Raw genomic sequence first — 56,660 nt, forward strand, 5'->3', positions numbered from 1 at the left:
GGGTATCGGGCATCATCCCGTGATAGAGGTGCAGATCGGACCCGCAGATGGCCGCTGCGGTCACCCGAACAATGGCATCATTCGGGTGCTCAATGGCGGGAATGGCCTTTTCTTCGACACGGACCTTGTACGGCCCGCGGTACACCATGGAGCGCATCGTTTCCCCTTTGCAAGCATGCTGATGGATTTCCCACCATCCCTGCGGATGCTTGTGGCCGTCAAGGGGCACGCGGTGCTCCGATCCCACCGACGCCGGTCGGCCGAGGGCAAACCGCTAGGAGTCGTAAACAGCCTTGACCGCGGCCAGCCACTGACCATGACGCTGGTCTCCGCGGCCGTCCCGCCGGAAGCACGCGGCGCCGCCCTGGCACTGCGGCTCCTGGGCAACCGGGTGGGGCAGGTTCTCCTGCCTGCAGCCGCGGGCCTGGCAGCTGCCCCGCTGGGACCCAGCGGAGCAGTATGGACTGCATGCCTGGTCATGGCGGTGAGTGCAGCGGTCAAGGCACCCGCCGCACGGCGCGACGGAACTGCGGAGTCCTGAGCCCTGGGTCAGCCGACGAGCCCGACGAGCCCGACGACCATCCTCGAACACTTGTTCTAATACGGTATGTCTTGGTGGAGTGGACCGGGATGAGCGCTATCCGGATCGCCTGTCAGCACTCCAGTCGTAGCCGAACCTCGCCACACAGTGCCACACCTTCTTCAGGGTCTGCCGGTCAAACCGCTCTTCCCGGACCGCATCGCCGATGATGCGGGCGTCAAGCCAGCCGTTCTCGGCGATGCTTTGTCCGGCGGAGACGATGTCCTCGCCCCGGTATGAGGCGTGTTTTCCCAGCTCAGCTGCGCTGAGCCGGAAACCGGCATGCCACTCCAGCGCGCACGGCAGCGTGTGCGCCGCAGCTTCAATGTCTGTATTCCGGTAGGCCGGGTCCAGCACCAGCGCTGCAATGTGGCTGCCGACCACCAGGGGACCGTGGACATGCGCTTCAATGTGGTCATCCAGGACGTCCTGCCCGGACCACCGTGCGTGTTCACTGGCCAGAGCCACCAGGGGCATCCGTTCCATGGTTCCAAAGTGTTCCGGCTCTGTACTGCTGTCCGGGAAGCAGTACGTTACGCGGGGGTATTCCGCACGCCGAAGCCGCAGATGCGAGGACCCGAACCGAACCGCTCCACCCACGTCTCGTCGACGGTAGTTCAGGGAGCCGTACTTCGGCCGCTGACTCGGCGGGGCGTCGTCGTACGCTCCGCCGAACATGTCATGCTCCCAGCGCCAGCGGTCACCGCCCGGCCAAGCAGTGAGACCGCCGTTGCCTGTTCCTGTTTCAAACTGTGATCGGTAGAGGCCGTCAGCGGCAAGGAAATCCAGCAGCGCAACCCCCTTCACGGGGGCGTCCGGATGGAAGTGAATGGTCACGTCCAGGGACAGGTCCAACGGAGGTCCTGCTGTCCGGTTGCCGACATAGTCGATGGCCCGTTCCCAGGGGGGGCGGAAGAAGTGTCATTGATCCTGACATGGCGCACACCTTACTCACTCCGGCGGAAGGACGGCGAGGGGGACAGCCCGAATCGCTCCGGCGCTCGCAGGTATCCCTGAAGTTGTCCGGCGCTCGCCGGTTCACGTTCGCCGTGTGGGTACGGCTGCCCTGTCAGCACACGACGGGGGAGCGGAGCCACCCGACTGGGAGCATACCGGGCCTAGCGTCTGGGCAGCGCTCGCAGATGCTGGCGCAGGCCGGGAATGGCGAAGTCGACCTTCCCGTGAGCAGTGGATTGGATGAGCCCGGCTGCGAGCAACCGGGAGCGGTAGTTTGCCACCAAATTAGTCTTGGCCCCGATGCGGCGGCCAATGTCTCCGGCCAGGGAGGGACCGTCATCCTCGGCCATGGCGAAAAGGAAGTCCATGTCTTTGGGGGAGGCAGCGGCAAGGGCGGCTTCGATGACAGTGCGGGCATTGCGGCGGTTTGCCGCCGCAATGGCCCGGTCGACGGTTTCGGATGTAAGACTGCCCTGATTGCCTTCCGCTTCGCGCCAGAGGAAGTAACCGACCAGCTGAATAAGGAACGGATACCCGCCCGTGGCTTCCGATGCCCGGCGCACAAGCCCGGGGGAGACCTCGATGGATGCTTGGGAGAAGGTGACTGCGAAGGACTCTTCCACTTCCCGGACAGCGGCGGCGTGAAGATCGATCTTGTCAGCCCGGCGGAGGAACGTGGCCACTCCTTCGTTGAGCAGGTCGGACACAGCGGCCGGAAGTCCGGCGAAAACCAGTCCAATGGGCAGCCGGTCCTGGATGAAGTGCTGGACGCTGGCTGCCAGCTGGGCAAGTTCGGTGCGGTCAGCAGCATGGATCTCATCCACAGTGATGATCAGCCCGTTGCCGCGCTCATCCAAGAGCCTCAGGAGCTCCTCACCCAGTGTCCGCCACGCAACCTGGCGTTCGGGCGGGAGCTGGGTGGTGATGCTGAAGCCGGCGGCGGCGATTGCCGTGATTCGGCGGTTTACCGGGCCGGGTCCGAGCTCCTCAGCGATAGCCCGCATGGATTCTCCGATCCGGCCCATGAAGCCGGCGGTGGCGGTCTCGGAAATGACGGCCCAGCCCTTTTCCCGGGCTATGTCGTGGGCGGCACCCAGCATGACGGTCTTGCCGATTCCACGGGCGCCGGTGAAGATCGTCAAAAGTCCCGGAGCGCCGGACCCCAGGCGTAGTCCGTACTCGAACTCGTCGAGCACTCCTGCGCGGCCCAGGATTTGCGGGGGTGTTGCTCCTGCCGATGGGCGGAAGGGGTTCTCCATCAGCAGGCTCCCTGTGAGTTTGTATGAGTCTTGTGAGTTTCCGTCTCCGACATGCTGTGAGTTTATGTGAGTATGGTGAGTTTTGCCATCGGTGCCCGCCCGGGAGTTTCCACTTTCTTTGGCAACAAGGGTTGACGATGGCGACGCGTCAGCTTACGTTGACGATATGGCTACACGGGACGACTTGATCAGTGATGGCACCAGCCGTGATCCCGCCGTGGGATTGCGCGCAGTGGCTGCCCTGCGGCGCCTCGTGGAACAGCTTGAGGATCTCCAGGTGGAGAATGCCCGGCGTTTGGGCTGGTCGTGGGCGGAGATTGCCGCCGTCGTCGGGGTATCAAAGCAGGCAGTGCACAAAAAGCATGCGGGGCGGCTCGGCCGGTCCAAGGACAGGGGAGACAGCGATGTTTGAACGGTTCACGCAGGACGCACGCACAATTGTCATTGAAGCGCAGGAACAGGCAAGGACGCTGGAGGCCCGCGAAATCACGGCGGACCATCTCCTCCTCGGCATCTTGGCCGGCGGCGACAATCCCGCCACCCGGGTCCTGCACCAGTTCGGCATCGAGAGTGATGCCGTGGCACAGCGCGCTTCGGGACTCGGCGCCGCTGACGCCCAGGCGCTGGAGGCCATCGGCGTCGATTTGGACGCGGTCCGGAAGAGCGTGGAAGCCAGCTTCGGGGCCGGAGCGCTGGACCGGCCGCCGCGCCGGCGCAACCGGTTCCCGGGCCGCCGCAGCAGCGGACATATCCCCTTCACAGCGTCAGCCAAGGGAGCCTTGGAACATTCACTGCGCCAAGCGATCGCGCTGAACGATAAGGCGATTACCGTTGAGCACATCCTGCTGGGGCTGATTGCCGAGGACTCCGGGCTGGCGGCGCGAACGATCGCTTCACTGGGAGTAGACCCGGCACAGGTGCGGGCAGCCGTGCTCCGGGAACGGGGAAAGGCCGCCTAGCAACACTTGCGGCTACAGGCGGTGGACTGAGCAGGGGAGTGCCGGCCGTTCATTCTGCCGCCCGGCGCAACAGCATGTCCCGCTCCCTGGTGTTCCCCGCTAGTGCTGCCGCGGCGGTGAACTCGGCACGAGCCTCGGCCGACCGTCCGAGACGGGACAGCAGCTCGCCTCGCACACTGGGCAGCAGGTGGGATCCCCGCAGTACTCCCTGCGCAACGAGGCGGTCCGCAATCGCCAGCGCAGTTTCCGGGCCGGTAGCCATGGAGACCGCCACTGCCCGATTGAGTTCCACCACAGGGCCTGGCGCCAGCCGGCCAAGAGCCTCGTACAGCAGCACAATCTGCGGCCAGTCCGTGCCATCGACGTTCGCAGCAACACAGTGGCATTTGGCGACGGCTGCCTGCAGGGCATAGTTGCCTCGTCCACGCCCGAGTGCATCCGCGCGTGCCAGGGCTTCGCGTCCGCGTTCAATCCCGCCCCGATCCCAGGAACTCCGGTCCTGCTCCGCCAGCAGGATCGGAGTTCCGTCGACTCTGGTCCGGGCCGCAAACCGGGCGGTCTGGAATTCCATCAGCGCAACGAGCGCATGAGCCTCCGGTTCCCGGGGCACCAGCCGCGCCAGGACCCGGCCCAGCCGCAGCGCTTCGCCCGCCAGGTCCTGCCGTATCCATTGATCGCCTGATGTTGCCGAGTACCCTTCAGTAAACATCAGGTAGATGACGCGGAGCGCGCCGGCCAACCGAGGCTCCCACTCAGAGGGCTCGGGCACCTCAAAGGGCACTTTCGCGGCGGCCAGGGTCTTTTTGGCCCGGACAATGCGCTGCTGCACCGTAGCCACGGGGACCACGAAGAGCCTGGCGATTTCCCTGGTCGACAACCCACCCACCACCCGAAGCGTCAGCGTAATCTGCGCCAGAAGGGAGAGCTCCGGATGGCAGGCGGAAAAGACCAGCCGGAGGACGTCGTCGGGCACCGGGTTCCAGTCCGCGACGACGTCCTCCTGCGCCTCCTGCGCGAGCCGACGGTACCGCTCTTCCAGCCGCTCGGTCCGCCGCCAACTGTCAATGGCCCTTCGTTTGGCCACCGCGGTGAGCCAAGCAGCCGGATTGCGCGGCACACCGGCTGCGGGCCACTGGGCAAGCGCCTCCGCAACGGCTTCCTGCGCCATGTCCTCGGCGAAACCAACGTCACCGGTGACCCGCGCCAGGGCAGCGACAATCCGGGGTCCTTCGATCCGCCACAGCGCCTCGATACGGCGGGGGACCGCACCCCGACGGGGCTCTTCCTGGGCCACGGAGGGTTCCGGTCCGGCGGCTACGCGTTTCCCGCGCGAAGCGCCGCCTCGTCGTCGCGCCATCCCGCTTCCTTCCGGATGTACTCGTTGTCAGCGAACGCGGCGAAGTCCTCGGGCTCGGTTACCCGTCGGACCTCCAGCTTCGAGCCGGCACCCAGGGGACAGCGCCTGGCCCATTCGGCGGCTTCGTCCCTGGAGGACACCTGCAGGATCCAGAAGCCGTTGAAGAGTTCGTGGGTCTCGCCGTATGGTCCGTCGGTAACCAGCGGCGGGTCATCCGAGAAATCAACGACGAAGGCGTTGTCGGAGTCCTGTGCCACATCGGCCAGGCCCTCTCCGGCGAGCAGGACTCCGGCATTGATCATCGACTCGTTGTAGGCGCCCATCCGATTGATGACCTCCTCGAAGGGCAGATCCTTGTAGGCTTCCTGTGCTGCGTCAGTGGAACGCATGATGAGCATGTACTTCATGGCTGACTCCTTCTCCTCACGAAGCCGCGGCATGCGACTTCTACTATGCCGTCGAACGGCACGCAGGGATATCGACGTCGGAAAGAATCTTTTTGCGCAGGCCGCTGAGCAGCGGGCGGTCGCGGCAAGGCATCGTGCGCCGCACCGTGCGCCGCCAACTGGTCTGGCACCGCCAGCACCGGTGCGGGGGACCCCTTCCCCAGCACTACTTGACATAATGTAGATTATCGGCGTTATAGGGAGTTGGCTGGAGAGGGGTTGATTGCCGGATTTCCATCCACGCAGGAACATGCCCATCCATTGGCCGGTTACGCCTCCTCCGAGAAGCTTCCCGCCCATCGGCCCGGCCTTGCGGGCTGACTCGGAGCCGGAGCCAGCACGGACCGCCGCAGACGTGCATACGGGTTGCGTAGTGCAGGCTACGTTTCACCGCCCGTTCCGACCCCGCATGAGTTGACATAACGTCCCCCCTGGGGAATTAGCCGAGCGCTTGGACCGTTGCATGTTGACATAACGCACACCACCGCAGGAACCGTGCGTAAGCCCGGCTGCCGCGCAGCTTGTCATAACGCATAGGCAGCCGTCGCAGACAGCCAGTGGCGACATGACATAACTGACAGAAGAACCCGAGCGGGCCCCTCCCCGATCCGCCCCGCAGGTGCACGCCTGATCTGCGAAAAAATAGGGTCCAGATCACTTCCGCCACAGCACCTTAGGGCCTATGATTCGCTTTTGCGTTCCGAGTTGGTGAAACCGGCCCTTGTGGCTATATGATCTACGCCTAACCCCCCAAATTTCAGGAGATAAGCACTTCACATGGCTACTGATTACGATGCTCCGCGCGTCAAGGAAGAAGACCGCCCCAGCGATTCCCTTGAGGGGCTGAAAGCCCAGCAGCGCGGCGGCGCAATGACGGCCGTTCGGGACGTCGCTGACGAAACGGATGCCATCGACGGCTTCGAACTTCCCGGTGCGGATCTGTCCGGCGAAGAGCTGCTCATTAAGGTTGTCCCGGCACAGGCTGACGAGTTCACCTGCATGTCCTGCTTCCTGGTGCGGCACCGCTCACAGATCGCCAAGGAAAAGAACGGCGACAAGTACTGCGTGGACTGCGAAGGCTGAGTCCGCCGCTATCCGGTTTGGATGCGAACGACTCTGTCGCGGCATCCAAACCGGCTATTTTTTTGCCTGTAACCATCTATTCCACGGCTTGAACCACTTCATTGCGGCGCAGGAACCATGGCTTGTAGGGCGGGTCAAACAGGGCGAACCGCGGCATGCCCACCGGGGTCAGGCCGGCGGACTCCACCGCCTCCCCCAGTGCCTCAGCGTGGTCCAGATAGTTGCGTGACGTCCACCTGCCCGAGAAAGAGGCTGCCGCGCCCCGGCTTGCCGGCATCGTCACGATCGTGACGGCGGGATCGTCCGGGTCCGGTGCCGCGTTGGGGGTCAGCGTTTCCGGAAGCACAAAGGCCACGGTATAGGTTCCCTCGAGGGGTTGCGGCTGAAGTACCACCGGCGCCGTCATGGGAATTTTGACCGGCAGCGGAACATCCGCGGGGTTATGGGACGGATTGGCACCGCTGGGCATGTTCTTGCCGCTGATGTAGCCGAACAAATAGCGGAACGCAGTGTTGCCCGCCGCCTCCAAAGACGAATGGACTGTCACCTGCGCCACCAGATGGGCCGGGTAATTCCGCAGCTCGAAGCCGGGAAGAACGGCAAGCACCTGGTACGGCTGCTGTTCTGTCATATGGCGTGAGGATACCCGCCTGATGCTGCTTTGAGAACGGTGCAAGCAACTAGGATGGGGCAGTGCCCTCAGAAACCTCACTCATCCGCGATCTTGTTCTCCCGCTGCTGGAAACGGATCTGCCGCCGATCGTTCAACTGGGTCATCCCGCCCTGCGGGCGGAAGCGCTCCCCTACGACGGCCAACTCGACAGCAGCGAACTCACTGCCCTGATCGATCTCATGCGCCGGGTTATGCATGCGGCTCCCGGGGTGGGGCTGGCTGCCCCGCAGCTGGGCATTCCGCTGCAGATCGCCGTGCTCGAAGATGCGTTTGAGGATCCGGAGCAGACTGACGTCCGCGATCGCCGTCCACTGCCCTTCTTCGCCGCCATCAACCCCGTCTGCACGCCTGCGTCCGAAGACCTGGTGGAATTCTTCGAGGGCTGCCTCTCATTCAACGGCTATCAGGGCGCCGTCCCGCGCTACCGGACCGTTTCCCTGCAGTACACCGACGCGCAGGGGGCAGCCTCCCGGCGTGTTTTCGAAGGCTGGCAGGCTCGGATTGTGCAGCATGAAACCGACCATCTGGCCGGCACGGTCTATGTCGACAAGGTCCTGACCCGGTCGCTGTGCAGCAACGCCGAATACCTGCGCCGCTGGGCCTCGCCCTCCATTGACGAGGCCCGGCGGGGACTGGGCTTTTAGACGCCCACGAGCCTAGGCGACGACGGCGTCCGAAAGCCCGGCGGTCTCCCCCTGGTTCGCAGGCGTCGGCAGCCACCGTGCCCACCAGCGCAGGATGTGCTCGAAGCGCTGCCGCCGGTGCCAGGGTGTTCCGGCCCGGGACAGTTCGTGGTTTTCACCGGGGAACAGCAGCAGTTCCGCGGGAACGCCGTGCTGTTTGAGCGCCGTGTAATAGCGCTGTGCCTGCTCCACGGGGCAGCGAAGGTCCTCTTCTGAGTGGATCACCAGGGTTGGTGTGCGCACCTCTCCAACCCTGGCCATCGGACTCTGTGACAGCACCTTGTCCGGGTCAGCCCCGGTATAGGCGGCGCTGAAGAACCAGCCGATGTCAGCGGAACCTATGAAGGACAGCGGATCCAGGAACCCGCGTTCCACAATGGCGGCAGTGAACCGGTGGTCATTGGCGATCGTCCACGCGCTGAGATATCCGCCGTAGGAACCACCCATCACCCCCAACCGCTCGCCGTCCAAGTCCGGATGGGCCCGGAGCACGCCCTCCAGGAAGGACAGGACGTCATCCAGGTCCACCGTCCCCATGGCTTCCTTGATCACCCTGCCGTGTTCCTGACCGTATCCGGCCGATCCGCGCGGGTTGCACTGCACCACCGCGTATCCAGCCGCTGCGTAAGCCTGCGCTTCGTCGAAGTACGCGCAATCGAACTGGGCGAACGGACCGCCGTGGATGTTGAGCAGCACCGGATGCGGGCCCGGCCCTTCGGGAAGAACCACCCAGCCGTGCACCGGGTACCCGTCCCGGGACGGGTGCGTTTCCTCTTCCACGGGAACCGGCAGGGCCCGCGACCGCAGCCGTGCGGAGAAATCCGTCAGGGTCCGGAGCCGGCCTGCTTCCACCGCAGCCACTTCTCCCATGGTGTCTGCGTCCGCATAGCTGACGACGACGGCGCCGGCAGCTGCCGCTGCTCCCTGGATCACGCGGGGACCGCTGACAAGCACCTGCTGCTCCCCCCAGGCATTGATTTGCAGCAGTTCCACGGTGCCCCGGGTGCGGTTGAATACGAGGACGGCCGAACCGCCGGCCGGGACGATGCCGCCCTCCGCCAGATCGACGTTTTCCGGGTCCGTGAGCCGGACGGCCGGTGCTGAAGCGTCCGACGGCATGACGTACAGCGAGGTGTTGCGCGCCACGAAGTCAGTGCCGGAGGCGGAGAGTTCCGAGGCCAGGAAGAACAGCCATTCGCCGTCGTCGCTGGGCGTCGGAGTGTCAGCACCCAGCAGGGAACCGGCACCGGTGCCCGTGTTGGTGAGACGCTCCGGCTCTCCGCCGGAAAGCTCAAGGGCGTAGACGTCGGACACCAGATCCTCGTCGGCACCGTCATGGAGTGCGGCAGTAAACAGGACGCGTTTGCCGTCGGCTGAAAAGACCGGCGCCGAGGCATCGGCGTTGGCGGCGGTGAGTTGCCGGACCGCAGGGAACCGCTCCGGGGCATCCTCGCTGAGAGCCTCTTTGGCCCGGCCCGCCGGCTCAATCCAAGGTTCGGCGTCCAGCGCCGGCAGATCCAGAAGGAAAGCCTGCACGCGTTTGTCCGCCGTGTAGCCGGCACCGTTGGCCCGGTACTTGTAGCTGCTGATCAGGCGTGGATCCTCCGCACCCGGACCAACGCCGTCGACCGTTCCGTACCGGCCGTGCAGGGGTACCCGAGAGGTGAACACCACTTGGGTGGAATTCGGCGAAAAACGGAACCAGCTCACGCCCAGCGCGGAATCGGTGAGCTGCACCGGTTCCCCGCCCGCCGCAGGAACAGCGAAGAGCTGCGGTTTGCTGCCGGGAGCGGAGCGCAGGAAGGCGAGAATTTCTCCGTCCGGCGAGAACCGGGGCTGGGTGTCGGAGAAGCCGAGCGTTATGCGGCCCGGAACACCGCCGTCGGCCAGGGGCACGGACCAGAGTTGGCCTACGTAGGCGTCGGCCGTGAAATCGGGCCGGGTGGCGGACACCACGGCATGCGTGCCGTCCGGGTGGATAGTAGGAGCAGAAACAGACGTCAGGAGATCCAGATCACATGGTTTCACCCGCTCGAGCCTACTACCGGTGCGGTTCCCGGAAGGCGCAGCGGCACACCTTGGATCGCACCTAAGACAGCGGGCCGCACCTAAGATGGAAGGATGCCTCATCCTCCCCTCTCCCTGCTGCTGTGCCCGGTGTGCCGCGAGCCGTTGTCCGCCGCAGATGAAGAGGACCGGACGCCCAGTCTCACCTGTCCGCAGGGGCACCGTTACGACTCGGCGCGTCAGGGATACTTCAACCTGCTGACCGGCGGCGGTACGAAATTCGCCGCTGACACGGCGGAAATGGTGCAGGCGCGCGTGGATTTCCTTGCCGCCGGGCACTATCGCCGGATGGCGCAGGAGTTGTCCCGGCTGGTGGCGGCGGCCGTGCCCGGTGCGCAGGCAATCCTCGACGCGGGCGCGGGCACCGGTTATTACCTGGGCATGGTTGGCGGGGCGTTGCCTGGCACTGATGCAGTGGCACTGGACATTTCCAAGTTCGCGCTCCGGCGCGCCGCAAGGTCCCTGCCGGCTGCCAGTTGTCTTGTCTGGGACGTATGGCGCCCGCTGCCGCTGGCCGACGCGTCAGTTGACGCGGTGCTGAACGTTTTTGCGCCGCGCAACGCTCCGGAGTTCCGCCGTGTCCTGCGAGACAACGGCGTCCTGGCCGTGGTTACCCCGCAGCCGCGGCACCTGCAGGAAATCCGCGGCTTGGCCGGCATGCTGGAGATCGGCGACGAGAAGGAGGGCCGGGTGGCCGCCGCCATGGAAGGTTACTTCCGTCCGGAGGAAACCCGGCACTGTGAATACGTGATGAATCTCAGTGCGGCGGATGTTCGCAATGTGGCCTTGATGGGGCCATCGGCACGGCATCTGGACCGGGATGCTCTCCGGGACGCTTTGGCGGAACTGCCGGAAACCATCCCGGTGACGGCCTCCTTCTCGCTGCAGCTCTTCCGGGCTTCCTGATACGGGCCGTTCCGGCAGGATATGCCGCCGGACACGGAAAGCGGCACCCAAACGTTATACCCATCAACCGGTGTCCTACGGATTTTCTGCTCCGTATCAGGCACAATGGGCAGCACCGCCCGTACACTCCAACCGCCGTCGCTGCTGTTGGCGGAGCCGAAGGGGAACGACATGCAGGACGTATACCAATGGTTGCTCGACTATGGCTGGGCCGTTTGGCTGGTGCTTTTCCTGGGCTTGGCCGCAATCGAAACGCTGACACTGGACCTGTTTTTTGCCATGCTGTCCGTCGGTGCCCTGGGTGCCATGCTGGCGGCCGTCTTCGGTGCTCCATTGTTCCTGCAGGTGGTGGTTTTCTGCATCGTGGCGCTGCTGATGATCGTCCTCGTCCGGCCCATCGCCCTAAAACATCTGGAGCGCGGCCCCAAGGACCAGCGTTCCAATATTGACCGGCTCATCGGTGCGCCCGCAGTGACGCTTGAAGCCGTATCGGGTTCCGCTGGAACGGTGAAGATCGGCGGTGACATCTGGACTGCCCGCACCCCGGACGGGTCCAGCGTGGACTCCGGCGCTCCGGTGCTGGTCACCCGGATTGACGGGGCCACCGCCGTCGTCGTGGCTGCTCCGGCCGGAGCGCATGCCGCAGACGGCACGGCCGACGAAGAATCCAGCGACGATCCCGGATTTCAGCGTTAAGGGAAGACCAGCGGAAGCACGAACACTACTGAGAACTTATCGCCTGCAGCTCGCTGCGGGCGCCGCCCGGCGGCAGCCGCCGCCGGCAGAGAACCTGGTGGACCCGACGGGTCCGCCAAAACTTGAAGGGGGAATATGAGTTCCGGAGCAACCGGCCTCATCATCATTCTGGCTGTCCTGATTATTTTTGTTCTGGTCATCCTGGTGAAATCGGTCAAGATCATTCCACAGGCCCGTGCCGGCGTCGTAGAACGGCTGGGCAAGTACCAGCGGACGCTGAACCCCGGCCTGACCATCCTGATTCCGTTCGTGGACCGGCTTCTGCCGCTCCTGGACCTTCGCGAACAGGTGGTGTCGTTTCCGCCGCAGCAGGTGATTACCGAAGACAGCCTGGTGGTGTCCATCGATACGGTCGTCTACTTCCAGGTCACCGATCCCCGGGCCGCCACCTATGAGATCGCCAATTACATCCATGCTGTCGAGCAGCTCACCACCACCACCCTGCGCAACGTGGTCGGCGGGCTCAACCTTGAAGAGGCACTGACCTCCCGTGACCGCATCAACGGCCAGCTGCGCGGCGTCCTCGACGAAGCCACCGGCCGCTGGGGCATCCGTGTTTCCCGCGTTGAGCTGAAGGCCATTGAGCCGCCCCTGTCGATTCAGGACTCCATGGAGAAGCAGATGCGCGCCGAGCGTGAACGCCGCGCCACCATCCTTACGGCCGAAGGCACCAAGCAGGCCCAAATCCTGAACGCCGAAGGTCGCCGTCAGGCAGCCATCCTCGCAGCAGAGGGTGATGCCAAGGCCGACATCCTCCGGGCCGACGGTGAGTCCCAGGCCATCGCGAAGGTCTTCGAGGCCATCCATAAGGGGAACCCGGACCAGAAACTGCTGGCGTACCAGTACCTGCAGACCCTGCCGAAGCTGGCCGAGGGCACGTCAAACAAGCTGTGGATCATTCCCAGCGAGCTGGGCGAAGCGCTCAAGGGTGTTGGCAGCGCTTTGGGGAACTATGTTCCTGACCAGTTCTCCGCCAATGGCACAGCGAACGGGACCTCCAACGGCACCGAGCCCGCCGCTTCAGCCGGCACCCGCCCGGCAACCGCCCCCGACGCTCCCGCATTCGCCCCCACCATCGCCGACTCCCCCGACGCCGCACGCTGAGCGGCACGGTTATCCCAAAGTGCGCACGGCCGGTATAATTGGTTGTTTGCCGGGGTCTGCCCCCGCGGCCGCCTTGAAAAGAAGCATCGCAGACACCGTGCCGGAACATTCGGCACGGCATCGGCGTTGACTTCAATGGGCCGTTTGCGGGACGGCACCAGCGGCTCGAGCGCTCCAACTGCGTCCGGGCCGGCGGAACAAAACTTTTACGGTACCGGGGCGGAACGGTACCAACAGCACTACAGATGGATCCCCCGGGATCCTTCGGACTGAAGAGGGAGAAAAGATGAGCGATCGCAGCCTGCGGGGTATGCGCCTTGGCGCGCAGAGCATGGAGACTGAATCCGGCGTTGAGCCGGCTCCCCGCCAGCGGGTGGAATACCGCTGCGAGGACGGCGAACGGGTATTTGTGACGTTCGCCGCCGAGGCCGACGTTCCTCCGGTCTGGGTATCCAAGACCGGCAAGGAAGCCCTCCTGGTTGACGGCGAGAAGCCGGACACCAGCAACGACAAGCCGGTGCGCACCCACTGGGACATGCTGCTTGAACGACGCAGCATTGAGGAACTGGAGACAATCCTCCAGGACCGCTTGACCATCCTGCGGGAACGCCGCGGAGAGCGCACTTCAGCCTCGAAGTAAGGTCACCGGCCCGCTGTTGCGGGCCCGAAGAATAAGGGAGGGCGGTTGCCGTACGGCAACCGCCCTCCCTTTCTTGTCTGTATACAGCCGGGCTGTTCCTAGCCGCGGCGCGTCAGCTTATTCCAGCGGGCACGCATGCCCCACTTGGTGACATTGGCCATGGCTTCAAAGACGATGTTGCCGCTCATCTTGGAAGCACCGAATTCACGTTCCACAAAAGTGATCGGGACCTCCTGAATGCGCAGGCCCAGGCGGGCGACGCGGAAGGTCATGTCCACCTGGAAGCCGTAGCCCACCGACTCGACGGCACTGAGGTCCAGCTGCTCCAGCGTGGTGCGGCGGAAGGCGCGGAAGCCGGCCGTGATGTCGCGGACTCCGATTCCCAGCATGAGGCGCGAATAGGTGCTTCCTCCGCGGGACAGGATCTTTCGGTGCAGGGGCCAGTTGACGACGGAGCCGCCCGGGACCCAGCGGGAACCGATCACCAGGTCGGCGCCGGATTCCGCCGCAGCGAGCAGCAAAGGCAACTGCTCCGGCTTGTGCGATCCATCCGCGTCCATTTCAACGAGGATGTCGTAGTCCCGCTCCAGGCCCCACCGGAAGCCGGCGATATACGCGGCACCGAGCCCTTCTTTGCCCTTTCGGTGCAGCACGTGTACCTGGGGGTCCTTGGCAGCGATCTCGTCCGCATAGGCACCTGTGCCGTCGGGGCTGTTATCGTCCGCAATCAGCACATCCGAATCCGGTACCGCCAGCCGCAGCCGCTGAAGCGTCTTGGGAAGCGATTCGATTTCGTTGTAAGTCGGGATGATCGTCAGGACGCGCACTCAGGTTGCCTTTCATTGGGGAGGCCGCGTGGAACGCAGCCAATGGGGTTCTTACCCCGACACGACTTCCCAGTATATGGGAGCCGCATCCTGGACACTCGCACATGCCGATGCTGCGCCGGTCACATCCTCAGTCCCGGCACACGCAGAGGGGCAGCCCCATCCGCCTTCGGGCCAGAACCGGCCAAGGCCGGAACTGTTTTCTACTGACGGTTGAAACTGCCCCTGATGCGCACTCGTGCCTGCAGTGCTACACACTTCGCACGCAGTGTTTCGCGCGCACGGCGGGATCAGTTTCCTGAGGTCCCGCCGCGATTCCCCTAGCCTACGTGCTGTCACGAATGTGTCAACAAGCCTCTGACTAGGACACTTATCTGTTAACGCAGGTCACGTGGGTGAGCCGTCGTGGCGCACGGAACAGACCGGTCCTAAAAACCTACTGATCGGTAGAGCTGCGTGCCATTGTGCACGGTCAGCAGGCAGCGCGGCTGGTGAGTTGTGTCCAGAGCCGGCAGCAGCGGCGTTCCGGCGCGGGGGTCTGTGCTCCACGCCGCTCCCTTGCCTTCGGGAGTCTGGACCATCAATTCTTCAACTTCCCACACGGCGTAGGACGCCGGAGCTCCCGGTGCCAGCTGGCCAAGCATGAAGTTCGCCGAGCCTGCGGCACGCCAGCCTGCCCGTGTGTGGCCGATGAAAGCGGCACGTGAGGAAATCCGTTCGGCGGCATTGGAATGGAAAACCGCAGCCCGGACGGCGGACCAGGGATCCAGCGGCATGACCGGGCCGTCGGAACCCAACGCCACCAGGACGCCGGCGGAGAGCAGGGACGCGAAGCGGTTCATGGAACTGCTGCGCTCCCCCAGCCGCTGGTCATAAAGCCCGCCGCTGTTGCCCCAGGCGGCATCGAAGCCCGGCTGCATGCTGGCAATGGCGCCGAAACGGACCATCTCTGCGATGGCGGCATCGTCAGCCATTTCCACATGCTCCAACCGGTGGTGGGACGCCCGGATCCGGTCCTCTCCGACTGCCTCGGCGGCAATCCGCAGTCCGGCCAGGACGGTGTCCAGCCCTGCGTCTCCGATCACGTGGAAACCACCCTGCAACCCGGCCCGGGTTGCCAGCTCCAAATGGCGTCCGGCCTGCTCGGCGGTCAGGTACAGGGTGCCGGTGGTCTCGGGGGCATCCGTGTAGGGTGACCGCAGGGCGGCTGTCCGGGCACCGATGGAGCCGTCCATGTTCAGGTCTCCGGCCAGCCCGCGCAGCCTGCCTTCGAAGGGTGCCGTGACCTCGGCCAGTTCTGATTCGGACTGAACCAGCTGTCCCCAGTACGGCAGCACCTCGGGCAGCGGGTCAGCCCCCAGCGATCCCTCCAACCCCATCAGCTGGCGCAGGTCTTCGACCGGGGAAATATGCGGGGCGGCCATCTCGGTTACGGCGATGATGCCTTGGGCCGCGGCATGCTTCAGGGCAGCCTGCTGGTAGCGGGAGCGCTGGGCGAGGTCCAGGGAGCGGGACGCTGTCCGGGCGAGCGTGTGGGCTTCGCGCACCACGAAGCCATTGTCCCAGCCGTCGTGCGCCGCCAGCTTCAGCGCGGCTGCCAGGGTTCCGGAAACCACGGCGCAGTGCACATCGGTGCGCGCCAGGTACACGGGGCGCGATCCTGAGGCGGCATCGAGCTCGGCAGCCGTGGGCACCCGGCGTTCGGGCCAGAACGACTCGTCCCATCCGTAACCCACAATGAGCCCTTCGGTACCGGCGGCAGCCTCGGCAACGAGGTCAAGGAGCTCGGCCAGTGACGCTGCTTTCGTCAGATCCAGAGACGAGAGCGCCGCACCGGTTTCGGTGATGTGTGCATGTGAGTCCACAAAGCCCGGCGTGATCAGGGCACCGCCCAGATCAACCACGTCCATGCGGCTGTCCTGGAGGGAGGCGGCGGCGTGCTCTGACCCGACCCAGGCGACGGTGTCCCCGTCCACCAGCATGGCGGTGGCAAAAGGGTCCGCGGCACTGTAGACGGAACCGTTGCGGTACAGCGTCAGCTTCGAGCTGCTGGGAGCGGGATTGGCGTTCAAGGACTTACCTGTTTCTGTAGTGCTGGACGGCGTGCCGCGCACCGGCGACGGGCCGCGGTTGATGTGGGGTGCCGGCAGGGAAGCCGGCGGGAGGATGCGCGGGAGCTACTCGCTGACCGCCGAGTAGGCAACCACGCCGCGGCGGACCAAACCAATGGCGTCGATGCAGCGGCGGCGAAGGCCCGCGGGCAGATCCGGCACCTTGGCCATCTGGTCAAGGAGGTCGATTACCTGTTTGGTCCACCGGACAAAGTCTCCGGCAGCGAGCTCGGTGCCGTTCAAGGCCAGCTGCAGGTGCTTTCCCTTGGCCCACTTGTACATGGGCCACACCAGGCCAAGGTCGGGCTCGCCCGTTTGCGGCAGCCGCTCGGACTCTTCCAGGTCGGTCAGCCGGGACCACTGGCGAACGATGACATCCATGGCAACCTCGAGGGAAACACTCGGCAGCTTGGGGCGCAGTCCCCGCTCCTCACGCTTCGCCTGGTACACCAGGGTGGTAGCCAGCGCCGCCAGTTCGGCGGCATCTACGTCGTTGAATGCCCCGTTTTGCAGCGACAGGGCTATCAGCAGGTCCTTCTCGCCGTAAATGCGGCGCAGCTTCTGGCCGTTCGGAGTTACGACCACACGCCCGGTTTCGTCCGGAGCCACATATCCGTACCTGCCCAGCACATCGCACACCCGGTCAAAGGTCTTGGCGATGGTGTTGGTGCGGCCGCGGATCTGGCCCACCAAGTTGTCCGTTTCGCGGCGCAGTTTCCACCAGCGTTCGGCCCAGCGTGCATGGTTCTCCCGGTCGCTGCAGCCGTGGCAGGGATGTGCCCGCATTTTCCGGCGCAGCTCGGTGATGGCCTGCTCCTGCCGGCTGGCGCCGCCAATGTGCAGGGCTGCGCCGCGCTTGGTGGAAGCCCGCGGCGGACGGTGCTCATGCAGGGCGTTGCGCATTGACGATGCGAGGTCGCGGCGGTCCTTCGTCACCCGGGAGTTGAAGGATTTGGGAATCCGGATGTGTGAAACGGTTTCCACCGCTCCGTCCAGCTCCTGCGCGGTGATCCGGCGCACCTGCTTGTCTTCGGTCAGCACAGTGGTTCTTGCCTCCCGGCCCGGAGAGGATTCGTGCGGCAGCACCACCGCGTAGCCGGAATCGCGGCCGCCGGGGATCAGGATGACGTCGCCGGGAACCAAACCGTCAAGCGAGGCGGCGACGGCGGAGCGGCGGTCCCGGGCGCGCGTCTTCGACGCCTGCGTCTCGAGATCGGACAGTTCCCGGCGCAGCGCTGCGTACTCGGTGAAGTCCCCCAGGTGGCAGGTCATGGCCTTTTCGTAGCCGGCCAGGGATTCCTCCCGGGAGCGGACCTGCTTGGCCAGTCCCACCACGGAGCGGTCTGCCTGGAACTGGGCGAAGGAGGATTCGAGGATTTCCCGGGACCGCTCCCGCCCGAACTGCGCCATCAGGTTGATGCTCATGTTGTACGTGGGGCGGAAGCTGGAGTTCAGCGGATAGGTTCGCCGGGAGGCGAGGCCGGCGACGGCGGCCGGATCGGTGCCGGGCTGCCACAGCACCACGGCATGGCCTTCGACGTCGATGCCGCGGCGGCCGGCACGTCCCGTGAGCTGGGTGTACTCCCCCGCCGTGATGTCCACGTGGGCTTCCCCGTTGAACTTGTCCAGCTTCTCCAGGACAACGGTGCGGGCCGGCATGTTGATGCCGAGGGCGAGGGTTTCAGTGGCAAAGACCGCCCGGACCAGCCCGGCGGTAAACAACCGCTCCACCACCTCCTTGAAGGTGGGCAGCATGCCGGCGTGGTGGGCGGCAAATCCGCGGATCAGGCCTTCCCGCCAGGTCCAGAATCCCAGGACTTCCAAGTCATCCTCGGGGATGTCCTGGCTGGCTTCGTCCACGATGCGGGCAATCGCGATCCGTTCCGGCTCGCTGGTCAGCCAAAGGCCGGAATCGACGCACTGGCGCACTGCACCTTCGCAGCCGTTGCGGGAAAAGATGAATGTGATGGCCGGAAGCAGTCCGCGTTTGTCCAGCTGGGAAATCACCGCGGGACGGGAAGCCTTTGGAATTCTGCTGATGGGCGGACCGGAGTGACCGCGCCGGGAGGCGTCGCGGTGGCCGTTGCGTGAGGAACCGCGCGAGCCTCCCCAGTGTCCGCCGTGGCCGCGCTGGTTGATCCGGGATTCGGCGCGGGCGAGCTCCAGAAGTTCGGGGTTCACCCGGTACCGTTCCTGGACGCCGGCGGGCTGCTCGGGTTCCGCAGCCTCGTCGAAGGAGACATCGGCTTCGAAGAGGTCCATGATGTCCCGGCCCACCATGACGTGCTGCCACAGCGGAACGGGCCGGTGTTCGGAGACCACGACGTCGGTGTCCCCCCGGACAGTGTCCAGCCACGCGCCGAATTCCTCCGCGTTCGAGACCGTGGCGCTCAGCGACACCAGCTGCACGTCCGAACTTAGGTGGATGATGACCTCTTCCCACACCGCGCCGCGGAACCTGTCGGCCAGGTAGTGCACCTCGTCCATCACCACATAACCCAGCTCATCCAGCGTGGACGAGTTGGAGTAGAGCATGTTGCGCAGGACCTCGGTGGTCATGACTACCACGTCGGCATCCGGGTTGATGCTCGTGTCCCCGGTGAGCAGTCCCACGCGGTCCGATCCGTAGGACGCGGACAGCTCGAGGTACTTCTGGTTACTCAGGGCTTTGATGGGAGTGGTGTAAAAAGCCTTCAGCCCGCGTTCAAGGGCCATGTAGACAGCAAACTCCCCCACCACCGTTTTTCCGGCGCCGGTCGGTGCGGCCACCAGCACACCGCGTCCGGCCTCAACGGACCGGCAGGCTTCCGATTGGAAGGGGTCAAGGTCAAAGCCAAGCTGCTGCTCGAAGACGGCCAGCTGGGTCTTGGAGTGCTCGGAACGTTCTTTCGCGGCCAGGTACCGCTCCGACGGGGAAGTCATATTCCAAGCCTAGACTCTGCGGGGGCCGGGCGGCGCCATGTGCCCCCGGCTCCGCCTTGGGCTGAAATCACCGCAGCTTTTACGGACGCTGCCGGCTACAGGTTCTCCAGTGGAGTGGCCGTGTTGGCGCCGGCGTCTACGGCCGCCTCGCGGGCAGCGTTGCGGCGGGCCCGGCGTTTGTCATTGATGAGGCAGATACCCACCGCCACACCGAAGAGCAGCAGCAGAGGTGCGGCCATGTAGAACATGGTGAGTGCATCCCCGCCCGGCGCTGCCATGGCAGCGAACACGCAGATGAGGAAGATCGTGATCCGCCAGTACTTGATGATGAGCTTGCCCGGGAGGATCCCGGTCATGTTGAGGCCCACCAGCACCACGGGTATGAGGAACGCAATGCCGAAAGCAAGCAGCAGGCGCAGTACGAAAGCAAGATAGACGCTGGCGGTGATGACGTTGGCGCTGCCCTCGGGGGTGAATCCGGTGAGCACGTCGATGGCGCTGGGCAGGAGAATCCAGGCCAGCGCCACGCCGCCCAGAAACAGCGGCACGGACGCTGCCATGAAGCCAAGGGCGATGCGGCGTTCCTTGGTCTTCAGGCCCGGCGTGATGAACGCCCACAGCTGGTACAGCCATACGGGACAGGACATGAGCAGGCCGAGGAAGACGGAGACCTGAATCATCTGGTCGAAGGGGGTTGCCACACCTTCGAAGTTGATGGTGGCAAACCGGCCGTCCTGGTTACCCACGTCCAGGACCGGCCGGGTGAGGGCGTTGAAGGCAGGCATGTAGAGGAAGAAACCCGCCACAGTGCCTAAAATCACGGCTATGCCCGATTTGAACAGGCGGTTGCGGGCCTCCCGCAGATGATCCTTGAGGGCCATCCGTCCTTCGGGGTTGGCCTTGCGCCCTTTGGTCAGCGCCACGGCCGTTACAGGCTGGTGGGCGGATTACCCGCGGGGCGGTGCTCGGTTCCCGGATTGGCGGGGGTGCCGGGGGCTGCCGGCGGAACCGGATTCGCGGGAGTGCCGGTGGCCGAGGGATTGTTGACGATGCGGCCCTCAACCGGTTCTTCAGGGGTGGCGCCCGGCTTGCTTTCATCCTGCATTTGCCGGACCTCGGACTTGAAGATGCGCAGCGACTGTCCCATGCTGCGGGCAAGGCCGGGCAGCTTGGGTGCGCCGAAGAGCAGGAGGGCCAGAATAACCAGAATTACTATATGCCAGCCTTGAATGCCGTTCATGCCGGTGTCCTTTCGTTTTGGAACAGTTTACGTCAGAGGTTCGGGAAGTCGCGCAGTGCGCGGGGCTGCCCGTTGGCGAGGCGTCGATCAACTCGACGCTCCCGGCGCCGGGTCCTCCGCGCCTCTTTGCCTTCTTCGTAGCGGGCTTTGGCACGGATGGGATCGTCGAAGATTCCCAGTTCCTGCTCCGGCGTTCCCGCCAGGGGAACGACCGACGCCGGCACCGAAACGGCCAGTGCCGAGACCGCGCCCTCCGCTTCACGCAGAGTGGCCATCAGCTTGCGGAAGATCCGCCAGCCAATGAGGCCGTAAAACACTAAGGCAGCGACGATGAGCGCCGCCCATATCAAAATCCAGGACCACCAAGGCATGCCTCCAGCATAGTGCGGGAAACCCGAAGGCCGTTCATCTCCGGGGTCCCCGCGCCCAAGGGCCCATCAGCCCTGCGGGTCCGGGCCGTAGTTCTCCAGCGCCTCCCGCAGCCACCGGCCGGTTTCGCTGCGCAGGTCCGCCGGCGCGGCGACGGCGGCACTGCCGCCCTGACGGGCAATGAACCCGGGGATCCAGCGGGTGTTGCCCACCCGCAGTTCCACGGCGCTGCGGCCCCGGGGCAGATCGGCGCGGCGGGCGGCGTCGTAGGCGCTTTCCACCCAACTGGCTGAGGGCCCGAGGACCAGGGTCACCAAGGTGTCCTCAGTGCCCGGGCGGAAGAGACCGGATGGAAAAGCGGCATTCGGGACCGGCCCCTGCCAGGAGGCGGGACCGCTGTCGGTTACCTGATGGATCCGGTCCACCCGGAAGTTCCGCACGCCTTCGGAACGGTGGCACCATGCCTCGAGGTACCAGAGATTGTTCACCGAAAAGAGCCTGCGCGGATCCACAGTGCGGTCCGTCACTTCATCCCGGCTGGGCACCAGGTACCGCAGGTCCAGCTGGCGACGCCCGGCAATGGCCTGCTGCAGTGTGTTCAGGATCTCTGCGCTGCCCTCGGGCTCCGCCAGCCGGGCGGCAACGACGCTGCCTGCCTGTGCCGACTCCCCCGCTGCTTCACTGAGTTTTTCGAGGGCGCTGGCCAGCGCCGGGGTCTCACCAACCCCGGGCAGGGAGGCGAGGGTTTCCAAGCCCACCATCAGCGCCGCTGCTTCATCCATGCCCAATCGGACCGGTTCGGACAGGTCATCGGCATTGTCGATGAAAATCTGCCCGTTTTCGAAGTTCACGTCCATGAGCCCGTTGGGGTAATGCCGCGGGCCGCTCACGAAAAGAAGGTTCAGATCGGTGGCCAGCTGCGCAGAGCTGACGCCGAAGCGTCGTGCGGTGTCCTCCAGGTCCGCACCCTGATTTCCCAGCACGTAGGGCACCAGATCCAGCAGGCGTGTCAGGTGGCTCTGAGCCGCCGTTGAGCTGGCCGCCGGCGTGGGAGCGCGCCGGCCCAGGGTGAACGCAGGAACGGGTTTGGTCTGTGCTTCCAGTGCCAGGCGAAGAAGATCGGCAACAGCAGAACGAAGCGCCGGCGGATGGACGGCAACGGCACTGGCGCCCAGGGCAGCCGTGTCAGCCGCCAGCGCATCCAGGTCGGGGACCGTCAGCGTCAGCTCTTCCCAGCCGGGCTGCTCTGCGGGTGCAGTTTTGGCGCCGTCCCGCAGGCGGAGCTCTGCCGCGGCACCCTTCCGGACCCGCACCAGGGCCGGAACCGGCGCAAAAACCGAGTCCAGCGAGGCGAGGGACGCATCGATACTGAAACTCGCAGGCACCTCATAACTGCCGTCGCCGAGCGTAACGGGTGCGCTCATGCGGGAGAGCCGAAAGAACCGCTCTGCCTTCCGGTCCAGATCCCATCCCACGACATACCAGTGGCCAAACCGGCTGCCCATCCCCCACGGCTGCAGATGGCGCACCGTGCTGCGCCGCCGCCGGGCGGGACTTGCCGGTTCGTCGCCCGCGGTGCGGGCACGGTCCGCCGGGCGGTAGCCGAATGATATGGGCGTGCGGGTGACGGTGGCTTTCCAGACGGTTTCAAAATGGGGATCGTTGGTACGGATCCGGGGCTGCAGGGGGCTGGCAGCTGCGTCATCAGCGTCCACTCCGCGGGTCTGGAGCCTGCGCAGCGCGCGTGCCGCCGCTGAACCCAGCGATGCCTGCTCCCACATTCCGGCAGCCAGCGCCAGAACGGCCGATTCCTCGGGTGTGAAGCGCACCCCGGGGAGGCGGTACGCATCAGCCCGGATGCGGTATCGGCGCACAGAATTGTCCTGGTCGTAGAGGGTTTCCTCGCTGTAGGACTCCACGGGAATGCCCTGCTCACGCAGGAAGGCCTTGTCCCGGTCGAAGAGTTTTTCCCGGGCAGCGGTCGACGGCGCTTCGCTGTACAACTCAATCTCGTCAAAGAGTTCGTGCTTGGTGAAGCCCCTGCGGGTGGACAGCAGCGCAATCACGAGGTTAAGGAGGCGTTCGGTTCTGTTGGCGGACACGGAAGCCAATCTACCGCGCCCGGCCGGTTGCTGCGGACCGTGCGGGGCGCCGGGAACAGGACCCCGGGCACCAAAAAGGCGGGTCCGCGGCTGCTGTGCAGCTGCGGACCCGCCTCGAGGCAGGGTTCCGGATTAGCGGACGCCCAGCAGGTCAACCACGAAGATGAGTGACTCTCCGGGTGCCACTGCCGAACCTGCGCCGCGGTCCCCGTATGCCATGGACGCGGGGATTTCCAGACGGCGGCGGCCGCCGACCTTCATGCCCAGCAGGCCCTGGTCCCAGCCCTTGATGACCTGGCCGACTCCGACCTTGAAGTCCAGCGGAGTGCCGCGGTTCCACGAGGCGTCGAATTCCTCACCCGTGGAAAAAGCAACTCCCACGTAGTGGGTGGAGACGGTGTCTCCGGCCTTGGCCTCGCGGCCGTCGCCCACCACGATGTCTTCAATCAACAATTCAGTGGGTGCTTCGTGATCCGGAAAATCAATTTCCGGCTTCTGGCGGTCGTATTCACGCTTACCAAATGACATGGTGCTCCTCGCTGCGGCGGTTTCCCGCGTTGATGCTGTGTTCAGCTCTAACGCTACTTGACTTCCTCGATGTCCACGACAAACACCAGCGGACCGGACGGGCCGCGCTGGGCGGGATCGCCGTAGGCGAGCTCGGTGGGGATGACCAGCAGAACCTTGGATCCGGCCTTCTGGCCGGCAAGTCCGTAGGTCCAGCCGGAGATGACGCCGTCCAGCGGGAATTCCACGGCCTCGCCCTGCTCGTAGCTGGAGTCGAAGGTCTCGCCGTCGCGAAGGCCAACGCCCAGGTAATTCGCCTTGACGGTGCCGGTCTCTTCAACAACCGCTCCGTCGCCTTCTTCAAGAACCTTGACGATCAGCTTTTCCGGTTCAGCAGCATCCTCGGGGATCTCCACGGCGGGAACACCGTCTTCACCGAAGGTCACCTTGGGGAGCTTGCCGTCGGCTTCGAGCGCCGCTACGTCATCCTGGCTCATCAGGAGGGTGCCGTCGGCGTTGCGCGCGGCTGCCTCGTCCTTTTCCAGTACCGGAACGGTGTCCTGGGCACTGAGCACATTCAGGACCATCACCTGCGTGGGCTGGTCAGCGGCGTCCTCGCCGCTCGCCTCGGCCTGCGCGTCGGGGAAGGCGTAGGCGATCTGCGAGCCAACCTTGGCGCCCAGCAGGACCTCGTAGAGTACCGGGTCCTGTTCCTTCAGCATGTCATTCACCGGCAGCGTGGATGCTGTCTGTGCGTAGGTGTCCCCCAGCACGCTCGCGTCATCTGCACTGAGTGCCACGAACTTGAAGGTGATGCTCTGACCGTCGGCAACCTCGTCGCCGTCGCCCGTGTGGACAATCTTCGCGGCACTCTCGGTGATGTCCAGCGGAGCATCGAACTCCACCTCGGGAGCGGTCTCCTGGTCCTCGACCTTGACCTTGACGGAGTCAAAAACTCCCTCCTGGCCTGCGGACTTGCCCTCTTCCGCGCCGCCACAGGCGGACAGGAAGAGCAGGGCGGACAAACTTATGGCTAGTACTTTTCGCACACTACTTCTTTCAGTGGTGGACAGATGGGCCCGCGATGTCCCCGGCAGAGCCGGGTTTTGGGCGCGGACAGTCGACTCAAGCGTAGCGTTTCTGCCTGTGCGCTGCCTTGGAGTGATCGCCCCAGGCGGAAAAGACGCGAAACCCACCCGCAGCGGGCCACGCGGGCCGCACGCTAGAGGGTCGCCAGCAGGGCCTCCACCCGCTCATCCACTGCTGCAAACGGGTCCTTGCACAGGACGGTCTGCTGCGCGCGGTCATTGAGCTTAAGGTGCACCCAGTCAACGGTGAAATCACGGTTGGCGGCCTTGGCCCGGCGGACAAAGTCCCCCCGCAGCTTGGCCCGGGTGCTCTGCGGCGGAACGTCCACGGCTTCCTTGACCTGGATGTCTTCGACCACGCGCGCGGTTTCACCCCGGGACTGCAGCAGGTAGAAAAGCCCCCGCCGGCGGGAGATGTCATGGTAGGTCAGGTCAATCTGCGCCAGCCGCGAAGCGGCAAGGTCCAGGGAGTCGCGCTCCGCGTACCGGTCAACGAGTTTCTTCTTGATGGCCCAGTCAATTTCGGTATCGATGCCGGAAGTGTCCTGGGATTCGATTGCCAGAAGGGTGCGCTCCCACAGGTCCAGCACCCGTTCCACATGCGGATTGTGGGCGCCGTTGGCAGCAACGAAATCCTGCACCCGGGCCAGGTAGACACTTTGCAGTTCAAGCGCGGTCATGGTGCCGCCGTTGGCAAGCTTCAGCGGCATGCGGCCGGTCAGGTCGTGGGAAATTTCACGGATGCTGCGGATGGGATTCTCCAGCCGCAAATCCCGCATCACCGCTCCGGCTTCAATCATGCGGAGCATCAGGTCCACGGAACCGATTTTGAGCAGCGTTGTGGTCTCGGACATGTTGGAGTCCCCGGCGATGACGTGCAGCCGGCGGTAATGCTCGGCGTCGGCATGCGGCTCGTCGCGGGTGTTGATGATGGGGCGGGACCGCGTGGTGGCGGAAGAGACACCTTCCCAGATGTGGTCCGCCCGCTGCGAGAAGGCGTAGAGGGAGCCTGACTGCGTCTTAAGCACCTTTCCCGCACCGACGAGCAATTGCCGGGTGACCAGAAAGGGGATGAGGATGTCCGCCAGCCGGGAGAATTCCAGGCGCCGCGGAATGAGGTAGTTCTCGTGGCTTCCGTAGGAGTTTCCCGCCGAGTCGGTGTTGTTCTTGAACAGGTAGACGTTGCCGTTGAAGCCTTCGGCCCGGAGCCTGTCTTCCGCCTCGTCGACGAGGTCGTCCAGAATCAGTTCGCCGGCCCGGTCATGCGCCACAAGCTGTGCCAGATCGTCACATTCGGCCGTGGCGTACTCCGGATGGGACCCGACGTCGAGGTAGAGCCGGGAACCGTTGGTCAGGAACACGTTGGAGGAACGCCCCCAGCTCACCACTTTTCGAAACAGGTAGCGTGCCACTTCTTCGGGCGAGAGCGGGCGGGAGTCGGGGCCCGAGTAGGCAATTCCAAACTCGGTTTCAATTCCAAAGATCCTGCGGTCCATCAGTCTCCCTCCGGGCCGGACAGCAAGCGGTCCAGCTCTACGGTGTTGATTCTCCGGAATGCCCGCACGGCGCCCCGGGAGGAGAGCGGATTCCGGTCGAGCACCGCCACTTCCAACAGACCCGCGCCCAGCTGCTCCGGCTCGGAACCGGCGGATCCGTTGGCGGTGCCCGACGGCTCCGCGGGGGCGCGGGTGGCGGAGAGTGCGCCAACGGCCGTCCGGATGGCTTCACGGAATCCGGTGTCCTGGTTCCAGGTCCGGGCCAGGGCCTCGTGCACCACGTCCGCCTGCCCGCCCATGACCACGTAATTGCTTTCATCGGCTATTGAGCCGTCGAACGTCAGCCGGTACAGGTGGTCGGCGTAGGGTTCAGCGCCCACTTCGGCCACGGCCAGTTCCACTTCGAACGGCTTTCCTTCGGTCGTGAAGACGGAGCCGAGGCTTTGCGCATAGACACTGGCCAGGCCCCGGGCCGAAACGTCTTCGCGGGAGTAGGAGTAGCCGCGCACGTCGGCGTAGCGGACACCGGCCTGGCGAAGGCTCTCGAACTCGTTGTACTTGCCGACCGCGGCGAAACCGATCCGGTCATAGATCTCCCCGAGCTTATGCAGCGACGGTGAGGGGTTCTCGGCAACCAGGGCAATGCCGTCGCGGCAGGTCAGCACAACAACGGAGCGTCCCCTGGCAATGCCTTTCCGGGCGAAATCCGCCCGGTCCTTCATTAGTTGTTCGGGAGATACATAAAACTGCTGTGTCATGATCAGCCCTCCAATCCCGCTGCGGAACGGCGGTTAATCAGTTCCTGGGCCATCATGTGCAGTTCACGTTCCGGGATTTCCCGGGCACCGGCGCTGTTGACCACATAGACCACGGGCCACAGTTGCCGCACGAGGTCCGGGCCGCCGGTGGCGGAGTCGTCGTCGGCGGCGTCGTAGAGCGCTTCAACCGCCACGGCCACCGCCTGTTCCTCGTCCAGGCCGGGTTTCCAGAGCTTCTTGAGCGCTCCGCGAGCAAACACCGATCCCGAACCCACACTGTGGTGTTCATACTCCTCGTAGCGCCCGCCCGTGACGTCGTAGGAGAAGAGCCGGCCGAGGTGGCGTTCGGTGTCGTAACCGGCGAACAGCGGCACCACCGCGAGTCCCTGAAGCGCGAGGGGAAGGTTGGAGCGCACCATGGCAGCGAGCCGGTTGGACTTGCCGTCCAGGCTCATGGGCGTTCCCTCGATTTTGTCGTAGTGCTCCAGCTCCACCTGGAACAACCGGATCATGTCGATGGCGAGCCCGGCGGTTCCGGCAATGCCGACCACCGAGTAGTTGTCCGCCGGGAAAACCTTCTTGATATGGCGGCTGGCGATCATGTTTCCCATGGTCGCCCGCCGGTCACCTGCCATCAGCACGCCGCCGGCATAGGTGAGGGCAACAATGGTGGTGGCCTGGGGCGCGGCCGCCGACGCCGACCCGGTTGGCGCGGGACCCAGCCGGCGCGATGACGGAAGGAGTTCAGGGTGGTGCCGGGCAAGATGATCGCTGAAGGACGGCGGTGCCGCCCCATTAACCGCTGCTGCGGGGTCCTGACGGGTCATCCGCTACTGTCCGCCCTTTTGGATGAAGCCCCGGACAAATTCCTCGGCGTTGTTTTCCAGCACGCCGTCAATCTCGTCCAGGAGGTCATCGACGCCTTCAGTCTGCGCTGACGCTCCCGCGTCGGGGGCGGCTTCCGGAGGAGGTGTCTCTTCCAGTTCCTCTTCTTCGCTGCGTGCCCCGGTGTTCCTGCGGTCCTGGCTTGCCATGATGACTGCCTTCCTTGGCCGGAGTCCGGCCTTGTGACGGGTCCTGCCGATTCGGAACCCAACTGCTAGTGCCTATGGTGCCACGCTATGTTCGGGCCCGGACAGGAGTCGAGTGACAAAGTCCTCCGCATCGGCAGAAGCTTCGAACAGTTCCTCGGTCAGCGCCCGGGTTCCCTTGAGCGGTTCACGGGTGGGAATGCGCTGGAGCCGTCGGTGCGAGGGCAGCTCAAAGATGATCGAATCCCAGCTGGCGCCCACCACCTGCCGCGGAAAGCGGCTGACGCATTTGCCGCGGAAATAGGCCCGCGTGTCATCGGGCGGTTCGTTGACTGCCCTGGCAATCTCCTCATCGCCGAGGAGGCGTTCCATCTGGCCGCGCGCCGCGAGCCGGTAGTAAAGCCCCTTCTCGGGGCGCATGTCCGAGTACTGGAGGTCCACCAGGTGCAGCCGTGCGTCGGACCAGGCGAGGGAATCACGGTTGCGGTAGGCCTGGAGCAGTTTCAGCTTGGCCACCCAGTCCACGGAGGCTGCGGCTTCCATCGGATCCCGCTTCAGCGTTCCCACGAGGGCGGTCCAGCGGCCAAGGATGTCCTCCGTGTCGGCGTCTGCCCCACGGCTCCGGCAGTGCCTCGCGGCTGCCTCCAGGTAAATCTCCTGCAGGTCCAGCCCGGTGACTCTGCGACCGTCCTTGAGTTCCACCAGCTGTTGCAGGCCGGGATCGTGGCTGATCGCCTGGAGCGCCCCCACCGGGTCCCGCAGTTCCACCTCCGGCGCCGTGCCCTCCTCGATCATGGACAGCACGATGGATGTGGTCCCCACCTTCAACAGCATGGACACCTCGCTGAGGTTGGCATCTCCGATGATGACGTGCAGGCGCCGGTATTTCTCCGCCACGGCATGGGGTTCATCGCGGGTGTTCACGATGGGCCTGCGGATGGTGGTTTCCAGGCCCACCTCCGCCTCGAAGAAATCGGCCCGCTGGCTGAGCTGATATCCCTGCCGCTGATTGTTGGTTCCAATTCCCACCCGGCCGGACCCGACAATGACCTGTCGGCTGGCAAAGAACGGCACCAGTCCCCGCACCAGGTCCGTGAACGGAACGCTGCGCGGCACCAGATAGTTCTCATGGGAGCCGTAGGAGGCGCCCTTGCTGTCGGTGTTGTTCTTGTACAGGTTCACCGGAGAAAAGCCGGGGGCGGCGGCGATGTACCGCACCGCTGCCAGTACCACGGCGTCCCCGGCTTTGTCCCACAGCACTGCGTCGCGCGGAGTGGTGACTTCCGGCGAGGAGTATTCCGGATGCGCGTGGTCGACGTAGAGACGTGCGCCGTTGTTCAGGACCATGTTCATCAACACCGGATTGTCCGTGGTCTGCTCACCGTAGAGGGCGGCAGGACCTCCCCCCTCCATGGCAATCTGTTCTGCATCCAGGACCGGCGGAACGTCCGTCAGCTGGGTGGGATCCGCGGCAGTGCGGGGCACTGTGTACCCCCGGGCATCGTTCAGCGGAGCTTCGTCCGTATAGTCCCAGCGGGTGCCGCCGAAATTTCCCATCCCGCTCCGCCGCGACGCCGCGTACGCGTTGACGATCTGGCTGGAGAGGACGGTGGCGTTGGCGGCGGGAAGCCCGGGCGCCAGCACACCGTACTCGGTTTCCGTGCCCATGACACGGCGCACGCTCATAGATACTGCCCGGGGTTGGCGGCTGTTTCGATGGAGCGTCCGGGTTCCTGGCCGGCCTTGCCCTGGATGATGGTGCGGATGTACGTGATGCGCTCGCCTTTCTTGCCGGAAATGCGTGCCCAGTCGTCCGGATTGGTGGTGTTGGGCATGTCCTCGTGCTCACGGAACTCGTCCACCACTGCACGCATCAGATGATCGATCCGCAGTCCGCGCTGATGCAGGGTCAGCAGGTCCTTGATGGCATATTTCTTGGCCCGGTCCACGACGTTTTGAATCACGGCGCCCGAGTTGAAGTCCTTGAAGTACAGCATCTCGGTGTCGCCGTTGGCGTAGGTGACTTCAAGATATTCGTTGGACTTGTCCTCGGCGTACATCTTCTCCACCGTTCGGCGGATCATTTCCCGTACGGTCATCTCCGGGTCGTACCCGTTTTCTGCGAGGTCGTCACGGTGCAGCGGCAGGTCCGGGGTCAGGTACTTGGCAAAGATTTCCGCCGCGCCCTCGGCGTCCGGGCGCAGGATCTTAATCTTCACGTCCAGCCGGCCGGGGCGCAGGATGGCCGGATCGATCATGTCTTCGCGGTTGGAAGCGCCAATCACGATGACGTTTTCCAGCTTCTCCACGCCGTCAATCTCCGAGAGCAGCTGGGGAACAATGGTCGTTTCGACGTCGGAGGAAATGCCGGTGCCGCGGGTGCGGAACAGGGAATCCATCTCATCGAAGAACACCACTACCGGACTGCCGCCGGAGGCCTTTTCGCGGGCACGCGCGAAGATCAGCCGGATGTGCCGCTCCGTCTCACCCACGTACTTGTCCAGGAGCTCCGGGCCCTTGATGTTCAGGAAGTAGCTGCGGGTCCCCAGGGAACCGGTCTGTTCCATGACCCGGGCGGCCAGGGAATGCGCCACCGCCTTGGCGATGAGGGTCTTGCCGCAGCCCGGAGGGCCGTACAGCAGGATTCCCTTGGGTGCCTTGAGCCCGTGCTCCCGGTACAGGTCGGGGTGCAGGAAGGGCAGCTCCACGGCGTCGCGGATCTGCTCGATCTGGGGTCCCAGGCCGCCGATGTCCGAGTAGGAGATGTCCGGAACCTCTTCCAGGACAAGGTTCTCCACTTCGCTGCGCGGAATCTTCTCGAGCGCGTAGCCGATCCGGGTGTCCACGGTGACGGCGTCCCCCACCCGGACTCTCTCGGCTTCCAACGGCCCGTTGAGGCGGACCACGCGTTCGTCGTCGGCCCGGCCGACCACCAGGCAACGGTCGCTGCCCAGCAGCTCCTTGACGGTGAACAGCTCGCCGCTGCGCTCAAAGCCCAGGGACGCGACGGCCACCAGTGACTCGTTCAGGAGCACTTCCTGCCCGGCAACTATCTGGTGCATATCCAGCAGCGGGCTCACCGAGACGCGCAGCTTCCGGCCCGACTGGATAATGTCCAGGCTGTCCTGGACTGCCGCCGTCGTTGTTTTTCCCCTGCTCGCCGGTGCCCGGTGGTTCACCGAGATGACTGTGGCGAAGCTGAAGGGCGTGGCGCCCTCTTTCTCCAGGGCGTCCTTCAGCCGGATGATTTCCGCTTTCGCCGTCTCCAGCATCGCCACCAACCGGGCGTTGTTGTGGGTCAGGGCGGCCAACTGCCGGTCCACATTCCGCAGCTTCTCCCTTAGGACGGCGGCTTGCTGGGAGTCGGACCCGGGTCCACCCGATGCGCGCAGATACTCTCGCGGATCTTCAGCCCCGGAATCAACGGTGTTATCTGCTTCAGCCATGTTTGCGTCCACCTTCACGTTGCGCAGGGTCTCTAGCCTCGACGATAACCCAGCAGCGGAAGCAACACACGGGTTGGCACCTCTTGTGTTCACCGGGCCGGCAGTTATCCACCGGCCCGATTGCGGCTACGGCGTTTCGGGCGTAACGTCCTGATCCGCGTTATACTTTTCGGCGTTTTCCAGCGCCCCGCGCTGCACCTTGGAACTGGCATCACGGGCCGCACGGCGCAGCTTGTGCGCCGAGACTTCCCGCTCCCCCACGGCTGCCGGAGTCCACGCGTTCATGTCCTCTTCGCTGAAGTTGGTCTTCGACGCGCGGCGCTTGGCCACCAGCCCGGTGGCGCCTTCGGCGAGGCGGCGGGCGGTCAGGAGGAAACCGGTGTGGGCCACCATGCGGTGGTCCGGCCGCACTGCCAAACCTTCGAGGTGCCAGCCACGGACCATGGATTCCCAGCCGTCCGGCTCGGTGAACCGGCCGTCGGCGCGGATGGCCTCTGCGGTCCGGGACAGCTGGGTGACGGTGGCAACGTAGGAGATCCACACGCCTCCGGGCGCCAGGACGGTGGCAACGGCGTCGGTGCACTCCCACGGTGCCAGCATGTCCAGGACCACGCGGTCCACACTGCCGGGCTCTTCCGTGCGGACAACCTCTTCCTGGAAGTCACCCAGGGTGATGTTCCAGGCGGGGTGCGGTCCGCCGAAGAAGGTTTCCACGTTGCCCCGGGCGATGTCCGCGAACTCTGCACGCCGCTCAAAGGAATGCAGGGAGCCGGAGTCACCCACGGCACGCAGCAGCGAGATGCTCAGGGCCCCGGAGCCGACGCCGGCTTCCACCACGCGGGCACCGGGATAAATGTCCGCCATGGTGACAATCTGGCCGGCGTCCTTCGGATATACGACGGCGGCACCGCGGGGCATGGAGAGCACAAAATCGGACAGCAGGGGACGGAGCACCTGATACTGCTGGCCCGTGGTGTTGGTGACGATCGTGCCCTCGGGCATGCCGATAATCGTGTCATGGGGCAGGAATCCGCGGTGGGTGTGGAAGGCGCCCCCCTCGGTCAGGGTGATGGTGCTGTGCCGGCCCTTTTCGTCGGTGAGCTGGACGCGCTCTCCCGGACGCAGCGGTCCCCGGCGGTGTTCGGCGCCGTGGGGAGCTGTAGCGGCTGTCTGGCCCGGGGTGTCCGAGTTCATGGGTAACGTTCCTTTGGATTTCGGTGGTGCTGGTCTGTCAAGAAGGGGGTGGCGGAAATTTACCGCGGGGAGGCGGGCGGGCGCTTCCGCCGTGCGGACTTGGGCGATATGGCGTCCAGGACAACCGCCTGGGTCAGGAGCCCCACCACGGCACCGTCCCGGTCAATCACGGCGTATTCGCTGCCTTGAAGTTTAGCGAGGTACTCCACCAGTTCTGAACCGGCGGCTGCCACGGGAACATAGGCGCCCGGAGCCAGCGGCCTGGCCGCGGCGTCCACCGGCGTGGATTCCGCCAGATTGTCCGGCACCAGGGCGACCGCGCCGCGGTCGGCGATGGCCCAGGGCTGTCCTGTCGGGGCCGTGATGACCAGTGCCGTTTCCGGCTGGGCTGCCAGCAGTTCCCGTGCATGGGACACCGGGGAGCCGGCGCGGAGGGAGTGGGCCGGACTCATCAGGGCGCCGGCGCTGACGTGGGGAAGCCGCAGCCGCACGCGGGCATTCTGGATGCTGGCCCCGGCCCCCATCCAGAGGAAAGACGAGATGAGTGCGGTCAGCAGGACAACCTGCAGGTCAGGTGATTGGCCTCGCAGGTAGGGCGGCACCAGGACGGCGGCGGCCAGCAGCACGGCAATGATGCGTCCGGCGTAACCGGCGGCAACGGTTCCTTTGTCCTGGGAACCGGTGGCCTTCCACACTGCGGATTCCACAATCCGGCCGCCGTCCAGCGGAAGGCCGGGCAGGACGTTGAAGATCGCCACCAGCAGGTTGGCCCACACGAAAATCTCTGCCAGCAGGGTTGCCACCGGGTTCAGCGGCACTGCCAGCAGGAGGAGCCAGCCTGCGCCGGCCAGCACAAAGTTGGCGGCCGGGCCGGCCAGGGCCACCAACAGGGAGCGTCCGGGTGTTGACTGGACGTTGCCGAACTGGGTGTGCCCGCCCCAGAGGGTCAGCACGATCTTCGCTGTCGGCCAGCGGTAGCCCCTGGCGGTAACTGCGTGGGCCAGTTCATGGACCAGGACGGAGACCAGGAGCAGCAGCGCGTAGCCCAGTGCGACGGCGTAGGCCCATGCCCCGAGATCCGGAAAACTCCGCCGGACCAGGGGACCGAAAAACACCACGATGAAAGCGGCGATGATGAACCACGAGTAGGCCAGGTAGATCGGCACCCCGGCTATGCGCCCCAGCGGTATCCCGTTCCGTGCGGGTGCCGGCGTGCCGGCTCCGGGGGTAGTGCTCAACGCGTTGCCTCCGCCGGCGCCGAAGTCACCAGGGAGGCCAGGTCCGCTGCATTCCTGCCGGCCAGGGTTTCCCATTCGTGCCGGCCCTCGTCGGGGGGAAGCGGAAGAAAATGCGGCACTCCGAGCGTTACCAGGCCTGCCGCGCCGGCGGAGGTGACTCCCGGAAGGGAGTCCTCGATCGCAACTACACGGTCCTTCACCAGACCCGGGATCAGCGACGAAAGGCGGTCAAAGGCCAGTTCATAGGGCTCCGGATGAGGCTTTCCCTGCTGGACCATGTCTCCGGTGACCAGGAACTCGAAGGTCCCGGCCGGCAGCTGGCGGCGGATCTCGTTGGCCAGCACGGGCTCTGACATGGTCACCATGACGCATGGAATACCGGTCTCGCGAAGTTCTGCCAGCAATTCCCGGGCACCCGGACGCCAGGGAATCTGAGTGCGCACATTAGCCGTCACCTGGGAAATTAGGCGGTCGATGATTTCACGGATGGTGAGGGGAACGCCCGCGTTCTGCAGCAGTCCGGCGCTGTACGTCAATGCCTGGCCGACCATGGCCTCGGCATCGGAATCCGTCCACGAGCCGCCATACGCGGCCACGAGGTCCTTCTCCGCCTGGATCCAGTATGGCTCCGTGTCCACGATCGTGCCGTCCATATCCCAAAGCACCGCTTGGAGCGGGCCGGGCCGGGGATCGGTTTGCAGGGCATTCGGAACAGAAGAAGACATGCATCCCAGTCTACGGGGGCGCCGGCTGACGGGTTTACTTTGCTCTGGGCGAAGCTCTGCGTGCAGTCCTGACAACGCAGCGTGCCGGACATATGGTGAGTCTGTGAGCGATACCGAAGAAACCCCGCCTGTGGGCCTCCAGGACTTTTTTGGCGGCTCCCAAGAGCGAACCACTGTCATGCTGGCGGCCTTTGAAGGCTGGAACGACGCCGGTGAAGCTGCCAGCGACGCCGTGAAGTTCCTGAGCATGTTCTGGCACAGCGAGAAGATTGCCAGCCTGAACGCCGATGAATACTACGACTTCCAGTTCACCCGTCCGGTGATCGAGCGGCTGACGTCAGGTGGAAAACGCATCAAATGGCCCAGCACCCGCATCTCCAAATCCGAGGTTCCGAACAGCAACCTGGACGTCATCTTCGTCTCCGGGGTTGAACCGTCCTACAAATGGAGGGCTTACACGGCCGAGCTGATCGCCCTGGCGAAGGAACTGGATGTGGACTGCATTGTGCTGGCCGGCGCCCTGCTGGCCGACGTGCCGCACACCCGTCCCATCCCGGTCACGGCAACCTGTGAAGACAGTGACCTGCGGGAGGAGCTCAAAGTGGATTCTTCCCACTATGAAGGCCCGATCGGGATCGTCGGTGTGCTGGCGGAGATGGCCGCCCTGGCCGACATCCCCACTGTCTCCCTGTGGGCCGCTGTGCCGCACTACGTGGGACACTCCCCCTCCCCCAAGGCGCAGTTGTCATTGCTGCACCGGATCGAGGAACTGCTCCAGGCGCCCTTGGACACGGCACTGCTCACTGATGAAGCCGATGCCTGGGAGCGGGGTGTGGACGAACTGGCCACGGAAGACCCGGAAATCGCCGCCTATGTGCGCCAGCTCGAAGAGGCCAAGGACACGGCAGAGCTTCCCGAAGCCAGCGGCGAGTCGATTGCCCGCGAGTTTGAGCGCTATCTCAAACGCCGCCGGCGTGACTAGGTGCAACTCCCGCCGGGCCATATTGCCTGGTTAGAGCCGAATCCCCAGCAGCGCTTCCACCGTGGAAGCGGCCAGGTCCGCGCCGTCGGCATCCGGTCCTTCAGCAGCGGCCACCCCTGCACTGTCAGACTCTTCTCCCACCGAAACGGCCCACGCATCGACTGCGGCCAGGGCTGCAGGAGCATCGAGATCGTTGGCCAGGGCCGCCCGCACGCTTGCGAGCATTGCCTCTGCCCGGGTCCGGCTGGTCAGCGGCAGCGCACGCCGCCAGCGCGCGAGGCGCTGCTCGGCATTGGTCAGCTGCTCATCGGTCCAGAACCAATCGGTGCGGTAGTGGTGGCTGAGCAGCACGGCGCGGATGGCAGCCGGGTCGGTGCCCTGGCTGCGCAGCTGGGAAACCAGAACGAGGTTGCCCAGGGACTTGCTCATCTTTTCGCCGTCCAGGCCAACCATTCCGGCATGGGCATAGTGCCGTGCAAGCGGACTGCCGCCGCACGCGTAGGCGTGGCCGGCACTCATTTCATGGTGCGGGAAGACCAGGTCCGAACCTCCGGCCTGCACCGTGAACGGGGCCGGCAGGAAGCGCTGGGCAATGACTGAACATTCAATGTGCCAGCCCGGACGGCCCTCGCCCAGCGAGGCGCCGTCCCAGAAGGGCTCGCCGGCTCGCTTGACGCGCCACAGCAGCGGATCCAGCGCATTGCGCTTACCGGCGCGCAGGGGATCTCCGCCGCGTTCGGCGAAGACCGGCAGCATCTGGTCCGGGGAGAGTCCGGAGACGGTGCCGAGCCGCCAGGCGTCGGGATCCTCAGGATCGAGGTCCGAGGCCGCGTTGACGGAAAAGTAGACGTCGCCGTCGGGGTCGGTTCCCTCCCCGGGAACCCGGTAGGCGATCCCGCGGCGCAGGAGGTCCTCTACCACGGGAACGATCCATTCGATGGACTCCACGGCGCCGATGTAGTGATCGGGAGCAAGGACGTTCAGGGCTTCCATGTCGTCGCGGAAGAGCTGGGTCTGCTCCAGGGCCAGCTCCCGCCAGTCCAGGCCCCTGGCATTGGCGCGTTCCAGCAGCGGATCATCAATGTCCGTGACGTTCTGCACGTAGCGGACCGCGTTGCCTGCGTCCCGCCACTGCCGGTTCAGCAGGTCGAAGGCCACGTACGTTGAGGCGTGTCCCATATGCGTGGCGTCATAGGGCGTGATGCCGCAGACGTAGAGGCTTGCCTCGCCCTGGGTGCGGACAGGGACTGTTCGACCAAGGGCGGTGTCATGGAGAACCAGGTCCGGTGAGTTTCCGGGCAGGGAGGGCAGGGGGGAGCTTTTCCAGGCAATCACAGGTTCAACTCTACTTTCAGTTGCTACGCCGTCAGCACACCCAGGCCCAGCAGGATGTAAATGACCACGCCGAGGAGGATCCGGTACCAGACAAAGAGGCTGTAGCTGCGGCTGGAAACGTAGCGCAGGAACCAGCCAATGATGATGAATCCCACAACAAACGCAACGAGGGTGGCGCCGGCGGTTTCCCAACCGCCGTAGACCATCGGCTCGTCCAGCGACTTGACCAGCTGGAAAAGCCCGCTGCCGAAGACTGCCGGAATCGCCAGCAGGAAGGCGTACCGGGCGGCGGCCTCGCGGGTGTAGCCCATGAACAGGCCCGCCGTGATGGTTCCACCGGAGCGGCTGACCCCCGGAATCAGTGCCATGGCCTGGGCGAGGCCGTACAGGATGCCGTGCTTGTAAGTGAGCCGGTCCAAGCTGCGCTGCTGTTTGCCGACGGCGTCCGCAATGGCGAGGATAATGCCGAAGACGATCAGCATGGTGGCAACGATCCACAGGCTGCGGAAGGTGCTTTCAATCTGGTCCTGGAACAGCAGGCCCAGGATAACGATCGGCAGCGTTCCGATGATGATCAGCCAGCCCATGCGGGCATCGGGATCGTTGCGCGGGACGCGGCCGCTCAGCGAGCCAAACCAGGACTTGACGATCCGAACGATGTCTTTCCAGAAATAGACCGCCACAGCCGTCTCCGTGCCGAGCTGCGTAATGGCGGTGAAGGCTGCTCCGGGGTCCTGGGCACCGGGCAGCAGCTCACCCACTATCCGCAGATGTGCGCTGGAGGAGATGGGAAGGAATTCAGTAAGACCCTGAATGAGACCGAGGAAGAGTGCTTCAAACCAATTCACAAGGAAATACTCTAGGCCACTGCGGAGGAGACCCGGATGCGCTACGTTCCCGGCTGCACCCCGGCGGAGCGTTCATTGGCGCCTGGGGACTTGTCTTCGAATTCCCCGGTGCCGTCAAAATCCTCTTCGTCATCTTCGTAGATCTCCAGCGGGGTCACCTCGCCGTATGCGTCGTAGAGGACTTCCTCGTAGACCTCAAACGCATCTGCTACGGCCAAATAGGCCGCCTCCACCACCGGGTCTTTGTCCCCGCGGCGCCGGGCGGCAGCCGTCAGGTGCTCTTCGAGTGCGGCCATCAGGGATTGGAGCGCGACGTGCGGATCTATGCTCATGCCCTAGACGTTAGCGGTAAAGTGGGCAAAATTGGAGGGCAATGCGAGAACAAATTCTTAGGCCCGGCGTGCGCCGGCCAGACGAAAACATCCGGGACTACGAGTACCTCGTGGTGTCTGTGAACCCGGGAGACTCCCTCTCCGAGGCCCGCAGGCTCATCACTGAACACGCCGAGTACGGCAAGTGGGAGTTGCAGCGCAGCTGCATCTACCGCGGCGGCGCCCGACGTTTCTGGCTCCGCCGCCGCATCATGCGGGTGCGCCGCACCGCCTAGCTGCTGGGCCTTGAGCGGCTAGGGCCGGGCGTCCTGCGCAGGGACAGGCCCCAGCCAGGCATTGGCAACCGAGGAATGCACCGAATCCTCGCTCGAGGGATGGAACATTCCGGCGAGGACATCGCGGTAGAGGCGTTCCAGTTCCGCGCCCCGGGAGTAGCTCCTGCCGCCGGCCACCCGCACGGCGGTCTCCACCACTGACCGCGCCGTTTCGGTGGCCCGGTACTTCAGCGAGGAGAGTTTCGGAAACCACAGGCTCCCATGGTCGACGCCCTCGTCCAAATCGCGGGCAATGGACTCAAGCTGCGGATGGATTCCGTCCATCCGGATTGCCGCATCCGCAACTTTCCAGCGGGTGTGCGGATCGTGGGCACCGCTGCCGCCTCCCGCCGTCGTCCGCGTTTTCGCGGCTTCCACCGCCAGCTCGACGGCACGGTCCCCCACACCCGTGTACACGGCGGACAGCAGGGTTTCGAAGAGGGCAAAGATGGCGAACACAAAGGGATCCGCGTGCGGTCCCACCGGGGTGCTGCGGACCAGCCGGTCCGCCGACAGGACCGCATGGTCCAAAACCGTGGTGCAGGACTGGCTGGCCCGCATGCCCATGGTGTTCCAGTCGTCCTTGACGGTAATCCCCTCGGTCCCCCGCGGGGCGAACCCGAAAATGAGCCGGGGCTCCTCGGGCAGGGAGTCGTCGCGTCCAAAAATGCCCAGCCGCGTCCATGCCGGCGAGAGACTGGTGAAGATCTTGGTTCCGGTAAAGGCATAGGAGCCGTCCCCGAGGGGCTGTGCCGCCGTTTGAGAATCAAACAGGACGGCAGGATTGCCCGGTTCCGAGATGCCGAACGCGTACAGCTCGCCCCGGGCGGCGCCCGCCAGGATGAAATCCAGGGAATGGTCCCCGCGCAGCGCCAGCAGGTGGGCCACCCCGCACCAGACGAGGTGCATGTTGACGGCCAGCGCCGTGGCGGGGGCAGCCGCGGCCAACAGCCGCTGGCTCCGGACCACCTGCCCGATGGTGAATCCGGCTCCGCCGGCATCCTGCGGGGTGAACAGGGACAGGTAGCCGGCGCTGCGCAGGTCTTCGAGGTCTTCGGTAAAGAAGCGGTTGTCCCTGTCATAGCCGGCGGCGCGCCCGCGCAGGCGCTCCAGGAGGTCGGGGGTGAGGATGTCGGTGGCGTCCATGCTGGATCTTTCTGGGGGAAGGTTAGTAGCTGGTCAGCAGCCGGGAGAGGACCCGGGTTCCGAATTTCAGGGAATCGACCGGCACGCGCTCGTCCACGCCGTGGAACATGCCCGTGAAATCCAGGTCTTCGGGCAGGCGCAGCGGGGCGAAGCCGTAGCCGGTAATGCCCAGGCGGCTCAGGGACTTGTTGTCGGTGCCGCCGGAGAGCGTGTACGGCAGGACAGGAGCACCGGGGTCCTCGGCCTGCAGGGCCCCGATCATGGTGTCCACGAGATTGCCGCTGAACGGTACTTCCAGGGACACGTCCCTGTGCTCGTAGGTCACGTCGATGCCGGGACCGGCCAGATCCCTGATGATCGCCAGGACCTGCTCCTCCTGCCCGGGAAGGGTCCGCACATCGATGAGCGCCTCGGCGCTGCCGGGAATGACGTTGTGCTTGTAGCCGGCCTTGAGCACCGAGGGGTTGGAGGTGTTCTGCAGGGTGGCACCCACGAAACGGGCCACGGTGCCCAGTTCCGCCAGCAGCTTGTCGGGGTTCTGCGGATCGAATTCGACCCCGGTCAGCTCGGTCACGCCGTCCAGGAAGGCACGGGTGGTGTCCGTGAGCTCGATGGGCCAGGGGTACTCGCCGATGGTGGCGACGGCGCGGGCCAGCCGGGTGACGGCGTTGTCGGTGTTGATCTGGGAGCCGTGTCCGGCCCGCCCGTGGGCAGCCAGACGCAGCCAGGAGATGCCCTTCTCCGCTGTCTGCAGCAGGTAGGTGCGTTTGCCGCCGATGGTGGCCGAAAACCCACCGACCTCCGAGATGGCCTCGGTGGCGCCGTCGAACAGTTCCCTGCGGTTCTCCACGGCCCAGCCCGCACCATACTGGCCGCCCGCCTCCTCGTCAGCGAAAAATGCGAAGACAAGGTCGCGCCGGGGCTTAACCCCCGAGGCCGCCATGCTGCGCATCACCGACAGGATCATGGCGTCCATGTCCTTCATATCCACGGCACCGCGGCCCCAGATCAGCCCGTCGCGTTCTTCGCCGCTGAACGGATCAACGGACCAGTCCTGCTTCTGTGCCGGCACCACATCCAGATGGCCGTGCACCACGAGGGCGGGCAAGGAGGAATCACTGCCTTCCATCCGGGTGACCACCGAGGCACGGCCCGGAGCGGATTCAAAGAGGTCAGCGTGCAGGCCGGCCTCCTCGATCAGTCCCGCTGTGTATTCGGCTGCTGCCCGCTCCCCCGGGCCGGATCCGTCGCCGAAGTTGGAGGTGTCAAAGCGGATGAGCTCCTGGCAGATCCGGGTGACTTCATCTTCGGCGGTTGTTGGGCGCGCGGCGGACTCAGACGCAGTGGACTCAGACATGTTTCTCCTTCGACGTGATTGCTGCCCAGCCTAGCCACCGAGGGCCTGACCAGCGCCGATTTACGGTTGCGGCCAAAACCGTGTTAGAGTTTTTCCCGTTGCTTCCGCAGCTTTTGAACGACTGAAGAGCTTGCGGCAAACACCCAAGCGCGGGTGGCGGAATGGCAGACGCGCTAGCTTGAGGTGCTAGTCCTCTAACGAGGGTGGGGGTTCAAGTCCCCCTCCGCGCACAATCAAAACCCCGGAATCCATTGGATTCCGGGGTTTTTTGTTGCCTTCCCCCGAACCGCCTGTCAGACGAAGTGACTTTTAACACATCCTGGAAAGGGACGGGCTGCACCTGCCCCTTCCCTGTCAGCCGCGCAGCGCCGCCGGTACCCTCTGTCTATGGAAGGTGCAACGCTCCTTAACCTGCTGCTTGTGGTGTTCTTCGTCCTGCTGGGAGGCATCTTCGCCGGAACCGAGATGGCGCTGGTCTCGCTGCGGGAGAGCCAGATCAGCCGCATCGAATCATCCGGGGCCGGCGGCAGGAAGATCGCCGAGCTGGCCCGCAACCCCAACCTGTTCCTGTCATCCATCCAGATTGGCGTGACCCTCTCGGGGTTTTTCTCCGCCGCCTACGGAGCTTCCGCCCTGGCGCCCGCCCTGGCACCTGCTCTGCGCGGACTGGGTCTTGGGCCTGCTGCGGCGAATGCACTGGCCTTCATCCTGCTGACCCTGGCGGTGGCCTACCTGTCCCTGGTCCTGGGCGAGCTGGTGCCCAAGCGGCTGGCCATGCAGAACGCCGAACGCTTCACCCGGCTCCTCGCTCCGCCCCTGAACGTCTTCGCCGTCATCATGCGGCCCGTCATCAAGCTGTTGTCGGTGTCCACTGATGCCGTGGTCCGGGTCCTCGGCGGCGATCCCAAGGTTAAGACGCCCCCGATCACCTCTCAGGAGCTGTGGGACATGGTGGCAGCCAGCCCCGTCCTTGCCGAGGACAGCCGGCGCATCCTCTCCGACGTTTTCGGCGCCGGTGACCGGCTGCTGCAGGAGGTCATGCGTCCCCGTCCCGAAGTGAAGTTCCTCTCCGCCGAGCTGACGGTGGCCGAGGCCCGGGCCATCGTGCATGAGCTCCCCTACTCGAGGTACCCGGTCATCAGGGACTCACCGGACGACGTCGTCGGCTTCATCCATGTGCGGGACCTCCTGCGGGAGGACGACGACGGCGGGCGGACGCGCGCGCGGTCGCTCGGGGACATTGCCCGCCCCATCCTTTTCCTTCCGGGCACCGCGCCGGTTGTCCCCTCGCTGTCCCGCATGCGGCGGGACGGGAGCCACATCGCCGTGGTGGCGGATGAATACGGCGGCACGGACGGCATCGTCACGCTGGAGGATCTGGTGGAAGAGCTGGTCGGGGAGATCTACGACGAGTACGACACTCTGCGGGATCCTGAAGACCGGCACCGGCGGATACGCGGGGACCTGGTGGTGGACGGCGCACTGATCCTGCAGGAATTCGAACGGCTCACCGGCTTTCCGCTGCCGGAAGGACAGTACGAAACGGTGGGCGGCTACATTATGGAGAGGCTGGGCAGGATAGCCAAACCCGGCGATATGGTCGAGGCTCCCGGATGCGAGCTGGAGGTGCTCACGCTGTCAAACCGGCGCATTGTGTCCGTGCGCGTTATACCCGAATCCAAGGAATCGAACTAACCTGCGTCCATGCGCTTCGGTTACGGGTGCCTGCGTCAATTACCGTAACATTGCTATGCCGCCCAGAAGCGCAGAGAATACCGGGCACGGGCCGTGAGCCCCTTTCCGGCAAGGCCCGGTCCGCATATGCAGATATCCAGAAAGCAGGAAAGCCGCCATGGCCGAAACAAAAAACGACCCGGGAGCCCCCGAACTTAAGCGGGTGATGGGCACCAAGCTCCTCCTGCTGTTCATCGTCGGCGACATTCTTGGAACCGGCGTTTACGCCCTGACCGGGCAAGTGGCCGGCGAGATTGGCGGTGCCGCCTGGGCGCCGATCCTGGTCGCCTTCTTCGTCGCGACGATTACTGCTCTCTCCTATCTTGAGCTCGTGACCAAATTCCCGCAGGCAGCCGGTGCAGCACTTTATGCCCACAAGGCCTTTGGAATTCACTTCGTCACCTTCCTCGTGACCTTTGCGGTCCTGAGCTCCGGCATCACCTCGGCATCCACTGCCGCCAAGTTCCTGGCTGAGAACTTCATCGTCGGGTTCAATCTCGACTGGGGACAGACCGGCGTCACCTGGGTGGCCGTCATCTTCATGCTGGTGCTCGCCCTGATCAATCTGCGCGGTGTCGGGGAGAGCATTAAGTTCAATGTGGTCCTGACGATCATCGAACTCACCGGCCTGCTCATCGTGATCCTGATTGGCTTCTGGGCCATGGGTCAGGGCAACGTCGATTTCTCGCGCGTAATGGTCTTCGAAACCGAGGGCAACAAGAGTGTTTTCCTTGCCCTCACTGCGGCCACCTCATTGGCCTTCTTCTCAATGGTCGGATTTGAAGACAGCGTCAATATGGCCGAGGAGACGCGAGACCCGGCCAAGATCTTCCCGAAGGTCATGCTGACCGGACTGGGAATCACCCTGGTCGTGTATCTGCTGGTCTCCATTGCCGCCGTCGCCATTGTTCCCGTGGGCCAACTGTCTGCCAGTGCAACGCCGCTGCTGGAAGTTGTCCGTGCCGGTGCCCCCAACCTGCCGGTGGACGTTATCTATCCGTTCCTGTCGATCTTCGCGGTGGCCAACACGGCCCTGATCAACATGCTGATGGCCAGCCGCCTGCTTTACGGCATGGCCAAGCAGGACGTCCTCCCCCGTTCCCTTTCCAAGGTCCTTCCGGGCCGCCGCACCCCGTGGGCATCGATCCTCTTCACCACCGCCATCGCCCTGGGACTGATCATCCTTGTCACCAACTTCATGGGCAAGGAAACCGTCACCGCGTTGGGCGGCACCACCGCCCTGCTGCTGCTGGCCGTCTTCACCGTGGTGAATATTGCCTGCCTGGTGCTGCGCCGCACTCCGCACGAAGGCAAGCACTTCCGTTCCCCCGGCTTCCTTCCGTACGTGGGCGTTTTCACCTGTGCGTTCCTCCTCGGTCCCTGGGCGCAGGATCCGATCGAGTACCAGATCGCCGGCCTGCTGCTGGTCCTGGGCCTGCTGCTCTGGGTCCTGACCTGGTTCTGGAACCGGGCCGTGCGTGCCAAGAAGACCCGGTTCACCGATGCCGAAGAAATCCGCGGCTAGGCACTTCCGCCCGTTTACGTCCCTACGTCAGGAGCATCATGAGTATTGTTGTCGGTTTTCTTCCCACCCCGGAGGGCGCCGCCGCCCTTGAGGCTGCACGCCGCGAAGCCGCGGCGCAGTCCACCACGCTGGTGATCGTGAACGTGGGTTCCCCCCGGCACGGTCTGCACCACCAGGAGCAGGAAGAAGCCAATCAGGCCGCCGTCGAGAATCTTGAAAAAGAGCTGCGCGCCGCCGGGGCGGATTTCCGGCTGGTTCACCCCGTGGGCGACTACGACCCGGCCGAGGAAATCCTCAAAGCGGCTGAAGATCCGCAGGTGGAGCTCATCGTCCTGGGGCTGCGCCGCCGCACACCGGTGGGCAAGATGCTGCTCGGAAGCACCGCCCAGCGGGTGCTGCTGCAGTCCGACTGCCCGGTCCTGGCGGTCAAGGCTCACCACTAGGATCCTTTTGCATGCCCGCCGGTTCCCCGGCGGGATACGGCTGTGGCCGGCACCCAAGGTTTCGGGTGCCGGCCACAGCCGTATCTGGAAACATGCTCCGGGGTCGCTGCACTCCTACGTGATGGAGGCCGATCCGCGGCGCTTGTTGAACACATCAAAGGCAACGGCAGCCAGGAGCACCAGACCCTTGATGAGCTGCTGATACTCGGTTCCAACGCCCATGATGGACATGCCGTTGTTCAGGATGCCGATGATCAGGCCGCCGATGATGGCTCCCGTGACCCGGCCAATGCCGCCGGTGACTGCGGCGCCGCCGATGAAGACGGCGGCAATGGCATCGAGTTCGAAGCCTTCGCCGGCTTTCGGGCTGGCGAGGTTCAGCTGGGCGGTGAAGACCAGACCGGCCAGGGCGGCCAGGACACCCATGTTGATGAACACGGTGAACGTGGTCCGCTTGGTGTTGATGCCGGAGAGCTCGGCGGCGTGCAGGTTTCCACCCATGGCGTAGATGTGGCGGCCCCACACGCTGCGGTTCATGACGGCGGAGTAACCAACGGTGAGCAGGCCCAGGATCACGAGCACGATGGGCGTGCCGCGGTAGCTGGCCAGCAGGTAGGTGATGAAGAGGACCATGCCCGCGGTCAGGGCCAGCTTGGCAGCGAACCAGAGCAGCGGTTCGTCCACGAGCTGGTGGCGGCGGCGGATCATCCGCTGGCGGATGCCCGAGCCAACCAGTGCCGCTGCGGACAGCACGCCGATGATGACCGTCATCGGCTCCAGGAAACTCGTTCCGCCCCCGAGATCGGGGAGGAACCCGCTGCCCAGGTCACGGAACTGATCCGGGAAGGGCGAGATCTGCTTGTTCTGCAGGACAATCTGCGTCAACCCGCGGAAAGTCAGCATGCCGGCCAGGGTCACAATGAAGGCCGGTATGCCGAAGTAGGCAATCCAGAAGCCCTGCCAGGCGCCGACGGCGGCTCCAAGGACCAGGCAGAGGATGGCGGCCATCCACCAGGGAAGTCCCCACTGGGTGATCATGACGCCGGCGGCGGCGCCGGTGAAGGCGACCACCGAACCAACGGACAGGTCAATGTGCCCGGCAATAATGACAAGCACCATGCCTACGGCCAGAATCAGGATGTAGCTGTTCTGGATGATCAGGTTGGAGACGTTGATCGGCGCCAGCGTGATCCCGTTGGTGGCGATCTGGAAGAAAATGATGATGGCGATGAGGGCGATGAACAGCCCAACCTGGCGCAGCTGCCCGGTCAGGTAGTTCAGGGCCGAGCTGACCATTCCTTTGGGTTGGCCCTTCGGGGCCGGAACACCGGTGTTCGGTCCCTGGTCGGTGAGAGTGCTCATTGGCTTTCCTTGTCTGTCGCGGCGGCAGCGGTCCTGGCATCGCGGGTCATGTACTGCATGAGGTATTCGGCACTTGCCTTTTCGCGCGGGACATCAGCGGTGATCCGGCCTTCGGCGAGGGTGTAGATGCGGTCGCAGATACCCAGCAGTTCCGGCAGCTCCGAGGAAATGACGATGATGGCTTTTCCTTGGTCTGCCAGTTCGTTGATGATGGTGTAGATCTCGTACTTGGCTCCCACATCGATGCCGCGGGTGGGCTCATCGAGGATCAGGACATCCGGGTTCGTGTGGATCCATTTGGACAGCACCACCTTCTGCTGGTTGCCGCCCGAGAGTTTTCCGGTCACGGCCGTGACCGAGGGAGCCTTGATGTTCATGCTGCCGCGGTACTTCTCAGCCGTCAGGTGCTCCCGGTAAGGATCCACCCAGCCGCGGACCGACAATTTGTTCAGCCCCGACATCGAAATGTTGCGCTTGATGTCCTCGATGAGGTTCAGGCCGTACCGTTTGCGGTCCTCGGTGGCATAGGCCAATCCGTGGCGGATGGCCTGGCCGACGTTCTTCATGGTGATTTCGCGGCCGTTCTTGTACACGCGGCCGCTGATGTTGTGCCCGTAGCTGTGGCCGAAGACGCTCATCGCCAACTCCGTGCGGCCTGCCCCCATGAGACCGGCGATGCCGACAATTTCGCCCGCCCGAACATTGATGTTCGCCTCGGAAACCACCCGGCGGGAACGGTCCAGCGGGTGGTGCACGGTCCAGTCCTCGATGCGGAGGACTTCGTCTCCGATCGAAGAGGTGTGTTCCGGGTACCTGTTGTCCAGATCCCGGCCCACCATGCCCCGGATGATGCGCTCCTCGGAGATGTCGTCCTTGTGCATGTCCAGGGTTTCAATCGTCCGGCCGTCGCGGATGATGGTCACGGCGTCGGCGATGGACTTAATTTCGTTGAGCTTGTGGCTGATGATGATGCAGGTGATTCCGTCTGAGCGCAGGCCCTTGATCAGGCCCAGCAGATGTTCGGAGTCTTCATCGTTCAGGGCAGCGGTGGGCTCATCCAGGATCAGCACCTTGACGCGCTTGGACAGTGCCTTGGCGATTTCCACCAGCTGCTGCTTGCCCACTCCAATGTCCTGGATGCGGGTCGCAGGGTTCTCCGTCAGCCCAACCCGTTCCAGAAGCTTTGCCGCCTCCAGATTGGTCTTGTGCCAGTCGATGAATCCGCCGCGCGCCTGCTCATTTCCCAGATAGATGTTTTCCGCTATGGACAAGAAGGGGCTGAGGGCCAGTTCCTGGTGGATGATGACCACGCCGGCGGCTTCCGAGTCCTTGATGTCCTTGTATTGCTGCAGCTCCCCCTCCAGCAGGATTTCGCCCTCATAGGTGCCTGCGGGGTAGACCCCGGAAAGCACCTTCATCAGGGTGGATTTGCCGGCACCGTTTTCACCGCAGATGGCGTGCACGTGCCCCTGTTGCACGTCCAGGGAGACGTCCTGCAGCGCCTTGACCCCGGGGAAGGTCTTGGTAATCCCCCGCATGGAAAGAATGTTTTCGTTCACGATCGTGTCCTTGCCGGCAGTGTCCGGGGCGGCAGCGCTGGCGGCCGCCCCGGACACTGCGGTGGTCGGGAGTTACTGCAGGTCGGAGGCTTCGTAGTAGCCGCTGTCGACAAGGAGTTCCTTGTAGTTGTCCTTGGTGACCACGATGGGGTCCAACAGGTAGGTCGGAACAATCTTGACCTTGTTGTCGTACGTCTCCGTGTCATTGACCTCGGGCTCTTCACCCTTGAGGACGTCATCGACCATCTCGACGGTCTGCTCGCCAAGGGCACGCGTGTCCTTGAAGATCGTCGAGTACTGCTGGTTGTCCATGATCGACTTCACCGAGGCCGCTTCGGCGTCCTGGCCGGTGATGACGGGCAGGGCATCCGGTGCATAACCGGATCCGGTCAGCGCCGAGATGATCCCGAGCGAAATGCCGTCATACGGGGACAGCACGCCGTCTACCTTCTCGCCGCCCGAGTAGGTGCTGGCAATCAGGTTCTGCATGCGCTTCTGGGCCGTGGCGGGATCCCAGCGCAGCGTCGCAATCTGGGTGAAGGCGGTCTGGCCGCTCTTGACGGTCAGGGTGCCCTTGTCGATGTAGGGCTGCAGGGTGTCCATGGCGCCGTCGTAGAAGAAGTTGGCGTTGTTGTCATCCGGGCTGCCGGCGAAGAGCTCAATGTTCTTGGGCTCGGTGGCGCCCGTCTCCTTGCCGTCGGCGTCGAGGATGCCCAGGCCGGTCAGCAGCGACGTGGCCTGCTGCACGCCCACGGTGTAGTTGTCGAAGGTGGTGTAGTAGTCCACGTTCTCGTTGCCCGTGATCAGGCGGTCGTAGGCGATGACCTTGATGCCGGCGGCTGCGGCATTGTCCAGCTGGTCGCTGAGGGCGGTGCCGTCGATGGCGGCGACGACCAGCACCTTGGCGCCCTTGGTGATCATGTTGGACACCTGCTGGACCTGGGTCGGAATGTCGTCATCCGCATATTCCAGCGTTGTCTCATAGCCGAGATCCTCCAGGGAGGCCTGGATGGAGTCGCCGTCCTTGATCCAGCGTTCGGAGGTTTTGGTGGGCATCGCGATGCCCACCAGTGCGCCGGAGTTGTCGCCTGAATCGGCGGTGTCGGAATCAGCGCCTCCGCGGCCTGTTCCGGAGCCGCAGCCTGCCACGGAAACGGCAAGAACGCCGGCCGTCAGGCTGAGGAGGAGTTTACTGGTTTTCACGAAGGAGCCCTTTCGATGGACGTCTCTGTCTAACGGGGGAATCTGCCGAATCGCAAGAAGCGGCTTTAATCTTTCCACTGCGGCCGGGCCGAAGGAGAACTGGATCACATTAATGTGAGCGCTAACATTATGGCGCCCCGCAGTGCCGTGTTGTCAATCCGGGCTCAGAATGGCCTTAACGTCGCAACTCGGCAAGTACGCCGGAAACCCCGGCGAAGGTCTCCTCGAACGAGGTGGACAACGGCGAGAGCCCCAGCCGGATGCCCGACGGATTGCGGTAATCCGGAATAATTCCCCGCTTCCAGAGGGCGGCCGTAACCGCCTTGAACGCCGGATGGTCGATGGTGATGTGGCTGCCGCGGTGCGCTGCTTCCCGTGGAGACGCGACGACGACGCCGTGCGGGGCAAGCAGGGCGTCCACGGCCGTGAGGGCATACTCCGTCAGGGCCACCGATTTCTCGCGCACTGCGTAGATGCCTGCTTCGGAAATGAGCGCAATCATGTCCCGCATGGGCAGCATGCCGAGCACGGGCGGAGTGCCGGAGACCAGCCGCCGGATGCCAGCCGCGGGTTGATACCCCTGTGCCATGCCGAAGGGATCCGCGCTGCCGAGCCAGCCCTGGATGGGCTGCTGAAATTCCGCTTGGTGCCGCGACGCCACGTAGGCCCACGCCGGAGCGCCGGGACCGCCGTTGAGGTACTTGTAGCTGCAGCCCACGGCGTAGTCCACGTTCCAGGCGTCCAGCTGCGCCGGCACGGCACCCGCGGAGTGGCACAGGTCCCAGAGGACCAGTCCACCGGCCGCGTGGACCACTGAGGTGATGGCTTCGGCGTCGGCCAGGAACCCGGAACGGTACGCCACGTGGCTGAAGACGGCCAGCGCGGTTTGAGGGCCCACGCAGGCCGCCACCGCTTCAGCGCTCACGCCGCCGTCGTAATCCGCGCGAACCCAGCGCAGGGTCAGCCCGCACTCGCGCGCAATGCCCTCCATGACATACCGGTCGGTGGGAAAGTTGTCGGCGTCCAGGACGATTTCCGTCCGGCCGGGCCGGGCCGCAACAGCGGCCCGGCCCAGTTTGTAGAGCAGGACGGTGGTCGAATCGGCGACGATGCACTGTCCGGCAGCGGCACCAAGCGCTGTTGCTCCCAGTTCGTCGCCGATCTGCTGAGGCAATTCCAGCCACTGCTCGTCCCAGCCGCGGATCAGCCGCCCGCCCCACTGCTCCCGGACAAAGCCCTGAAGGTGTTCCTCAGTGGCACGAAGCGGCCGGCCCAGGGAGTTGCCGTCCAGGTATGAACTCACCCCGTCGGCAGGGAGGAACCGGTCCCGGAAGCCGGCCAGCGGATCCGCCGCATCCAGTTCCTTGGCAGCAATGAGCAGATCCGGTTCAGTCATGAGCGCACCTTAGCAAACTAGCTGTTCCGAGAAGCGCCGGACGCCGCAAGCGGCTGGACGGATCCGTGGAAATGGCGCCTGAGGGAGCGGTTGTTCCAGCCAACAAAGGTGGACCCGGTGTACCGGTCTTCAGCTTCGGCGTCCTGGATGGACAGCGAGACGGTGGCCGGCAGGAACACCGGGGACTCGAAGTCGATACTCCACTCGTAGGGCTCTTCCCGGTTTTGCACGATGTCCGCCACCACGCGGGACGCGAGATACATCCCGTGGGCCAGAGACCGCTTCATGCCCAGCGCCTTCGCCGACAGGCGGCTCAGGTGGATGGGGTTGAAGTCCCCCGAGACCCCTGCATAGTTGCGTCCGGCATCCGCCCCGAGCCGCCACACGGCGGTGGGCTGCGGCGGCACGAAGTCGGCGCGGTCGGCCCGTGCTTCCTGCCGGTCAAACCGAGGCAGGAAAACACCCTTGGCCAGGTACGTGGATCTTCCACGCCACACCACGTCACCGGATTCTCCGGCGCTGACCTCGGCCACAAGCTCCACCTGGGTGCCGGCGCGGTGCCCTGCCAGGTTCTCGGCCCACGCCGTCACCGTCAGGGGCTCGGCATAGTGGATCGGGCGGAAATGCTGCACCTGGTTGCGCAGATGCACCATACCCAGCAGCGGCAGCGGGAAGTCCTCGCGCGCCATCAGGCTCATGGCCACGGGAAACGCAAAGGTGTGCACGTAGCCGGTGGGCAGGTAGTCAGTGGCACTGTGCAGGACCAGCCGCTGGAAGTCGGTCAGCTTGGCCAAATCGACGACGGCGCCGCGCACCTCGTGCCGGTCGGACGGAAGGACGCGCGGTCCCTTGGAAGACGACAGGCGTGACTTCGCGGCGCTGCCCACGGCGCCCGCATACAGCTTCCCGAGGGCGGGAATTTCATCCAGCGTTGTGGTGCTCATGCGCCCACCATATTCTGCCCGCACACACGGACCACCTGGCCGTTGACCCCTGCCGCCGCATCGGAGGCGAGGAACGAAATGGTTTCAGCCACGTCCACGGGCAGGCCGCCCTGCTGCAGGCTGCTCAGCCGGCGGGCAACCTGCCGGGTCAGGGCAGGAATGGCAGCGGTCATGTCCGTCTCGATGAAGCCGGGCGCCACGGCGTTGATGGAGCCGCCCCGCGGCGCCAGCAGCGGTGCGGTGGCCCGGACCATGCCGATCACGCCGCCCTTGGAAGCGGCATAGTTGGTCTGTCCGCGGTTGCCGGCGATGCCGCTGGTGGAGGCCAGCGACACGATCCGTCCTTCCTGGCTGAAGATGTCCGAGGCCAACAGTGTCTCGTTCATGCGCAGCTGCGACGCGATGTTGACCGCGATGACCGAACCCCACCGCGCTTCGTCCATGTTGGCCAGCAGCTTGTCGCGGGTGATCCCGGCATTGTGGATCACGATGTCGAGGTGGCCGTAGCGCTCGGCCGCGTGGGCCAGGATGCGGTCTGCAGCGTCCTCCCGGGTGATGTCCACCTGCAGGGCCGTGCCCTTGATTTCATTGGCGACCCTGGCCAGCTGTTCGCCGGCAGCCGGAACATCCACCACGATCACCTTGGCGCCGTCGCGGTGCAGGACTTTGGCAATGGCCGCGCCGATACCCCGGGCCGCTCCGGTCACCACAGCCACCTTTCCGGCCAGAGGCGCGTTCCAGTCCTCGGGCAGCGTGCCCGCGTCGGAGCCAACAGTGATGAACTGTCCGCTCACGTAGGCGCTCTTGCCCGACAGCAGGAACCGCAGCGCGGCGGCCACGGACGGTGCCGTTGCCCGTACTCCGTTGGCCAGCACGATGCCGTTGGCGGTGGCGCCGCCGCGCAGTTCGTGGGCGATGGAACGCAGGGTGCCGTCAATGCCCTGGCGGGCAGCGGCGGCAGCGGGATCCTGCGCCTCGGCCGCGGGACGGGAAACAGTAACCACGCGTCCGCCCGGGGCGAGGTCACGCAGTGCCGCCCCGGCGGCCAGCGTCGGCTCGGCGAGGTCGGTCGGGGCGGCGGCCTCGTCGAGCACGATCAGGATGGCGCCGAGCTTTTCCTTCGGTGTGGCATGGCGGCGGACATCCTGGTCCCAGGAGAGCAGCAGCTGGGACAGGTCGTCGGCGGTTTCGCCTTTGCCCAGCACCAGCACTGGTCCCGGAACCAGCGGCTTGGCCGGGTCGAAGCGGCGCAGGATGGCCGGCCGGGGCAGGCCCAGCTTTTTGGAGAGGTCCCGCGTAAAGCCGGTATTGACCAGCTTGAGATAGGTATCAGTCATGATCAGCGCGCCTCCAGGATCGCAACGAGGCCCTGCCCGCCGGCAGCGCAGATGGAAATCAGGCCGCGGCCTGAGCCCTTTTCGTGCAGCATCTTGGCCAGCGACGCGACGATGCGTCCGCCGGTGGCTGCGAACGGGTGGCCGGCGGCCAGGGACGAGCCGTTGACGTTGAGTTTGCTGCGGTCGATGCTGCCGAGCGGACCCTCCAGCCCCAGGCGGGTGCGGCAGAACTCGTCGTCTTCCCAGGCGGCGAGTGTGGAAAGCACGGTGCCGGCGAAGGCTTCGTGGATTTCGAAGAAGTCGAAGTCGTCGAAGGTCAGGTTGTGGCGGGCCAGCAGGCGCGGAACGGCAAAGGCAGGGGCCATCAGCAGTCCGTCCTTGCCGTGAACGAAGTCCACGGCGCCGGCTTCGGCGTCGACAATGTTTGCCAGCATGGGCAGGTCATGTTCGCGGGCGTAATCCTCGGAGCCCAGCAGCACCACGGAGGCGCCGTCGGTCAGCGGGGTGGAGTTGCCCGCGGTCATGGTAGCTTCATCGCCCAAGCTCTTGCCGAAGGCGGGCTTGAGCTTGGCCAACTTCTCCATGGAGGTGTCCGCGCGCAGGTTCGCGTCCCGGGACAGGCCGCGGTACGGCGTGACCAGGTCATCGAAGAAGCCGCGGTCGTAGGCTGCGGCCATGTTGCGGTGGCTGTTGTACGCCAGTTCGTCCTGCGCTTCGCGGGTGATCTTCCACTGCGCGGTGGTCAGTGCCTGGTGTTCGCCCATGGACAGGCCGGTGCGCGGTTCGCCGGTGGAGGGTGCGTTCGGGGAGAGGTCCTTGGGGCGGATTTTCGCGACGGCGGCGAGCTTCTGCTTGGTGGTGCGGGCACGGGAGAGGTCCAGCAGCGCCCGGCGCAGGCCTTCGCTGACGGCAATGGGAGCGTCCGAAGCGGAGTCGACGCCGCCGGCGATGGCGGAATCCAGCTGACCGAGCTTGATCTTGTTAGCCAGGCTGACCACTGTCTCGAGGCCGGTGGCGCAGGCCTGCTGGACGTCATACGCGGGGGTTTCCGGCGACAGTGCCGAGCCCAGGACCGCTTCGCGGGTCAGGTTGAAGTCCCGGGAGTGCTTCAGAACGGCGCCGGCGGCCACTTCGCCGATGCGCTCGCCCTGCAGGCCAAAGCGGGCAACCAGTCCGTCGAGTGCGGCCGTGAGCATGTCCTGGTTGGAGCTGTAGGTGTATTTCCCGCCGGAGCGGGCAAAGGGGATGCGGTTTCCGCCGATGACGACGGCTTTTCGTACGGAGGGAGCAGGGGTGTTCCCTCCGGTTGCGGCGGGTTCGGCCTGGGGCTGGACAGCCATGATGTTGTCTCCTAGGAAAATACTGCTAAGTGTGAGGGGAGTTACTGCAACCCAGCGTACCTGATACGCTGAGTATCGTGAACACCGCTCTTCAAGATCCCCCTCCCCCCGCACCGTCGGACGGCCGGTCGCTGCGCTGGGAGGCGCACCGCGCCGAACGTCGCCGTGAGCTGATCAAGGCGGCCCGGCGTGCCGTTCATGCCCTGGGTTCCGGAGCCTCCATGGAGGAGATTGCGGCCGCCTCCGGAACATCCAAATCCGTTTATTACCGCTACTTCGGCGACAAGGCGGGCCTGCAGCAGGCAATGGGCGAAGTTGTCCTCTCCCAGATGCAGGACAAGATACTCGCCGCCGGCCGCACCGCGGATTCGCCCCGGGCCGGCCTGCAGGCCATGGTGTCCGCCTACCTTCAGATGGCCCAGACCTCCCCCAACGTGTACGCGTTTGTCACCGGCGGCACCGCTGAGGCTTCGGGCAGCGCCGGACCGGGGTTCTCCGACAGCCTCACCTCTTTCTTCGAAGCTATTACGGAAATGATGGAACGCGCTTTGCGTGCCTATCTGGACAGCCGCTCCCCCGGCACCTCTTCCGGCAGATCGTCCGCACCCGAGCTCGGCATTGCTGCCGGATTCTGGCCGACGGCGGCACTGGGCATGGTCCGCGCCGCCGGAGAACGTTGGCTGGCAACACCCCCCGGGCCGGGCAAGCCCACCGAAGCCCAGATGACCAAGCAGTTGACGGCCTGGCTCTTTGACGGCATCGGCTACGAACAGGGGCCGCCATGACCCGCACCGACTTCCTCCAGCACCTCCTCCCCCGGCACCACAACAAGTAGAAGGACACGCAATGACGCAGACAGTCTCCAAGTCCGAACGCCAGATCCCGGCAAGTTCCGTACGCGACGATGACAGCGCCGTCGTCGACGTGGACGCGCTGAGCCGCGCCCTGCTGGGCAAGTGGGCCGACATCCGGCTCCAGGCCCGTGAGCTCGCAGGCCGCGAAGAACTGCACACCCCTGCGGGCCTGAGCCACACGGAACACCGCGAACGGGTCATGACGCAGCTGAAGGTGCTGGTCGACACCAAGGCCGTGCACCGCGCATTCCCGAAGTACGTGGGCGGCGAGGACAATCACGGCGGCAACGTTGCCGGTTTCGCAGAACTCGTGGTGGCCGATCCGTCGCTGCAGATCAAGGCGGGCGTGCAGTGGGGCCTCTTCGGCTCCGCCGTCCTGCACCTGGGCAACCGGGAGCACCACGAGAAGTGGCTGCCGGGCATCATGAGCCTGGAGATCCCCGGCTGCTTCGCCATGACGGAGACCGGCCACGGTTCCGACGTTGCCAGCATCGCCACCACAGCGGAATACGACGTTGAAAAAGAAGAATTCATCATCAACACCCCCTTCCGTGCCGCGTGGAAGGATTACATCGGCAACGGTGCGGTCTACGGCAAGGCCGCCGTGGTCTTCGCCCACCTGATCACCAAGGGCGTTGACCACGGTGTCCACGCGTTCTACGTCGAACTGCGCGACGACAACGGCTTCCTTCCCGGCGTGGGCGGCGAGGACGACGGCGTCAAGGGCGGCCTGAACGGCATCGACAACGGCCGGCTGCACTTCTCCAATGTCCGCATCCCCCGCACCAACCTGCTCAACAAGTACGGCGACGTCGCAGCGGACGGCACTTACACGTCCTCCATCGAAAGCCCCGGCCGTCGGTTCTTCACCATGATCGGCACCCTGGTCCAGGGCCGGGTGTCCCTGGACGGCGCCGCGGTGGCCGCCAGCAAGATGGCACTCAAAACCGCCATCCAGTACGGAACGGAGCGCCGCCAGTTCAACGGCGCCTCGGACATCAAGGAAGAGGTGCTGATGGACTACCAGCAGCACCAGCGCCGCCTGCTGCCCCGGCTGGCCACCACGTTCGCCGCTTCCTTCGCCCATGATGAGCTGCTGCAGAAGTTCGACGACGTCTTCTCCGGTGCGCACGACACAGACGAAGACCGTCAGGACCTGGAAACCCTCGCGGCTGCCCTGAAGTCCCTGTCCACCTGGCATGCCCTGGACACCCTGCAGGAGTGCCGCGAGGCCACCGGCGGCGCAGGCTTCCTGTCCGAAAACCGCTTCACTGCACTGCGCGCGGACCTGGACATCTACGCGACGTTCGAAGGCGACAACACCGTACTGCTCCAGCTGGTCGCCAAGCGCCTCCTGGCGGACTATGCCAAGGAATTTGTCGGCGCGGACTTCGGCGTGCTGGCACGCTACGCCGTCGGACAGGCAACGGACCGCACGGTGCACCGCACCGGACTGCGGCAGATTGTCCAGGCGTTCGCGGACACCGGCTCAGAGAAGAAGTCAGCCGTTGCCCTCCGCGATCCCAAGACGCAGCGCGACCTTTTGACCGACCGTGTCGGAACCATGGTGGCAGAGGTTGCCGGCGCGCTGAAGGCGGCCCGGGGACTGCCGAAGGATAAGGGCGCCGCAGTATTCAACGCCAACCAGCATGCGCTCATTCAAGCAGCCCATGCACATGCGGAACTGCTGCAGTGGGAGGCATTCACCCGTGGCCTGGAGCGGATTGACGACGCCGGAACCCGCCAGGTCATGACCTGGGTCCGCGACCTGTTCGGCCTGTCCCTGATCGAGAAAAACCTCGGCTGGTACCTGATGAACGGGCGCCTGTCGGCCCAGCGTGCCCGCACCTTGGGCCCGTACATCAACCGCCTCCTGGCCAAGATCCGCCCGCATGCCGTGGATCTGGTCGATTCCTTTGGCTACGGTCCGGAGCACCTGCGGTCCGCGATCGCTTCCGGCGCCGAAAAGGCACGTCAGGACGAAGCCATGGAGTACCAGCGGCTGCTGCGCGCCAGCGGTGCCGCTCCGCTGGACGAGAAAATCCTCATCCAGCGCAAGAAGCAGGCCGCCAAAGCCAAGCGCTAAGCCACCGACGGCCCGGGGTTTCCTACGGATCCGTTGCAT

General features: G+C 64.9%; 53 protein-coding genes and 1 tRNA gene (1 of these 54 cut by a window edge). 17 read left to right on the forward strand and 37 right to left on the reverse strand.

Annotation, left to right across the window (positions count from 1 at the left end; all coding sequences use genetic code 11):
* Positions 1-157: the start of a zinc-dependent alcohol dehydrogenase gene (locus MUG94_RS08590; RefSeq protein ID WP_227907825.1), read on the reverse strand. Its footprint begins 992 nt before the window's first position; the window shows 157 of its 1,149 coding nt (coding positions 1-157); it begins with the start codon at positions 155-157; the stop codon falls past the left edge of the window.
* A 24-nt stretch (positions 158-181) separates the two neighbouring features.
* Here MUG94_RS08590 and MUG94_RS08595 point away from each other — a divergent pair, with 24 nt between their 5' ends.
* Positions 182-541: a hypothetical protein gene (locus tag MUG94_RS08595; protein WP_341482156.1), complete on the forward strand. Its 360-nt coding sequence runs from the start codon at positions 182-184 to the stop codon at positions 539-541.
* Positions 542-637: 96 nt separating this feature from the next.
* Here the strand turns inward: MUG94_RS08595 and MUG94_RS08600 are convergent, their stop codons facing one another.
* The gene (locus tag MUG94_RS08600; protein WP_227907824.1) at positions 638-1,435 is read right to left on the reverse strand and encodes a DUF3626 domain-containing protein; all 798 of its coding nucleotides are present in this window, start codon (positions 1,433-1,435) and stop codon (positions 638-640) included.
* Positions 1,436-1,698: 263 nt separating this feature from the next.
* On the reverse strand, positions 1,699-2,796 hold the full coding sequence (locus MUG94_RS08605) for an ATP-binding protein (protein WP_227907823.1): 1,098 nt from the start codon (positions 2,794-2,796) through the stop codon (positions 1,699-1,701).
* Positions 2,797-2,962: 166 nt separating this feature from the next.
* Here MUG94_RS08605 and MUG94_RS08610 point away from each other — a divergent pair, with 166 nt between their 5' ends.
* Together MUG94_RS08610 and MUG94_RS08615 are read left to right on the forward strand one after the other, a co-directional pair.
* Positions 2,963-3,208: a hypothetical protein gene (locus tag MUG94_RS08610; protein ID WP_227907822.1), complete on the forward strand. Its 246-nt coding sequence runs from the start codon at positions 2,963-2,965 to the stop codon at positions 3,206-3,208.
* Complete coding sequence (locus MUG94_RS08615; RefSeq protein ID WP_227907821.1) at positions 3,201-3,755, forward strand: Clp protease N-terminal domain-containing protein; 555 nt, start codon at positions 3,201-3,203, stop codon at positions 3,753-3,755. The genes MUG94_RS08610 and MUG94_RS08615 overlap by 8 nt, the downstream gene beginning before the upstream one ends.
* A 49-nt stretch (positions 3,756-3,804) precedes the next feature.
* Here MUG94_RS08615 and MUG94_RS08620 read toward each other — a convergent pair whose 3' ends face one another.
* Together MUG94_RS08620 and MUG94_RS08625 are read right to left on the reverse strand one after the other, a co-directional pair.
* A complete protein-coding gene (locus MUG94_RS08620; RefSeq protein ID WP_227907820.1) occupies positions 3,805-5,112 on the reverse strand; it encodes an RNA polymerase sigma factor in 1,308 nt (435 codons plus the stop codon).
* Complete coding sequence (locus MUG94_RS08625; RefSeq protein ID WP_227907819.1) at positions 5,070-5,519, reverse strand: YciI family protein; 450 nt, start codon at positions 5,517-5,519, stop codon at positions 5,070-5,072. Before MUG94_RS08625 ends, MUG94_RS08620 begins: the two co-directional genes overlap by 43 nt.
* A gap of 816 nt (positions 5,520-6,335) precedes the next feature.
* Here MUG94_RS08625 and MUG94_RS08630 point away from each other — a divergent pair.
* Entirely contained in the window at positions 6,336-6,641 is a 306-nt protein-coding gene (locus MUG94_RS08630) for a DUF4193 domain-containing protein (RefSeq protein ID WP_104054271.1), read from the forward strand.
* A 76-nt stretch (positions 6,642-6,717) separates the two neighbouring features.
* Here MUG94_RS08630 and MUG94_RS08635 read toward each other — a convergent pair whose 3' ends face one another.
* Entirely contained in the window at positions 6,718-7,272 is a 555-nt protein-coding gene (locus MUG94_RS08635; protein WP_227907818.1) for an SOUL family heme-binding protein, read from the reverse strand.
* 62 nt (positions 7,273-7,334) lie between these two features.
* Here MUG94_RS08635 and MUG94_RS08640 point away from each other — a divergent pair, with 62 nt between their 5' ends.
* Complete coding sequence (locus MUG94_RS08640; RefSeq protein WP_227907817.1) at positions 7,335-7,958, forward strand: peptide deformylase; 624 nt, start codon at positions 7,335-7,337, stop codon at positions 7,956-7,958.
* A gap of 12 nt (positions 7,959-7,970) precedes the next feature.
* On the opposite strand, the gene MUG94_RS08645 is transcribed toward MUG94_RS08640, so the two are convergent.
* Positions 7,971-10,025 carry a S9 family peptidase gene (locus MUG94_RS08645; RefSeq protein WP_227907816.1) on the reverse strand — a complete coding sequence of 685 codons (2,055 nt, stop codon included), beginning with the start codon at positions 10,023-10,025 and terminating at the stop codon, positions 7,971-7,973.
* Positions 10,026-10,118: 93 nt separating this feature from the next.
* On the opposite strand from MUG94_RS08645, the gene MUG94_RS08650 reads away from it, so the two are divergent.
* From MUG94_RS08650 to MUG94_RS08665, 4 genes are all read left to right on the forward strand, one after another.
* A complete protein-coding gene (locus MUG94_RS08650) occupies positions 10,119-10,970 on the forward strand; it encodes a putative RNA methyltransferase (RefSeq protein WP_227907815.1) in 852 nt (283 codons plus the stop codon).
* A 171-nt stretch (positions 10,971-11,141) separates the two neighbouring features.
* Positions 11,142-11,666 (forward strand): NfeD family protein, encoded by a 525-nt coding sequence (locus tag MUG94_RS08655; protein ID WP_227889773.1) that lies wholly within the window; start codon positions 11,142-11,144, stop codon positions 11,664-11,666.
* Between the two features lie 135 nt (positions 11,667-11,801).
* A complete protein-coding gene (locus tag MUG94_RS08660) occupies positions 11,802-12,830 on the forward strand; it encodes an SPFH domain-containing protein (protein WP_227889774.1) in 1,029 nt (342 codons plus the stop codon).
* A 286-nt stretch (positions 12,831-13,116) separates the two neighbouring features.
* Complete coding sequence (locus MUG94_RS08665) at positions 13,117-13,470, forward strand: RNA polymerase-binding protein RbpA (protein WP_104054264.1); 354 nt, start codon at positions 13,117-13,119, stop codon at positions 13,468-13,470.
* A gap of 98 nt (positions 13,471-13,568) precedes the next feature.
* Here the strand turns inward: MUG94_RS08665 and MUG94_RS08670 are convergent, their stop codons facing one another.
* The 18 genes from MUG94_RS08670 to MUG94_RS08755 all read right to left on the reverse strand — a co-directional run bounded on the left by MUG94_RS08670 (position 13,569) and on the right by MUG94_RS08755 (position 34,524).
* The gene (locus MUG94_RS08670; protein WP_227907814.1) at positions 13,569-14,297 is read right to left on the reverse strand and encodes a polyprenol monophosphomannose synthase; all 729 of its coding nucleotides are present in this window, start codon (positions 14,295-14,297) and stop codon (positions 13,569-13,571) included.
* A gap of 428 nt (positions 14,298-14,725) precedes the next feature.
* Complete coding sequence (locus MUG94_RS08675) at positions 14,726-16,369, reverse strand: amidohydrolase (protein ID WP_227907813.1); 1,644 nt, start codon at positions 16,367-16,369, stop codon at positions 14,726-14,728.
* 105 nt (positions 16,370-16,474) lie between these two features.
* Positions 16,475-19,330 carry a DEAD/DEAH box helicase gene (locus tag MUG94_RS08680; protein ID WP_227907812.1) on the reverse strand — a complete coding sequence of 952 codons (2,856 nt, stop codon included), beginning with the start codon at positions 19,328-19,330 and terminating at the stop codon, positions 16,475-16,477.
* 95 nt (positions 19,331-19,425) lie between these two features.
* Positions 19,426-20,253, reverse strand: coding sequence for a twin-arginine translocase subunit TatC (gene tatC / locus MUG94_RS08685; protein ID WP_227889787.1), 828 nt, complete (start codon positions 20,251-20,253; stop codon positions 19,426-19,428).
* Between the two features lie 5 nt (positions 20,254-20,258).
* Positions 20,259-20,570: a Sec-independent protein translocase subunit TatA gene (gene tatA, locus MUG94_RS08690; RefSeq protein ID WP_104103592.1), complete on the reverse strand. Its 312-nt coding sequence runs from the start codon at positions 20,568-20,570 to the stop codon at positions 20,259-20,261.
* 32 nt (positions 20,571-20,602) lie between these two features.
* Positions 20,603-20,941 (reverse strand): hypothetical protein, encoded by a 339-nt coding sequence (locus tag MUG94_RS08695; protein WP_227889788.1) that lies wholly within the window; start codon positions 20,939-20,941, stop codon positions 20,603-20,605.
* A gap of 66 nt (positions 20,942-21,007) precedes the next feature.
* Positions 21,008-23,041, reverse strand: coding sequence for a helix-turn-helix transcriptional regulator (locus MUG94_RS08700; RefSeq protein WP_227907811.1), 2,034 nt, complete (start codon positions 23,039-23,041; stop codon positions 21,008-21,010).
* Positions 23,042-23,173: 132 nt separating this feature from the next.
* Positions 23,174-23,569, reverse strand: a complete 396-nt coding sequence (locus tag MUG94_RS08705) for an FKBP-type peptidyl-prolyl cis-trans isomerase (protein WP_227907810.1) — start codon at positions 23,567-23,569, stop codon at positions 23,174-23,176.
* Between the two features lie 53 nt (positions 23,570-23,622).
* A complete protein-coding gene (locus MUG94_RS08710) occupies positions 23,623-24,573 on the reverse strand; it encodes an FKBP-type peptidyl-prolyl cis-trans isomerase (RefSeq protein WP_247098804.1) in 951 nt (316 codons plus the stop codon).
* 197 nt (positions 24,574-24,770) lie between these two features.
* Entirely contained in the window at positions 24,771-26,132 is a 1,362-nt protein-coding gene (pafA, locus tag MUG94_RS08715; RefSeq protein ID WP_227889792.1) for a Pup--protein ligase, read from the reverse strand.
* Positions 26,132-26,890: a proteasome subunit alpha gene (gene prcA / locus MUG94_RS08720; protein WP_227889793.1), complete on the reverse strand. Its 759-nt coding sequence runs from the start codon at positions 26,888-26,890 to the stop codon at positions 26,132-26,134. Before prcA ends, pafA begins: the two co-directional genes overlap by 1 nt.
* A gap of 2 nt (positions 26,891-26,892) precedes the next feature.
* Positions 26,893-27,717, reverse strand: coding sequence for a proteasome subunit beta (prcB, locus tag MUG94_RS08725; protein WP_227889794.1), 825 nt, complete (start codon positions 27,715-27,717; stop codon positions 26,893-26,895).
* 3 nt (positions 27,718-27,720) lie between these two features.
* A complete protein-coding gene (locus MUG94_RS08730) occupies positions 27,721-27,924 on the reverse strand; it encodes a ubiquitin-like protein Pup (protein ID WP_227889795.1) in 204 nt (67 codons plus the stop codon).
* Between the two features lie 72 nt (positions 27,925-27,996).
* Positions 27,997-29,607: a depupylase/deamidase Dop gene (gene dop, locus MUG94_RS08735; protein ID WP_227907809.1), complete on the reverse strand. Its 1,611-nt coding sequence runs from the start codon at positions 29,605-29,607 to the stop codon at positions 27,997-27,999.
* The gene (gene arc / locus MUG94_RS08740; protein ID WP_227889797.1) at positions 29,604-31,367 is read right to left on the reverse strand and encodes a proteasome ATPase; all 1,764 of its coding nucleotides are present in this window, start codon (positions 31,365-31,367) and stop codon (positions 29,604-29,606) included. The genes dop and arc overlap by 4 nt, the downstream gene beginning before the upstream one ends.
* Before the next feature lie 126 nt (positions 31,368-31,493).
* Complete coding sequence (locus MUG94_RS08745; RefSeq protein WP_227889798.1) at positions 31,494-32,561, reverse strand: tRNA (adenine-N1)-methyltransferase; 1,068 nt, start codon at positions 32,559-32,561, stop codon at positions 31,494-31,496.
* 59 nt (positions 32,562-32,620) lie between these two features.
* Positions 32,621-33,799: a site-2 protease family protein gene (locus MUG94_RS08750; protein ID WP_227907808.1), complete on the reverse strand. Its 1,179-nt coding sequence runs from the start codon at positions 33,797-33,799 to the stop codon at positions 32,621-32,623.
* Positions 33,796-34,524 (reverse strand): HAD family hydrolase, encoded by a 729-nt coding sequence (locus tag MUG94_RS08755; protein ID WP_227889800.1) that lies wholly within the window; start codon positions 34,522-34,524, stop codon positions 33,796-33,798. Before MUG94_RS08755 ends, MUG94_RS08750 begins: the two co-directional genes overlap by 4 nt.
* Positions 34,525-34,627: 103 nt before the next feature.
* Here MUG94_RS08755 and MUG94_RS08760 point away from each other — a divergent pair, with 103 nt between their 5' ends.
* The gene (locus tag MUG94_RS08760) at positions 34,628-35,506 is read left to right on the forward strand and encodes a PAC2 family protein (RefSeq protein WP_227907807.1); all 879 of its coding nucleotides are present in this window, start codon (positions 34,628-34,630) and stop codon (positions 35,504-35,506) included.
* Between the two features lie 30 nt (positions 35,507-35,536).
* On the opposite strand, the gene mshC is transcribed toward MUG94_RS08760, so the two are convergent.
* Genes mshC through MUG94_RS08775 form a run of 3 tightly spaced genes read right to left on the reverse strand, consistent with a single transcriptional unit; the run spans position 35,537 to position 38,021 of the window.
* Complete coding sequence (gene mshC, locus MUG94_RS08765) at positions 35,537-36,841, reverse strand: cysteine--1-D-myo-inosityl 2-amino-2-deoxy-alpha-D-glucopyranoside ligase (RefSeq protein WP_227907806.1); 1,305 nt, start codon at positions 36,839-36,841, stop codon at positions 35,537-35,539.
* Between the two features lie 23 nt (positions 36,842-36,864).
* Entirely contained in the window at positions 36,865-37,689 is an 825-nt protein-coding gene (locus MUG94_RS08770; RefSeq protein WP_227889803.1) for an undecaprenyl-diphosphate phosphatase, read from the reverse strand.
* Positions 37,690-37,730: 41 nt separating this feature from the next.
* The gene (locus MUG94_RS08775) at positions 37,731-38,021 is read right to left on the reverse strand and encodes a hypothetical protein (protein WP_227889804.1); all 291 of its coding nucleotides are present in this window, start codon (positions 38,019-38,021) and stop codon (positions 37,731-37,733) included.
* 41 nt (positions 38,022-38,062) lie between these two features.
* Between MUG94_RS08775 and MUG94_RS08780 the strand changes: the two genes are divergently transcribed.
* Entirely contained in the window at positions 38,063-38,296 is a 234-nt protein-coding gene (locus MUG94_RS08780; RefSeq protein WP_227907805.1) for a DUF5703 family protein, read from the forward strand.
* A gap of 18 nt (positions 38,297-38,314) precedes the next feature.
* Here the strand turns inward: MUG94_RS08780 and MUG94_RS08785 are convergent, their stop codons facing one another.
* Together MUG94_RS08785 and MUG94_RS08790 are read right to left on the reverse strand one after the other, a co-directional pair.
* Positions 38,315-39,481: an acyl-CoA dehydrogenase family protein gene (locus MUG94_RS08785; protein WP_227907804.1), complete on the reverse strand. Its 1,167-nt coding sequence runs from the start codon at positions 39,479-39,481 to the stop codon at positions 38,315-38,317.
* 22 nt (positions 39,482-39,503) lie between these two features.
* Positions 39,504-40,838 (reverse strand): M20/M25/M40 family metallo-hydrolase, encoded by a 1,335-nt coding sequence (locus MUG94_RS08790; RefSeq protein ID WP_227907803.1) that lies wholly within the window; start codon positions 40,836-40,838, stop codon positions 39,504-39,506.
* 147 nt (positions 40,839-40,985) lie between these two features.
* Between MUG94_RS08790 and MUG94_RS08795 the strand changes: the two genes are divergently transcribed.
* From MUG94_RS08795 to MUG94_RS08810, 4 genes are all read left to right on the forward strand, one after another.
* Positions 40,986-41,068, forward strand: a tRNA-Leu gene (locus MUG94_RS08795).
* A gap of 157 nt (positions 41,069-41,225) precedes the next feature.
* Positions 41,226-42,533: a hemolysin family protein gene (locus tag MUG94_RS08800; RefSeq protein ID WP_227907802.1), complete on the forward strand. Its 1,308-nt coding sequence runs from the start codon at positions 41,226-41,228 to the stop codon at positions 42,531-42,533.
* 157 nt (positions 42,534-42,690) lie between these two features.
* Positions 42,691-44,097, forward strand: coding sequence for an APC family permease (locus MUG94_RS08805; RefSeq protein WP_227889809.1), 1,407 nt, complete (start codon positions 42,691-42,693; stop codon positions 44,095-44,097).
* A 38-nt stretch (positions 44,098-44,135) separates the two neighbouring features.
* Entirely contained in the window at positions 44,136-44,540 is a 405-nt protein-coding gene (locus tag MUG94_RS08810; protein WP_227889810.1) for a universal stress protein, read from the forward strand.
* 114 nt (positions 44,541-44,654) lie between these two features.
* Here the strand turns inward: MUG94_RS08810 and mmsB are convergent, their stop codons facing one another.
* The 7 genes from mmsB to MUG94_RS08845 form a co-directional block, all read right to left on the reverse strand.
* On the reverse strand, positions 44,655-45,836 hold the full coding sequence (gene mmsB / locus MUG94_RS08815; protein WP_227907936.1) for a multiple monosaccharide ABC transporter permease: 1,182 nt from the start codon (positions 45,834-45,836) through the stop codon (positions 44,655-44,657).
* Positions 45,837-45,898: 62 nt separating this feature from the next.
* On the reverse strand, positions 45,899-47,440 hold the full coding sequence (gene mmsA, locus MUG94_RS08820; RefSeq protein ID WP_231705063.1) for a multiple monosaccharide ABC transporter ATP-binding protein: 1,542 nt from the start codon (positions 47,438-47,440) through the stop codon (positions 45,899-45,901).
* Between the two features lie 93 nt (positions 47,441-47,533).
* Complete coding sequence (gene chvE / locus MUG94_RS08825) at positions 47,534-48,664, reverse strand: multiple monosaccharide ABC transporter substrate-binding protein (RefSeq protein WP_227907800.1); 1,131 nt, start codon at positions 48,662-48,664, stop codon at positions 47,534-47,536.
* Positions 48,665-48,839: 175 nt separating this feature from the next.
* Positions 48,840-50,060 carry a kynureninase gene (locus MUG94_RS08830; RefSeq protein WP_227907799.1) on the reverse strand — a complete coding sequence of 407 codons (1,221 nt, stop codon included), beginning with the start codon at positions 50,058-50,060 and terminating at the stop codon, positions 48,840-48,842.
* Between the two features lie 17 nt (positions 50,061-50,077).
* Positions 50,078-51,004 carry a MaoC family dehydratase gene (locus MUG94_RS08835; protein ID WP_227907798.1) on the reverse strand — a complete coding sequence of 309 codons (927 nt, stop codon included), beginning with the start codon at positions 51,002-51,004 and terminating at the stop codon, positions 50,078-50,080.
* Complete coding sequence (locus MUG94_RS08840) at positions 51,001-52,341, reverse strand: 3-oxoacyl-ACP reductase (protein WP_227907797.1); 1,341 nt, start codon at positions 52,339-52,341, stop codon at positions 51,001-51,003. The genes MUG94_RS08835 and MUG94_RS08840 overlap by 4 nt, the downstream gene beginning before the upstream one ends.
* Before the next feature lie 2 nt (positions 52,342-52,343).
* On the reverse strand, positions 52,344-53,681 hold the full coding sequence (locus tag MUG94_RS08845) for an acetyl-CoA C-acetyltransferase (RefSeq protein WP_227907796.1): 1,338 nt from the start codon (positions 53,679-53,681) through the stop codon (positions 52,344-52,346).
* Positions 53,682-53,758: 77 nt separating this feature from the next.
* Between MUG94_RS08845 and MUG94_RS08850 the strand changes: the two genes are divergently transcribed.
* Positions 53,759-54,466, forward strand: a complete 708-nt coding sequence (locus tag MUG94_RS08850) for a TetR/AcrR family transcriptional regulator (protein ID WP_227907795.1) — start codon at positions 53,759-53,761, stop codon at positions 54,464-54,466.
* Positions 54,467-54,527: 61 nt separating this feature from the next.
* Complete coding sequence (locus tag MUG94_RS08855) at positions 54,528-56,621, forward strand: acyl-CoA dehydrogenase family protein (RefSeq protein ID WP_227907794.1); 2,094 nt, start codon at positions 54,528-54,530, stop codon at positions 56,619-56,621.
* The last annotated feature ends 39 nt before the right edge of the window (positions 56,622-56,660 follow it).

This window comes from Arthrobacter gengyunqii, from assembly GCF_023022985.1.
GTDB lineage: Bacteria > Actinomycetota > Actinomycetes > Actinomycetales > Micrococcaceae > Arthrobacter_B > Arthrobacter_B gengyunqii.

Excerpts from the sequence above, each read along its gene's own strand:
- MUG94_RS08595 (WP_341482156.1), top strand. The coding sequence starts at position 182 with ATGGATTTCCCACCATCCCTGCGGATGCTTGTGGCCGTCAAGGGGCAC.
- MUG94_RS08605 (WP_227907823.1), bottom strand. The coding sequence starts at position 2,796 with ATGGAGAACCCCTTCCGCCCATCGGCAGGAGCAACACCCCCGCAAATC.
- MUG94_RS08610 (WP_227907822.1), top strand. The coding sequence starts at position 2,963 with ATGGCTACACGGGACGACTTGATCAGTGATGGCACCAGCCGTGATCCC.
- MUG94_RS08615 (WP_227907821.1), top strand. The coding sequence starts at position 3,201 with ATGTTTGAACGGTTCACGCAGGACGCACGCACAATTGTCATTGAAGCG.
- MUG94_RS08620 (WP_227907820.1), bottom strand. The coding sequence starts at position 5,112 with ATGGCGCGACGACGAGGCGGCGCTTCGCGCGGGAAACGCGTAGCCGCC.
- MUG94_RS08625 (WP_227907819.1), bottom strand. The coding sequence starts at position 5,519 with ATGAAGTACATGCTCATCATGCGTTCCACTGACGCAGCACAGGAAGCC.
- MUG94_RS08630 (WP_104054271.1), top strand. The coding sequence starts at position 6,336 with ATGGCTACTGATTACGATGCTCCGCGCGTCAAGGAAGAAGACCGCCCC.
- MUG94_RS08635 (WP_227907818.1), bottom strand. The coding sequence starts at position 7,272 with ATGACAGAACAGCAGCCGTACCAGGTGCTTGCCGTTCTTCCCGGCTTC.
- MUG94_RS08650 (WP_227907815.1), top strand. The coding sequence starts at position 10,119 with ATGCCTCATCCTCCCCTCTCCCTGCTGCTGTGCCCGGTGTGCCGCGAG.
- MUG94_RS08655 (WP_227889773.1), top strand. The coding sequence starts at position 11,142 with ATGCAGGACGTATACCAATGGTTGCTCGACTATGGCTGGGCCGTTTGG.
- MUG94_RS08660 (WP_227889774.1), top strand. The coding sequence starts at position 11,802 with ATGAGTTCCGGAGCAACCGGCCTCATCATCATTCTGGCTGTCCTGATT.
- MUG94_RS08665 (WP_104054264.1), top strand. The coding sequence starts at position 13,117 with ATGAGCGATCGCAGCCTGCGGGGTATGCGCCTTGGCGCGCAGAGCATG.
- MUG94_RS08680 (WP_227907812.1), bottom strand. The coding sequence starts at position 19,330 with ATGACTTCCCCGTCGGAGCGGTACCTGGCCGCGAAAGAACGTTCCGAG.
- tatA (WP_104103592.1), bottom strand. The coding sequence starts at position 20,570 with ATGAACGGCATTCAAGGCTGGCATATAGTAATTCTGGTTATTCTGGCC.
- MUG94_RS08695 (WP_227889788.1), bottom strand. The coding sequence starts at position 20,941 with ATGCCTTGGTGGTCCTGGATTTTGATATGGGCGGCGCTCATCGTCGCT.
- MUG94_RS08705 (WP_227907810.1), bottom strand. The coding sequence starts at position 23,569 with ATGTCATTTGGTAAGCGTGAATACGACCGCCAGAAGCCGGAAATTGAT.
- pafA (WP_227889792.1), bottom strand. The coding sequence starts at position 26,132 with ATGGACCGCAGGATCTTTGGAATTGAAACCGAGTTTGGAATTGCCTAC.
- prcA (WP_227889793.1), bottom strand. The coding sequence starts at position 26,890 with ATGACACAGCAGTTTTATGTATCTCCCGAACAACTAATGAAGGACCGG.
- prcB (WP_227889794.1), bottom strand. The coding sequence starts at position 27,717 with ATGACCCGTCAGGACCCCGCAGCAGCGGTTAATGGGGCGGCACCGCCG.
- MUG94_RS08730 (WP_227889795.1), bottom strand. The coding sequence starts at position 27,924 with ATGGCAAGCCAGGACCGCAGGAACACCGGGGCACGCAGCGAAGAAGAG.
- dop (WP_227907809.1), bottom strand. The coding sequence starts at position 29,607 with ATGAGCGTGCGCCGTGTCATGGGCACGGAAACCGAGTACGGTGTGCTG.
- arc (WP_227889797.1), bottom strand. The coding sequence starts at position 31,367 with ATGGCTGAAGCAGATAACACCGTTGATTCCGGGGCTGAAGATCCGCGA.
- MUG94_RS08745 (WP_227889798.1), bottom strand. The coding sequence starts at position 32,561 with ATGAACTCGGACACCCCGGGCCAGACAGCCGCTACAGCTCCCCACGGC.
- MUG94_RS08755 (WP_227889800.1), bottom strand. The coding sequence starts at position 34,524 with ATGTCTTCTTCTGTTCCGAATGCCCTGCAAACCGATCCCCGGCCCGGC.
- MUG94_RS08775 (WP_227889804.1), bottom strand. The coding sequence starts at position 38,021 with ATGAGCATAGATCCGCACGTCGCGCTCCAATCCCTGATGGCCGCACTC.
- MUG94_RS08780 (WP_227907805.1), top strand. The coding sequence starts at position 38,063 with ATGCGAGAACAAATTCTTAGGCCCGGCGTGCGCCGGCCAGACGAAAAC.
- MUG94_RS08785 (WP_227907804.1), bottom strand. The coding sequence starts at position 39,481 with ATGGACGCCACCGACATCCTCACCCCCGACCTCCTGGAGCGCCTGCGC.
- MUG94_RS08790 (WP_227907803.1), bottom strand. The coding sequence starts at position 40,838 with ATGTCTGAGTCCACTGCGTCTGAGTCCGCCGCGCGCCCAACAACCGCC.
- MUG94_RS08800 (WP_227907802.1), top strand. The coding sequence starts at position 41,226 with ATGGAAGGTGCAACGCTCCTTAACCTGCTGCTTGTGGTGTTCTTCGTC.
- MUG94_RS08805 (WP_227889809.1), top strand. The coding sequence starts at position 42,691 with ATGGCCGAAACAAAAAACGACCCGGGAGCCCCCGAACTTAAGCGGGTG.
- MUG94_RS08810 (WP_227889810.1), top strand. The coding sequence starts at position 44,136 with ATGAGTATTGTTGTCGGTTTTCTTCCCACCCCGGAGGGCGCCGCCGCC.
- mmsB (WP_227907936.1), bottom strand. The coding sequence starts at position 45,836 with ATGGTCAGCTCGGCCCTGAACTACCTGACCGGGCAGCTGCGCCAGGTT.
- mmsA (WP_231705063.1), bottom strand. The coding sequence starts at position 47,440 with ATGCGGGGGATTACCAAGACCTTCCCCGGGGTCAAGGCGCTGCAGGAC.
- MUG94_RS08830 (WP_227907799.1), bottom strand. The coding sequence starts at position 50,060 with ATGACTGAACCGGATCTGCTCATTGCTGCCAAGGAACTGGATGCGGCG.
- MUG94_RS08835 (WP_227907798.1), bottom strand. The coding sequence starts at position 51,004 with ATGAGCACCACAACGCTGGATGAAATTCCCGCCCTCGGGAAGCTGTAT.
- MUG94_RS08840 (WP_227907797.1), bottom strand. The coding sequence starts at position 52,341 with ATGACTGATACCTATCTCAAGCTGGTCAATACCGGCTTTACGCGGGAC.
- MUG94_RS08845 (WP_227907796.1), bottom strand. The coding sequence starts at position 53,681 with ATGGCTGTCCAGCCCCAGGCCGAACCCGCCGCAACCGGAGGGAACACC.
- MUG94_RS08855 (WP_227907794.1), top strand. The coding sequence starts at position 54,528 with ATGACGCAGACAGTCTCCAAGTCCGAACGCCAGATCCCGGCAAGTTCC.